The 57,671-nt window shown below is 40.3% G+C and carries 55 protein-coding genes and 1 riboswitch (1 of these 56 running past the window's edge); of the genes, 17 read left to right on the top strand and 38 right to left on the bottom strand.

Going from position 1 to position 57,671, the window contains the following annotated elements:
• Positions 1 to 1,314: the beginning of a cation-translocating P-type ATPase gene (locus HMPREF3112_RS05950; protein ID WP_070438649.1), read on the bottom strand. 1,467 nt of this gene lie to the left of the window's left edge; the window shows 1,314 of its 2,781 coding nt (coding positions 1–1,314); its start codon is at positions 1,312 to 1,314; its stop codon lies off the left edge, out of view.
• A gap of 116 nt (positions 1,315 to 1,430) precedes the next feature.
• Positions 1,431 to 3,062, bottom strand: a complete 1,632-nt coding sequence (locus tag HMPREF3112_RS05945) for a putative polysaccharide biosynthesis protein (RefSeq protein ID WP_037604033.1) — start codon at positions 3,060 to 3,062, stop codon at positions 1,431 to 1,433.
• Between the two features lie 94 nt (positions 3,063 to 3,156).
• Between HMPREF3112_RS05945 and HMPREF3112_RS05940 the strand changes: the two genes are divergently transcribed.
• Complete coding sequence (locus HMPREF3112_RS05940; protein WP_070438646.1) at positions 3,157 to 4,602, top strand: UDP-N-acetylmuramoyl-L-alanyl-D-glutamate--L-lysine ligase; 1,446 nt, start codon at positions 3,157 to 3,159, stop codon at positions 4,600 to 4,602.
• Positions 4,603 to 4,678: 76 nt separating this feature from the next.
• Here HMPREF3112_RS05940 and HMPREF3112_RS05935 read toward each other — a convergent pair whose 3' ends face one another.
• The 11 genes from HMPREF3112_RS05935 to HMPREF3112_RS05885 all read right to left on the bottom strand — a co-directional run bounded on the left by HMPREF3112_RS05935 (position 4,679) and on the right by HMPREF3112_RS05885 (position 15,027).
• On the bottom strand, positions 4,679 to 5,242 hold the full coding sequence (locus HMPREF3112_RS05935; protein WP_070438643.1) for an LOG family protein: 564 nt from the start codon (positions 5,240 to 5,242) through the stop codon (positions 4,679 to 4,681).
• 64 nt (positions 5,243 to 5,306) lie between these two features.
• A complete protein-coding gene (gene rbfA / locus HMPREF3112_RS05930) occupies positions 5,307 to 5,660 on the bottom strand; it encodes a 30S ribosome-binding factor RbfA (RefSeq protein WP_002883798.1) in 354 nt (117 codons plus the stop codon).
• 95 nt (positions 5,661 to 5,755) lie between these two features.
• The gene (gene infB, locus HMPREF3112_RS05925; RefSeq protein WP_070438640.1) at positions 5,756 to 8,590 is read right to left on the bottom strand and encodes a translation initiation factor IF-2; all 2,835 of its coding nucleotides are present in this window, start codon (positions 8,588 to 8,590) and stop codon (positions 5,756 to 5,758) included.
• 18 nt (positions 8,591 to 8,608) lie between these two features.
• On the bottom strand, positions 8,609 to 8,911 hold the full coding sequence (locus HMPREF3112_RS05920; protein WP_002947460.1) for a YlxQ-related RNA-binding protein: 303 nt from the start codon (positions 8,909 to 8,911) through the stop codon (positions 8,609 to 8,611).
• A complete protein-coding gene (gene rnpM / locus HMPREF3112_RS05915; protein ID WP_002883779.1) occupies positions 8,904 to 9,200 on the bottom strand; it encodes an RNase P modulator RnpM in 297 nt (98 codons plus the stop codon). Before rnpM ends, HMPREF3112_RS05920 begins: the two co-directional genes overlap by 8 nt.
• A 20-nt stretch (positions 9,201 to 9,220) precedes the next feature.
• Positions 9,221 to 10,420, bottom strand: a complete 1,200-nt coding sequence (gene nusA, locus HMPREF3112_RS05910; protein WP_002886615.1) for a transcription termination factor NusA — start codon at positions 10,418 to 10,420, stop codon at positions 9,221 to 9,223.
• A 65-nt stretch (positions 10,421 to 10,485) separates the two neighbouring features.
• A complete protein-coding gene (gene rimP / locus HMPREF3112_RS05905) occupies positions 10,486 to 10,959 on the bottom strand; it encodes a ribosome maturation factor RimP (RefSeq protein ID WP_002883745.1) in 474 nt (157 codons plus the stop codon).
• A 152-nt stretch (positions 10,960 to 11,111) separates the two neighbouring features.
• The gene (locus HMPREF3112_RS05900; RefSeq protein WP_070438637.1) at positions 11,112 to 12,365 is read right to left on the bottom strand and encodes a glycopolymer--peptidoglycan transferase LytR; all 1,254 of its coding nucleotides are present in this window, start codon (positions 12,363 to 12,365) and stop codon (positions 11,112 to 11,114) included.
• Positions 12,366 to 12,373: 8 nt separating this feature from the next.
• Positions 12,374 to 12,895: a GNAT family N-acetyltransferase gene (locus HMPREF3112_RS05895; protein WP_070438634.1), complete on the bottom strand. Its 522-nt coding sequence runs from the start codon at positions 12,893 to 12,895 to the stop codon at positions 12,374 to 12,376.
• Complete coding sequence (gene tsaE / locus HMPREF3112_RS05890; protein WP_014633907.1) at positions 12,888 to 13,331, bottom strand: tRNA (adenosine(37)-N6)-threonylcarbamoyltransferase complex ATPase subunit type 1 TsaE; 444 nt, start codon at positions 13,329 to 13,331, stop codon at positions 12,888 to 12,890. Before tsaE ends, HMPREF3112_RS05895 begins: the two co-directional genes overlap by 8 nt.
• A gap of 274 nt (positions 13,332 to 13,605) precedes the next feature.
• Positions 13,606 to 15,027, bottom strand: coding sequence for an NCS2 family permease (locus tag HMPREF3112_RS05885; protein ID WP_037599034.1), 1,422 nt, complete (start codon positions 15,025 to 15,027; stop codon positions 13,606 to 13,608).
• A 208-nt stretch (positions 15,028 to 15,235) separates the two neighbouring features.
• On the opposite strand from HMPREF3112_RS05885, the gene HMPREF3112_RS05880 reads away from it, so the two are divergent.
• Entirely contained in the window at positions 15,236 to 16,048 is an 813-nt protein-coding gene (locus HMPREF3112_RS05880; RefSeq protein ID WP_014633589.1) for a Cof-type HAD-IIB family hydrolase, read from the top strand.
• A gap of 44 nt (positions 16,049 to 16,092) precedes the next feature.
• Here HMPREF3112_RS05880 and HMPREF3112_RS05875 read toward each other — a convergent pair whose 3' ends face one another.
• Entirely contained in the window at positions 16,093 to 16,824 is a 732-nt protein-coding gene (locus HMPREF3112_RS05875; protein ID WP_037599032.1) for a cyclase family protein, read from the bottom strand.
• A gap of 386 nt (positions 16,825 to 17,210) precedes the next feature.
• On the opposite strand from HMPREF3112_RS05875, the gene HMPREF3112_RS05870 reads away from it, so the two are divergent.
• From HMPREF3112_RS05870 to serS, 9 genes are all read left to right on the top strand, one after another.
• A complete protein-coding gene (locus tag HMPREF3112_RS05870; protein ID WP_048674285.1) occupies positions 17,211 to 18,218 on the top strand; it encodes a PTS sugar transporter subunit IIB in 1,008 nt (335 codons plus the stop codon).
• Between the two features lie 17 nt (positions 18,219 to 18,235).
• The gene (locus HMPREF3112_RS05865; protein WP_070438631.1) at positions 18,236 to 19,036 is read left to right on the top strand and encodes a PTS mannose/fructose/sorbose transporter subunit IIC; all 801 of its coding nucleotides are present in this window, start codon (positions 18,236 to 18,238) and stop codon (positions 19,034 to 19,036) included.
• Positions 19,037 to 19,051: 15 nt separating this feature from the next.
• Positions 19,052 to 19,966: a PTS system mannose/fructose/sorbose family transporter subunit IID gene (locus HMPREF3112_RS05860; RefSeq protein ID WP_060973177.1), complete on the top strand. Its 915-nt coding sequence runs from the start codon at positions 19,052 to 19,054 to the stop codon at positions 19,964 to 19,966.
• A gap of 12 nt (positions 19,967 to 19,978) precedes the next feature.
• Positions 19,979 to 20,365 carry a DUF956 family protein gene (locus HMPREF3112_RS05855; protein ID WP_070438628.1) on the top strand — a complete coding sequence of 129 codons (387 nt, stop codon included), beginning with the start codon at positions 19,979 to 19,981 and terminating at the stop codon, positions 20,363 to 20,365.
• Between the two features lie 265 nt (positions 20,366 to 20,630).
• Positions 20,631 to 21,623, top strand: coding sequence for a PTS sugar transporter subunit IIB (locus tag HMPREF3112_RS05850; RefSeq protein WP_002883770.1), 993 nt, complete (start codon positions 20,631 to 20,633; stop codon positions 21,621 to 21,623).
• Between the two features lie 67 nt (positions 21,624 to 21,690).
• Positions 21,691 to 22,506: a PTS mannose/fructose/sorbose transporter subunit IIC gene (locus tag HMPREF3112_RS05845; protein ID WP_002889980.1), complete on the top strand. Its 816-nt coding sequence runs from the start codon at positions 21,691 to 21,693 to the stop codon at positions 22,504 to 22,506.
• Positions 22,507 to 22,520: 14 nt separating this feature from the next.
• Positions 22,521 to 23,432: a PTS system mannose/fructose/sorbose family transporter subunit IID gene (locus tag HMPREF3112_RS05840; RefSeq protein WP_070438625.1), complete on the top strand. Its 912-nt coding sequence runs from the start codon at positions 22,521 to 22,523 to the stop codon at positions 23,430 to 23,432.
• A 78-nt stretch (positions 23,433 to 23,510) separates the two neighbouring features.
• The gene (locus HMPREF3112_RS05835) at positions 23,511 to 23,885 is read left to right on the top strand and encodes a DUF956 family protein (RefSeq protein WP_002883765.1); all 375 of its coding nucleotides are present in this window, start codon (positions 23,511 to 23,513) and stop codon (positions 23,883 to 23,885) included.
• Between the two features lie 209 nt (positions 23,886 to 24,094).
• Entirely contained in the window at positions 24,095 to 25,372 is a 1,278-nt protein-coding gene (gene serS / locus HMPREF3112_RS05830) for a serine--tRNA ligase (RefSeq protein ID WP_070438623.1), read from the top strand.
• 34 nt (positions 25,373 to 25,406) lie between these two features.
• Here the strand turns inward: serS and HMPREF3112_RS05825 are convergent, their stop codons facing one another.
• The 8 genes from HMPREF3112_RS05825 to HMPREF3112_RS05790 form a co-directional block, all read right to left on the bottom strand.
• Positions 25,407 to 26,036, bottom strand: coding sequence for a ribonuclease P (locus tag HMPREF3112_RS05825; protein ID WP_070438620.1), 630 nt, complete (start codon positions 26,034 to 26,036; stop codon positions 25,407 to 25,409).
• A 64-nt stretch (positions 26,037 to 26,100) separates the two neighbouring features.
• Positions 26,101 to 27,411, bottom strand: a complete 1,311-nt coding sequence (gene der / locus HMPREF3112_RS05820; RefSeq protein WP_002886596.1) for a ribosome biogenesis GTPase Der — start codon at positions 27,409 to 27,411, stop codon at positions 26,101 to 26,103.
• A 104-nt stretch (positions 27,412 to 27,515) separates the two neighbouring features.
• Positions 27,516 to 28,418 (bottom strand): primosomal protein DnaI, encoded by a 903-nt coding sequence (gene dnaI, locus HMPREF3112_RS05815; RefSeq protein ID WP_002883792.1) that lies wholly within the window; start codon positions 28,416 to 28,418, stop codon positions 27,516 to 27,518.
• Positions 28,419 to 28,421: 3 nt separating this feature from the next.
• Positions 28,422 to 29,597, bottom strand: coding sequence for a DnaD domain protein (locus tag HMPREF3112_RS05810; protein WP_070438617.1), 1,176 nt, complete (start codon positions 29,595 to 29,597; stop codon positions 28,422 to 28,424).
• Positions 29,594 to 30,073, bottom strand: a complete 480-nt coding sequence (gene nrdR / locus HMPREF3112_RS05805) for a transcriptional regulator NrdR (protein WP_002883820.1) — start codon at positions 30,071 to 30,073, stop codon at positions 29,594 to 29,596. The genes HMPREF3112_RS05810 and nrdR overlap by 4 nt, the downstream gene beginning before the upstream one ends.
• A gap of 121 nt (positions 30,074 to 30,194) precedes the next feature.
• Positions 30,195 to 31,724 carry a HAMP domain-containing sensor histidine kinase gene (locus HMPREF3112_RS05800; protein ID WP_014633896.1) on the bottom strand — a complete coding sequence of 510 codons (1,530 nt, stop codon included), beginning with the start codon at positions 31,722 to 31,724 and terminating at the stop codon, positions 30,195 to 30,197.
• Entirely contained in the window at positions 31,721 to 32,410 is a 690-nt protein-coding gene (locus HMPREF3112_RS05795) for a response regulator transcription factor (protein ID WP_002883757.1), read from the bottom strand. Before HMPREF3112_RS05795 ends, HMPREF3112_RS05800 begins: the two co-directional genes overlap by 4 nt.
• Before the next feature lie 155 nt (positions 32,411 to 32,565).
• On the bottom strand, positions 32,566 to 33,102 hold the full coding sequence (locus HMPREF3112_RS05790) for a DUF177 domain-containing protein (protein ID WP_014633893.1): 537 nt from the start codon (positions 33,100 to 33,102) through the stop codon (positions 32,566 to 32,568).
• Between the two features lie 298 nt (positions 33,103 to 33,400).
• On the opposite strand from HMPREF3112_RS05790, the gene rsmG reads away from it, so the two are divergent.
• From rsmG to HMPREF3112_RS05775, 3 genes are all read left to right on the top strand, one after another.
• Complete coding sequence (rsmG, locus tag HMPREF3112_RS05785) at positions 33,401 to 34,114, top strand: 16S rRNA (guanine(527)-N(7))-methyltransferase RsmG (protein ID WP_070438614.1); 714 nt, start codon at positions 33,401 to 33,403, stop codon at positions 34,112 to 34,114.
• Positions 34,115 to 34,182: 68 nt separating this feature from the next.
• Entirely contained in the window at positions 34,183 to 35,547 is a 1,365-nt protein-coding gene (locus tag HMPREF3112_RS05780; RefSeq protein ID WP_083278148.1) for a TrkH family potassium uptake protein, read from the top strand.
• A gap of 39 nt (positions 35,548 to 35,586) precedes the next feature.
• A complete protein-coding gene (locus HMPREF3112_RS05775) occupies positions 35,587 to 36,258 on the top strand; it encodes a potassium channel family protein (RefSeq protein ID WP_070438609.1) in 672 nt (223 codons plus the stop codon).
• 89 nt (positions 36,259 to 36,347) lie between these two features.
• On the opposite strand, the gene HMPREF3112_RS05770 is transcribed toward HMPREF3112_RS05775, so the two are convergent.
• The 10 genes from HMPREF3112_RS05770 to HMPREF3112_RS05725 form a co-directional block, all read right to left on the bottom strand.
• Positions 36,348 to 37,178, bottom strand: coding sequence for an energy-coupling factor transporter transmembrane component T family protein (locus HMPREF3112_RS05770; protein WP_022496216.1), 831 nt, complete (start codon positions 37,176 to 37,178; stop codon positions 36,348 to 36,350).
• Positions 37,171 to 38,847 carry an ABC transporter ATP-binding protein gene (locus HMPREF3112_RS05765; protein WP_070438606.1) on the bottom strand — a complete coding sequence of 559 codons (1,677 nt, stop codon included), beginning with the start codon at positions 38,845 to 38,847 and terminating at the stop codon, positions 37,171 to 37,173. Before HMPREF3112_RS05765 ends, HMPREF3112_RS05770 begins: the two co-directional genes overlap by 8 nt.
• Before the next feature lie 65 nt (positions 38,848 to 38,912).
• A complete protein-coding gene (locus HMPREF3112_RS05760) occupies positions 38,913 to 39,458 on the bottom strand; it encodes an ECF-type riboflavin transporter substrate-binding protein (RefSeq protein WP_002883774.1) in 546 nt (181 codons plus the stop codon).
• Positions 39,459 to 39,467: 9 nt separating this feature from the next.
• Complete coding sequence (locus HMPREF3112_RS05755; protein ID WP_070438603.1) at positions 39,468 to 40,316, bottom strand: SAM hydrolase/SAM-dependent halogenase family protein; 849 nt, start codon at positions 40,314 to 40,316, stop codon at positions 39,468 to 39,470.
• Between the two features lie 149 nt (positions 40,317 to 40,465).
• Positions 40,466 to 41,674 (bottom strand): serine/threonine transporter SstT, encoded by a 1,209-nt coding sequence (gene sstT, locus HMPREF3112_RS05750; protein ID WP_002886576.1) that lies wholly within the window; start codon positions 41,672 to 41,674, stop codon positions 40,466 to 40,468.
• Between the two features lie 122 nt (positions 41,675 to 41,796).
• A complete protein-coding gene (locus tag HMPREF3112_RS05745) occupies positions 41,797 to 42,489 on the bottom strand; it encodes a methionine ABC transporter permease (protein WP_013990052.1) in 693 nt (230 codons plus the stop codon).
• Positions 42,489 to 43,556, bottom strand: a complete 1,068-nt coding sequence (locus HMPREF3112_RS05740) for a methionine ABC transporter ATP-binding protein (protein ID WP_014633888.1) — start codon at positions 43,554 to 43,556, stop codon at positions 42,489 to 42,491. Before HMPREF3112_RS05740 ends, HMPREF3112_RS05745 begins: the two co-directional genes overlap by 1 nt.
• A complete protein-coding gene (locus HMPREF3112_RS05735; protein ID WP_002883790.1) occupies positions 43,549 to 44,922 on the bottom strand; it encodes a M20/M25/M40 family metallo-hydrolase in 1,374 nt (457 codons plus the stop codon). Before HMPREF3112_RS05735 ends, HMPREF3112_RS05740 begins: the two co-directional genes overlap by 8 nt.
• 60 nt (positions 44,923 to 44,982) lie before the next feature.
• Positions 44,983 to 45,885 (bottom strand): MetQ/NlpA family ABC transporter substrate-binding protein, encoded by a 903-nt coding sequence (locus tag HMPREF3112_RS05730; RefSeq protein WP_070438600.1) that lies wholly within the window; start codon positions 45,883 to 45,885, stop codon positions 44,983 to 44,985.
• Positions 45,886 to 46,044: 159 nt separating this feature from the next.
• Positions 46,045 to 46,893 (bottom strand): amino acid ABC transporter substrate-binding protein, encoded by an 849-nt coding sequence (locus HMPREF3112_RS05725; protein WP_014633606.1) that lies wholly within the window; start codon positions 46,891 to 46,893, stop codon positions 46,045 to 46,047.
• 386 nt (positions 46,894 to 47,279) lie between these two features.
• On the opposite strand from HMPREF3112_RS05725, the gene HMPREF3112_RS05720 reads away from it, so the two are divergent.
• Positions 47,280 to 48,674 (top strand): DUF4153 domain-containing protein, encoded by a 1,395-nt coding sequence (locus HMPREF3112_RS05720; protein WP_239682162.1) that lies wholly within the window; start codon positions 47,280 to 47,282, stop codon positions 48,672 to 48,674.
• A 51-nt stretch (positions 48,675 to 48,725) separates the two neighbouring features.
• Here HMPREF3112_RS05720 and HMPREF3112_RS05715 read toward each other — a convergent pair whose 3' ends face one another.
• The 6 genes from HMPREF3112_RS05715 to HMPREF3112_RS05690 form a co-directional block, all read right to left on the bottom strand.
• The gene (locus HMPREF3112_RS05715; protein WP_014633880.1) at positions 48,726 to 49,058 is read right to left on the bottom strand and encodes a DUF805 domain-containing protein; all 333 of its coding nucleotides are present in this window, start codon (positions 49,056 to 49,058) and stop codon (positions 48,726 to 48,728) included.
• Between the two features lie 124 nt (positions 49,059 to 49,182).
• Positions 49,183 to 51,279 (bottom strand): peptide cleavage/export ABC transporter, encoded by a 2,097-nt coding sequence (locus tag HMPREF3112_RS05710; protein ID WP_048673880.1) that lies wholly within the window; start codon positions 51,277 to 51,279, stop codon positions 49,183 to 49,185.
• Positions 51,280 to 51,453: 174 nt separating this feature from the next.
• Complete coding sequence (locus tag HMPREF3112_RS05705; RefSeq protein ID WP_037610642.1) at positions 51,454 to 52,353, bottom strand: helix-turn-helix transcriptional regulator; 900 nt, start codon at positions 52,351 to 52,353, stop codon at positions 51,454 to 51,456.
• A gap of 177 nt (positions 52,354 to 52,530) precedes the next feature.
• On the bottom strand, positions 52,531 to 53,181 hold the full coding sequence (locus tag HMPREF3112_RS05700; RefSeq protein WP_048673883.1) for a phosphatase PAP2 family protein: 651 nt from the start codon (positions 53,179 to 53,181) through the stop codon (positions 52,531 to 52,533).
• A gap of 2 nt (positions 53,182 to 53,183) precedes the next feature.
• Positions 53,184 to 53,741, bottom strand: a complete 558-nt coding sequence (locus HMPREF3112_RS05695; protein WP_048673885.1) for an ECF transporter S component — start codon at positions 53,739 to 53,741, stop codon at positions 53,184 to 53,186.
• An 80-nt stretch (positions 53,742 to 53,821) separates the two neighbouring features.
• Positions 53,822 to 53,944, bottom strand: a riboswitch (FMN riboswitch).
• An 86-nt stretch (positions 53,945 to 54,030) separates the two neighbouring features.
• On the bottom strand, positions 54,031 to 54,540 hold the full coding sequence (locus HMPREF3112_RS05690) for a tRNA (cytidine(34)-2'-O)-methyltransferase (protein WP_002883735.1): 510 nt from the start codon (positions 54,538 to 54,540) through the stop codon (positions 54,031 to 54,033).
• Positions 54,541 to 54,830: 290 nt separating this feature from the next.
• On the opposite strand from HMPREF3112_RS05690, the gene trkA reads away from it, so the two are divergent.
• Together trkA and HMPREF3112_RS05680 are read left to right on the top strand one after the other, a co-directional pair.
• The gene (gene trkA / locus HMPREF3112_RS05685; protein WP_022496357.1) at positions 54,831 to 56,180 is read left to right on the top strand and encodes a Trk system potassium transporter TrkA; all 1,350 of its coding nucleotides are present in this window, start codon (positions 54,831 to 54,833) and stop codon (positions 56,178 to 56,180) included.
• A 6-nt stretch (positions 56,181 to 56,186) separates the two neighbouring features.
• Positions 56,187 to 57,626: a TrkH family potassium uptake protein gene (locus HMPREF3112_RS05680; protein WP_022496358.1), complete on the top strand. Its 1,440-nt coding sequence runs from the start codon at positions 56,187 to 56,189 to the stop codon at positions 57,624 to 57,626.
• Positions 57,627 to 57,671: the final 45 nt, after the last annotated feature.

The following is a 57,671-nucleotide window of genomic DNA, read 5'->3' as shown; positions in this document are numbered from 1 at the left end:
GGCCCAAGTATGATTGTCATTTAAATTTATTCTTGCTTTTTCGGCGAGAACATTAAGACAAGCCTCAGTTGGATCACCTAAAATCGTATAATTGGGATTATCAGCACTAGGAGCTACAACTTGAGCATTGCTAGCCAAATGTGAGAATCTGACCAAACGATTAAGAAGCTCATTTTCTTCAAGAGAAACAGGCCGTCCTTCCTGCTCAATCTGTCCTTCTGATGCATAACCTAGCCCAGTGACCTCATAACTGTCTGACAAAGTCCACAAGTGGTTAACCGTCATGGCATTTTGCGTCAAAGTCCCTGTTTTATCCGAACAAATAACAGAAGTTGCTCCTAGCGTCTCAACCGAAGACAGCTTCTTAACCAAAGCATGGTCCTTAGCCATGCGCTGAACGGCCATGGCTAGAGAAAGAGTAACTGTGGGAAGAAGCCCCTCAGGAATAAAGGCCACAATCATCCCCAATGCAAAAATAAAGGCTTGAGACAAAGGTTGGTGGACAAATAGAGTCGCTGCCACCATAAAGAAGAGACCTACAGACACCGCAATAACTGAAATCTGTTTAGTCAAATGGTCCAATTCCTTCTGAAGGGGACTCTTTTCCTGAGCAAGATTCTGTGTCAAATCCGCAATCTGTCCAAACTCAGTTTTCATCCCGATAGCAGATACTATAAAATGTCCAGAACCAGAAGAGACTGTAGTCCCCGCAAACACCATATTGTCATACTCTAACTCAGTCTTGTCGGGAGTCAAATCTGCTTGATCTGACTTATAAATAGGATTAGACTCACCAGTGAGGGCAGACTGGTTAACCTGCAAATCTGTCACAGCGACCAAGCGTCCATCTGCAGAAATACGGTCTCCTTCTTCAATGAAAACCAAGTCACCTGGCACCAAGTCCTGAGCTAGAATCTTATCCTCCTTACCATCACGAAGAACTCGCGCATAGGATGGAAGAAGCTTATTAAGAGCTGCCGTAGCCTGACTCGCCCTATATTCTTGAATAAAGCTAAAGAGACCATTAATAATGTTGACCAACCAAATTGCAATCCCCAACTCTAAGCTATGAGAAAGCATGGCGATAAAGCCACCAACCCACAATAAGAGCGCCATAAGACTAGTAAAATGTCTGAAAAAGGTCAGCCAAATAGGCTCCTTCTTACTTTCCTTCAATTGATTAGGACCATACGTCGCCTGCCTCTCCTTAACCTCTTGTGAGCTCAAACCTTGAGGGCTTGTCTGCAAGACTTGGTAAACTTGTTCAGGAGGATAGGTCCCTAATTTTATATGTTCTTGTCTAGAATCAACCATAATCCTTTCCTCGATTCTAAATCATTAAAACGATTTCATTTTTTCACCCCTATTATACTCCTTTTTCAGAAAAGGTTGAAAAGAAAAAAACCAAGCCACATGACTTGGTTTAAATTTTATTTAATATGTAATTTAGCACGCAGACTAGCTGCTCGGGCACCAAGCAATTGGTCAGCCATACGAGTTACAAGAGCAAGAACGCCATAGACACCGATTCCAAGGCCTCCTCCAATGACCAAGTAAATCACACTACCCATACGGCTTATTGGTGACAGTACAAACTGGAACAACCAATAGAAGACCGCAACTGGGATAGCCATGAGCACTGTAAGGATACAGATGAGCAAGGCTTTTCTAAACACTGTCTTACGACTAAAGTGCGTAACAGTGTGGAGGTGATTATACATGAGAGCAATCGGAACACCTAAACCGATGGCTGTTGAAATAACCGGGCCAAGGGCTCCTAGGAAAATAATCAATGGTAACTGTAGGATTGCCTTAACTAAAACCCCAATCGCAAAATAGTTGATAGCTTTACGGGTTTCAAAGATTGCCTGAAGCATTGGTGCTAAAACGCTGTACAAGGCCAAGAAAATAACTTGAATCAGACTGGCTACAAAGAGCAAGTGGGCCTGACTATCTGGCGCACCATAAAAGACTGTATAAAGTGGTTTAGCTAAAATCACTGATCCTACAATGGCAGGAACAATAAAGAGCAAAAGCAACTGTAAGTTATTGATAATCAGTTTAGCCGCTCCCTTAAGATCTTTCTTAACCATATTTTCCGTCAAGAGTGGAATCCCAACCCCGGCAATAGAAAGAGCAACGGCAATCAAAATCATGGTAATCTTACTTGGGTTTGAAGACAAGTAAGCATAGAGAACCTGAAGTTGACTGTTACTATAGCTTGTAAACTTCTCCATAGTACGGATAAAGGTCCATTGATCAATCAGTTGGAAAAGCTGAATAGCAGATCCAGTGATAATAAAAGGGACAGCTTCCTTAAAGGTTTCAATAACAATTGCAGTTGGATTGATATCCGGATGAACAGCCTGCTTGCCAAAAAGACTCTTGAGCTTGCCCTCCTTCCAAAGGTAGAAGAAAAGCACCCCATAACTAGCCAACATACCGATAAAAGCAGCAAAAGTCGATTGGACAACTGCTGTCACATAATCGCCTGTCCCAATTTTCATGATAAAGAAGGTCGCCAACAGCATCCAAATAACACGGATAATCTGTTCCGCAATTTGACTTAAGGCATAAGGCTTCATATTGTTAAAGCCTTGGAAAAAGCCTCGTAAAACAGACATGGATGGGAAAATAACAACTGCCCAAGAAAGACTACGCATGACGCGAACCAGATCCTCATCTCCCCCAGAAAGGTAAGACATCCACGGCGAAGCAAAGTACATGAAAACGCCAAAGATCAGTCCGAGACCAATCATGTAATACAAGATACGCTTGAGTAAGAAGAAACTCGTCTCCATTTTTCCAAGAGTGTTGTATTTAGACACCTGTTTGGCAATCGCGACTGGAATACCTGCTGTTGAAATCAAGAGGAAAAGAGCATAAATATTATACCCTTGACCAAAGAGGGCATTGGCTTGGTCACCTTGTTTACCCATCCAAGCATACCAAGGAATAATGTAGAGTGCCCCCAATAGACGACTGATAATATTGGATGCTGTCATCCATGCCGTCCCTCTTAGCATCTGCTGCTGCTGTGTATCAGTTTTAGTTTCAGTCATAACTTTCTTTCTAGAGAATAAAATATAATCTAGTTTATTATAAACTTTTGGCTGTGACTTGTAAAACAAGAACATTAAGGCTAAAATAGGAACTATGATTACTATTGAACAAGTTCTAGAGGTTCTTAAAAAGGACCATAATTTTAGAGATATTATCGACCAAGACAACTACTACTATTCATGGACTGGGGTGACTTTTGATCATCTTTCTTATGATAGTCGTGATGTCACACCATTGTCCCTCTTCTTTGCCAAAGGAGCTGCCTTCAAGCCTGAATTTTTAGAGAATGCTGTCAAAGCTGGCTTGCGTTTCTACGTGGCTGAAAAAGATTATCAAGTGGAAATTCCTGCCATTATCGTATCAGATATCAAACAGGCTATGAGCCTCGTTGCTCAGGCCTTCTACCAATACCCTCAAGACAAGCTTAAATTGCTGGCCTTTACTGGGACAAAAGGGAAAACAACAGCAGCCTACTTTGCCTTCAATATTCTCAAGCAAAGTCATAAACCTGCTATGCTTTCAACCATGAACACAACACTAGACGGAAAAACCTTCTTCAAGTCTACCTTAACAACACCTGAGAGTTTGGACCTTTTCCGTATGATGGCTGAAGCTGTTACTAATGACATGACCCATCTGATTATGGAAGTCTCAAGTCAAGCCTATCTGACAAAGCGTGTCTATGGATTGACTTTTGATGTAGGTGTCTTTCTTAACATCAGCCCAGACCATATTGGGCCTATTGAACACCCAACCTTTGAAGACTACTTCTACCATAAGCGTCTCCTCTTGGAAAACAGTCGAGTTGTTATCGTCAATAGCGGTATGGATCACTTTGATTTTATCGCTGAGGAAGTTGCGGATAAAGAGCATGACTTCTATGGTAAAAACTCTGACAATGCTGTTAAACATGGCTCAGGTTTTAGCTTTAAGGCAAGTGGGAAGTTAGCCGGTGACTATGATATCCAACTCATCGGTGACTTTAACCAGGACAATGCTATGGCTGCTGGTCTGGCCTGCCTACGTCTCGGAGCTAACCTTCAAGACATCAAGGAAGGAATCGCTCAAACCTCTGTTCCAGGGCGTATGGAGGTTCTAACCCAAACTAATGGAGCTAAGACATTTGTTGACTATGCTCACAATGGGGATAGCCTAGATAAACTCTTACAAGTCGTAACCAGCCATCAAGATGGTCGTATTAGTCTAATTCTAGGGGCTCCTGGAAATAAGGGTGAAAGTCGTCGTAAAGACTTTGGACATGTCCTCAATACCTACCCTGATGTTGATGTCATCCTAACAGCTGATGATCCTAACAAGGAAGATCCTCTTGCTATCTGTCAGGAAATTGCTAGCCACATCAGTCGTGAGGTTCGTATCATTGTTGATCGAGAGAAAGCTATTAAAACAGCAATGTCTGAGACTATAGACTCCAAAGACGCTGTGGTTATCGCTGGTAAAGGTGCCGATGCCTTCCAAATCGTAAATGGAAAACGTGATAACTATGCTGGCGATATTGAAGTCGCTAAGAAATATTTGTAAAGATTTAATTAAAAAGATTCAATGATGTGTCATTGAATCTTTTTAATTCATCTCATTTTTACAAATTAAAGCAATACTACCGATAACGTCTCAATTGAGGTGGTTCATAAGACTGGACGAAAGCTTCAATTTCTGAAAAATCATCTGTAAAGAGGAATTTTGCTGCTGTTTCAGCCTCCAAAAAATCATGAGTAACCATGGTATCTAACATCGTTTTCATAACATCATAATAGCCATTGAGATTGAAGAAAACACAGGGTTTGTCCAACCTACCGACTCGAGCAGCTGCAATAGCTTCAGAGATTTCTTCCAATGTCCCTAGACCTCCTGGAAGTGCGATAAAGAGATCTCCTTGCTCTAGCATGGCAGTCTTTCGTTCTGCCATAGTTTCTACTATCGTCATTGAGGTTAATCCCTCATAAGCTATCTCCCTATCTTTGAGAAATTGTGGCATAATGCCATGAGCCTGTCCACCATTTTCCAAAACCGTATCACCAAGAACTCCCATAAGTCCCATCTTACTGCCACCATAGACTAAGGTATGCCCATTTTTAGCAATCCACTGACCCAAGGTAATTGTTGCTTTCTTAAAGCTAGGACTATCACCCATATTAGCACCCAAATAGACCGTTACTTTCATTGAAGCCCTCCTTTTTATTCTATTATAACGCAAAATTCCTGCCATAACTGACAGGAATTTTTTCTTAGTCTTTACGCTCCAAATTACGAAGCATTTCATCAATTTTATTACCGTATTCGATAGACTCATCCTTAATGAAGGTCAAATCTGGAATCTTATACATGGTCAATTTTTTACCAAGTTCACGCTTGATTGTACCAGTAGCCTTTTCAAGACCAGTTTGTGCTTTTTGGTTATCTGAGGCCAAGGTTGAATGAATGGTGTAAAAAATCTTAGCAGCTGACAAATCACCAAGCATCTGTACATCTGTGATAGTGACATCCTGCACGCGTGGATCACGAACCTTCTTTTGAAGAATTTCATTGACCTCACGTTTGATTTCCATACCAACACGGTCTACACGAAATGAATTTCCCATAGTCTTATCCTTTCTCTCTTATTATGATGGAACAAAAGCCAGGCCAGATGACCTAGCTTTGTCTCCTAAGTAAGCTTTTTTTTAAGCTAACAAAATTAACGTTTAATTTCTTCCATAATGTAAGCTTCGATAACGTCATCAACTTTAATATCGTTGTAGTTTTCAATCATCAAACCACCCTCTTGAGCGTTTCCGACTTCTTTAACGTCATCTTTAAAGTGTTTCAAGCTTGCCAATTTACCATCAAAAATAACGACACCATCACGAATCACACGGGCACTTGAATCACGAGTGATTTTACCACTAGTAACCATGAACCCACCGATTGTTCCGACTTTAGAAACTCTGAAGGTTTCACGGATAATAGCTTCACCCATGACTTTTTCTTCAAACTCAGGATCAAGCATCCCTTTCATGGCATCTTCGATTTCTTCGATAACCTTGTAGATGATGCTGTGAAGACGAATTTCAACTTCATCAGTTTCCGCTTGTTGACGTGCTTGTGGTGTAGGACGAACGTTAAATCCGATAACAACAGCATCTGAAGCTTCCGCAAGAGTAATATCAGATTCGTTGATAGCACCTACTGCTGAGTGAACAACATTAACACGAACACCTTCAACATCAATCTTGAGAAGTGATGCTGCCAAGGCTTCAACAGAACCTTGTACGTCGGCCTTGATGATAACATTAACAGTCTTCAATTCACCAGCTTTAAGGGTATCAAAGAGGTTATCAAGGCTAACACGATGTGTTTGTTGACGTTGTTTCATAAGGGCACGTTTGGCACGTTCTTCACCGGCTGCACGAGCTGCTTTTTCATCTTCATAAACGGCAAAATGGTCACCCGCCATAGGCGCTTCGTTCAAACCAGTAATTGAAACTGGTGTTGATGGTGCTGCAGTCTTAATACGACGACCAAGGTCATTAGTCATAGCACGGACACGTCCGAAGGTATTACCAACAACGATTGGGTCTTGAACATGCAAGGTACCTTGTTGAACAAGGAGGGTTGCGACCGCACCTTTACCTTTATCCAAACGCGCTTCAATAACGGTACCGATGGCACGAACTGTTGGGTCAGCTTTAAGTTCTTCCACTTCAGCCACAAGAAGAACTGTTTCAAGCAATTCTTCAATATTTTGACCAAACTTCGCTGAAATTTCAACGAATTCGCTATCCCCACCCCATGCAGTTGAGATAACGCCATGCTCTGCCAATTCACCGATTACACGCTCTGGGTTAGCACCTGGTTTATCAATCTTGTTAATCGCAACAATGATTGGAACACCAGCAGCCTTAGAGTGGTTGATGGCTTCAATAGTTTGTGGCATAACACCGTCATCCGCAGCGACAATCAAGATAGTAATATCTGTAACAGAAGCACCACGGGCACGCATAGATGTAAAGGCCGCGTGTCCTGGAGTATCAAGGAAGGTGATTTTCTTACCACCCTCTTCAATTTGGTAGGCACCAATATGCTGTGTGATACCACCAGCTTCTCCAGTCGCAACACGTGAGTTACGAAGGGTATCAAGAAGGGTTGTTTTACCATGGTCAACGTGTCCCATGATAGTAACAACTGGTGCACGTTCTACCATAGCATCTTTATTGAGGTAGTCTTCGTCAACAAAGAAACGTTCGATATCAGCATTATCGACTTCTTCTTTCTTGGTTGCTTCAATACCGTAGTCAACCATCAACAACTCAATAGTATCCCCATCAAGAGATTGGTTTTGAGTTGCCATAACACCCATCATGAAGAGTTTCTTAACGATTTCAGCTGGCTCACGTTTAATACGTTTTGCGATTTCTGCAACCGTCATGCCTTCAGTGTATTCAAATTCTTTTGGTAATTCATGGAATTTACGCTCTGTTACTGGTTTTGGAGCTGAATTACCACGGTTATTTTTACCTTTTTTATTTTTGTTTTTATTCCAGTTACTATTTCGTTGATTTCTCACTTGGTTTTGATTATTCCACTTATTATTTCTTGTTTGCTTAGGTCCATCTTCATTCTCGCGACGATTATCACGTGATTTATCTGGACGTGCCTTTTTACGACGTGTATCTTGTGCTTGCGCAGCTGGAGCTGGTTGAGCAGCCGGTGCTGGCTTGGGAGCTGGCTTAGCTTCAGCAACTGCTTTTTGAGCAGCGACTTCAGCCTGTTGTTTTTCTTTTCTTGCCTTTTCTTGCTCTTTCGCACGGCGTTGCTCTGCAGCTTTTTCTTCACGGAAGCGTGTTTCACTTTGACGTGAATATTCTGCATTTTGCTCTGCTTTCAAGGCTGCTGCACGCGCTTTAAAGTCAATACGTGGACCTGCCTGATTGTTGCGGGCAGCATCGTTACGTTTATTTCGACCTTGATCATTGCGCTGTTTACCTTGGAAATTACGGTCACGATTACTATTGTTACCGCGGTTCCCATTATTACGGTTGCCTTGACCATTTACATTTTGGTTGCGACGATTATTATTCTGACGTTTACCTTGATCGTTTCCTTGTTGATTTCGGTTACGATTACGGTTGTCACGGCCTCCGCCGTTTTGACGACGCTCTGCTTCTGCCTTGGCACGTGCTTCACGTTCTGCCTTAAAATTACGGCTTTGTGGTTTTTTCGGAGTCGCAGGGGCTTCTTTGACTTCAGCCTTTGATGTTTCTTTAGCTGGAGCTGATTTGGCAACAGGTACCTTATCAACCTTAGGCGCTACCTTTTCCTCTTTAGGAGTTGGTGTCGCTTTAGGAGCTGGCTTGCTTTCAGCCTTAGCTGTTCTCCCTTTTAAACTTGAAGTGATACGATTAGCATCAGCTTCTTCAACTGATGAGGAATGGCTCTTCACAGAAAGACCAAGTTCTTGAGCTTTTGCAACAACAACCTTGCTTTCTACACCAACCTCTTTTGCGATTTCATACAATCGTTTCTTTGACACGTGATGTCCTCCTATTCTTTATTCCATAAGAGTCCTCATTTTCTTTGAAAATCCAGCATCAACTACAGCAACCGTTTTTCTTGGTTTACCAATAGCCATGCTTAATTCCAGTGCGTTAAACACTGTGGAGACTTCTATATTATAGTAGTTACATTTATCAGTCGTCTTTTTAGTCACGTTACTACCAGCATCATTGGCAAGAAAAACTAGTCTCGCCTGCCCTGATTGAACTGCCTTGATGACAAGTTCTTCACCAGAAATAAGTTTTCCAGCTCTTTGTGCTAGTCCCAACATATTTGACAATTTTTCTGTGTTATTCAAGACCTAACTCTCTTCTTTTGACCTTGTGATCCACATAAGCAATGAGTTCATCATAAAAACTTTCAGGAACATCCATGGAGAAACTGTGGTTAAAAGCACGTTTCTTTTTAGCTTGGAGAGCTTCTTCATTATCTAATTTAATGTAAGCACCTCGGCCATTTTTCTTTCCTGTTGGATCAATGAAAATCTCACCATCTTTAGTTTTTACAATGCGGAGCAAATCACGTTTATCAATGATTTCTCCTGAGACAACTGATTTGCGTAAAGGTATTTTTCGTGTTTTAGCCATCAAACACCTCTATGTTCTTCTTATTCTGCTTCTGTTGTTTCAGTTACTTCTTCTGTTGTGACTTCAACAGGTGTAGCATCTTCTGCAACAATCTCGTCAACAACTTCCTCAGTAGCAGCCTCAGCTTTTTCAGCTTCGAGTGCTTCATATTCAGAAGCTGACTTGATGTCAATACGGTAACCAGTCAAATGAGCTGCCAAACGAACGTTTTGTCCACGACGACCAATTGCAAGAGATAATTTGTTATCTGGTACAACCACTGTCGCACGTTTGCTATCATCTTCGTCAAAGAGAACATAGTCCACTTCAGCCGGTGCAATAGCATTGTAGATAAATTCAGCTGGATCTTCAACCCATTGAATAACATCAATATTTTCCTCAACAGGAACTTCAATACCTGTCTTAGCATCCAAACGTGTTGGGTGGAAACGGCTGACAACTTTCTTGATGTTGCTTCCACCACGACCAACGATAGTACCAATAGCATCAACGTTAGGGTTGTGACTGCGAACAGCAACTTTGGTACGATCACCAGCTTCACGAGACACGCTCATGATTTCTACAGTTCCATCAAATACTTCAGGAATTTCTTGTTCCATGATACGTTTGATGAATTCTGGATGGCTACGGCTTACAAAGACGTTAACACCTTTAGGGTTGTTTTCAACTTTATAAACATAAACATCGATGACGTCGTGTGACTTAAAGCTTTCGCCAGGAATTTGGTCTTGGCGTGACAATTGAGCTTCGAGCGTTCCAAGATTCACATAAATGAAACGTTGGTCAAAGCGTTCAACTGTTCCTTGCATGATTTCACCTTCATGTTGCTTATAATCATTATAAGTGATTTCACGCATCTGCTTGCGCATCTTTTCCATAATGGTTTGTTTGGCAGATTGCGCTGCAACACGGCCAAATTCATCAACTGACTCTTCAAAACGAATCTTGTCACCAAGCTCGTAAGCAGAGCTGATAGCAAGGGCATCTTTCAAGCTAATTTCCAAACGACTATCAAAGACTTCGTCTACAACTTCACGAACAGTATAAACTTGAAAATCACCTGTTTTTTCATTGAATTCAACTACAGCTGATTCTGACTGACCATAACGACGCTTGTAGGCTGACTTAAGCGATTCAACCACAGCATCGATGATATCTTCCTTGTTAATGTGTTTTTCTTCTTCCAAGACACGGAAGGCTTCTAGCATTTCTTTGCTCATATTCTTTGTTGTTTTAGCCTCTAAAGGCTAAAACTGGCATCCTTTCTTTATTTACACTAAGAGTTTTAGAGTTTGACTGCCAAACGAGCTTTAGCAACTGTTTGATAGGGAATCTCAACAGTTTTATGGCGAGTCTTATCAAGGTAATCAATTGTTAGGGTTTCCCCATCAAAGGCCACCAAGTCACCTTGGAAAATCTTGATCTTATCAATAGCCTTGTAAAGACTAACATTGATATACTGACCAACAGCATTTGTCAAAGCTTCTTTGGTTTTTAAGGGACGCTCTAACCCTGGACTAGAAACTTCCAGCATGTATTGATCCGGGAAAGGATCAGGCTGAATAGTATCCAAGAGGGGACTGATAATTTCAGTCAAGTCTGCAGTATCTTCTACAGTAATACCTCCTGGCTTATCAATCAAAACTGACAAGACATAGTCACCGCCAAGCTTTTCGTACTCGATATCGACCAGTTCGTATGGCTCAGGAATAGCTGGAGCTACGACTGCCGTCACGAGATCAATAATTTTTTGCGACATTATGACCTCCTTACACACACAAGAGACGAAGTTTCTACTCCGCCTCTCTTTCGTTATTTTCCTATATTATAGCATAGGTCAAAAGCCATTGCAAGGAATAACCATATTGCTATCATTTCAAAGCAAAAAGGTTGGGAATCACCCAACCTTATTTATTGCGCCGCTGGAACAGTGCTATAAGTAGTCACACCCGATCCATTATTATTGTATGTAGGGGTTGTCGTACCTTGTTCCTGAACATAATTACCTGTGTTTTCACTATAGTTATTGCTATAGGTAGTACCTCCATTGTAGGTACTTACTGACCCACCACCAGCTGCCTCAGATGTCCCGCCCTCATAATTTGAAGATGCCTCACTCGAAGCCGCACTTCCTTTAGAATTAACGAAATCATCTGAGCCATAGTTAGAGCTACCAGAACCATAGAGAACCAAACTAGTCTTAAGATTAGATTCAGAAACTTTCTTCTTACCAACTTCCTGCTTAATGCGATTTTGCACCTTAAGAATATCCTCAGTGGAGGCTACTTGATAGCTTCCTCCATCGATCATGGCATCCGAACCAGCCAATTGGTATGACTTAATATTTTTAAGGGCATCACTATAACCCATCAAGCTACGCAAAGTATTGGTATCACCAAGATCGATACTGGTTTGAACATTTGAACTTACAGCCGACAAAATTTTCTTGTAAGAACCAATAGAGTCCATCTTCAAGAGCTTAGCTACAACTTTTTGAATAACCTCACGTTGACGTTTTTGGCGACCATAGTCACCATCAGGGTCATCGTAACGCATACGTGAATAGACTAAAGCTTGCTCACCATTGATTTTATGGGTTCCGGGCTCAACTTTTGCCTGAAATTCAGGTTCATTTTCTGCAATCGAAATTGGAAAATCAAAATGATTCGTTACCTCAATACCACCAACAGCATCTACCAAATCAATCATACCCTGCATATTAATCAGTGCATAATAGTCAATATCAATATCTAAAACCTTTTGAATGGTTGAAATAGCCAAGTCAGCACCACCCTCAGCATATGCTGAATTTAGTTTTGCTTCACCCGACCCCTCAATATCTGTCAAAAGGTCACGTTCCAAACTGGTCATGGTTGTTTTCTTAGTCTTAGGGTTCACTGTTACCAAAATCATGGTATCAGAGTTTCCTTCCCAGGTTTCCTTACGTTCTTTGGATCCTGTATCTACCCCCATCAAGAGAATAGTTATAGGCTTAGTCTGTTGAATAGCCTTACTATTCCCTGAAGTTGCTTTAGAAGCCCTAAACGTTTTTGACAATTCGCCTGTGGCGTAATTATAAGTTGTCGTTAGGTAAATACCAGCAGCTACTACTGTCGTTGCAAAAATCGCCAACAACATCAATAAAATTTTTCGTCCAAGTTTCATGTTTTTTCCTAATCTATGAGTTTAGCCATAAGGTAAACATCTAGAAATTCTCCATTTTTAGTTCTTGCACCACGTTTCTTAGTGCCTTCAATGTCAAATCCGAATTTTTGATAGAGATGAACCGCCCGTTCATTACGTGCTTGAACCGTCAACTCTAAGCGGCGGATAGTTGGTGTATGATCTGCCCAGTCAATCATTGTTTCCATAAGAAACTGGCCAACACCATTCCCCCAGTAGGGTTTAGAAACCGCAATAAATACGTCGGCGATATGACTGGTCTTAGTATCTTGATCAGAGGTAACATTACAAACACCAATGACCTCATGACCCAATTTTGCCACCAAACAAATCTCATTAAGCCTATGCTGATGACTTTCAATATAAGTGGCTAACTGTTCAACACTCAGTATAGAACTTCTATCATCTTGTGCTAGAAAATCCGATTCCAAGGCTACAGTCTCTAGTAAACGAGCTAGAGAGGCAGCATCCTCTCTTTGAGCTTCCTCAATGACTAATTCTTGCTCAGCCATTTACCATTTCCTCCTGAATCTCCTTACTTCTAGGACCGAAAGATTCAAAAAGCAACTGACGTCCATCTCCATGATGAGATATCGAAATTAGGAGATAATCCCCTAACAGACTCTCGTCTAGGAGCTCACCCCACTCGATGATGGTCACACCTTCACCATACAGAAAATCATCCAAATCAATAGAATCAGGATCATCACCAATGCGGTAGACATCTAAATGATAGAGTGGCAGCCGCCCCTCATACTCCCTTACAATAGTATAGGTTGGACTCTTTATCATCTGTGAAATATCCAAACCTTTGGCAATCCCCTTGGTTAAGGTTGTTTTGCCAGCTCCCAGATCACCTGAGAGAACAATTATATCTCCAGAATCGAGCAGTCGACCTAACTTTTGGCCGATACTAATCAATTCTTCTTCATTTTGACTGTAAATCATGTTTTCATTATATCAAAAAATAAAAATATGGACTAGAATCCACTGTAAAAATACAGTAGAAACTTATAAATATCGAATCATTTAAGTAAGAAGTTAAGATGTGTATTTTAATCTTCAATTTATTTTAACCACATCAACCACTCATAGATTAGAAATGTTTTTGTAAAACTTACTATAGTTTCAAAAGTTAACCAATAGTAACTCTCTCACATTCCCCAGATAAAATCGCAAAAGAAAAAGCCTGACAAATATACAGACTTTTAACTTTCAAGCTTTAGAACACAGCCATACTGATGAAGTTAAGGATAAACAAGATATCCAAAATCCACATAATAAAGTGGACATCCTTAGTTTGACCTTTGACGATTTTGACCAAAGTATAAGTAAGGAAACCAGCTGCGATACCATAAGTAATACTATATGAGAATCCCATGAAAATAGAAGTGAAGAAGGCAGGAATAGCTTCAGACAAGTCTTCCCAATCGACACTCTTAAGGTTAGAGAGCATCATAACACCTACAATAATAAGAATAGGCGCTGTTGCCGCATTTGGAACGATTGACACCACTGGACTAAAGAAACTAGAAATGGCAAAGAGTACAGCAACCACAAGAGCTGTCAAACCAGTACGTCCACCAGCACCAATACCTGCTGCAGATTCAACGTAAGTTGTAACGTTTGAAGTCCCTGCAATGGCACCAATACTTGTACCAACAAGGTCAGAGTAAAGAGCACGGTCAAGAGCTTTTGATTCGTTGTTATCACCTGTTGAAGCAATGATACCAACCTTCTCACCAGTACCAATCAAGGTACCGATAGTATCGAAGATATCAGTCAATGAAAAGGCAAGAATAGCCATAAAGACACCAGGCAAACGAGAAACATCTGCAAAGAGTGATCCCAATCCCTTAGATCCAAGCGCTGCACCAAAGACCTGACCAAGATCCTTAATAGATGATGTCAAGCTAGCTGCGTGCCAGTCAATGCTTCCAAGATCAACGACACCAGCAAAGATAGCAATGATAGTCGTTACGAGGATTGAAAGAAGAACACCACCACGAATACCTTTAACAATAAAGAAAATCGCAATCGCAAGACCAATCAAACCTACAATTACAGTTGGGTTATTGAAAGCAACCAAACCTGGTGTAGCTGACGATGAAGCTGTAATTGAAGCCTTAGCCATGTCAGCACCTTTGCCTGCTACAGTGTAGGTATGTGGATTAATTGAGAATTTCAAGAAACCAGCATTTTTAATCCCAACATAGGCAAGGAAAACACCGATACCTGCTGAAATAGCAGATTTGAGAGCTGTTGGAATAGACTCAATAATCATCTTACGTACTTTAGTTACCGTGATGATCAATGAAATAACACCACATAGAAAGACCATTGCTAAGGCCTCTTGCCAAGTGTAACCCAAAGAAAAGACCACTGTGTAGGTGAAGAAGGCATTAAGCCCCATACCAGGCGCTTGAGCGTATGGTAGGTTAGCATAAAATGCCATCATCAATGTCCCTGCAACCGCACCAATAATTGTTGCTAAGAAAACACCTTGTGCAGGCATTCCTGTTTGGGCCAACATCGCTGGGTTAACAAAGAGGATGTAAGACATGGCAAAGAAAGTTGTCAATCCGGCAGTCACTTCTGTGCGGACGTCAGTACCATGTTCTTTCAATTTGAAAAACTTTTCCATGAAAGTTTAGACTCCTTAATAAAAAATATTGTCAAAATCCGAATAATTTCGGAACATTCTCATGTAGAATGCAACATTACTATTCTACATGAAATCATTTGACGGTGCAAGGTTTATTTCCTGAGACTTTTCTTATGAAAAACCGAACGTTCTTAGAAAGCTCTTTCTTAATCACCAACAAAGGACAGATTTTTGCTATAATAGGAACATGACAAAAAAATTGATTGCACTAGATCTTGATGGAACGTTATTACGCCCAGATGGAACTATTTCAGAATTTACACAAAAAACGATTAAAGACGTACAAAACAAAGGACACCAAGTCGTTATTGCTACAGGTCGTCCTTATCGTATGGCTATTGACCATTACAAAACACTAGGGTTAGAAACACCACTCATCACCTTCAACGGCTCTTTGACCAATCTTCCAGACCAAGACTGGGCTTATGAGCATTCGGTTAAATTAGATAAGAAATATCTGATTAGCCTCTTACAACGCCATGATGAATTAGAGATGGATTTTCTGGCTAGTGAATATCGAAAACACTTCTATATCACTATGAATCACCCAGAACGTATCCAACCACAACTCTTTGGTGTTGATAAAATTATTGAGGCTATGCGTTTAGAACCAACTAAAATCACGCGCAACCCAAATGCTCTTCTTATGCAAACTCGTCACGAAGATAAGTACCAGCTAGCCGATGATATCAAGAAAGACTTCAAGGAAGAAATTGAAGTTGATTCTTGGGGTGGCCCGCTTAATATTTTGGAGTTTTCACCTAAAGGTATTAACAAGGCCTACGCCCTAAACTACTTACTTAAGGCTATGCGCAAATCAACGGATGATCTGATTGCTTTTGGAGACGAACACAACGACACAGAGATGTTGGAACTTGCTAAAACTGGTTATGCCATGAAGAATGCTAGCTCTGTCCTTCTCCCCCACGCTAACGAACAAATTGAGTGGACTAATGAAGAGGATGGCGTTGCTCGCAAACTCCAGGAACTCTTCTTATAAATAACAAAAGACACCGAAAATTTCTTCGGTGTTTTTTCTTATGATTAAGGTAAAATAGCCACTGCACGCACTGGGGAGCCTGTCGCCTTGTCCCAGTGAGGAAATGCAATCGAAATCAAAGCACCAACGGCTGGAACTTGATCCAATTGATTCAAAACTTCTACCTGATAAATGTTTTGTTCCAAGAGGTAGTATTCGTTTACCAAACCATGTTCTGCTGCTGGAATGCCAGCATCTGTATCAAAAGTCTCGTGACCGACAGCCTTAACCTGACGTTCATAAATCAAGAATTCTAGAGCTTCACGGCTCCACCCTGGACTCTGTTGAACCCCATTTTCATCAAGGTTGCGCATAGCATCTTGATCTGGCCAACGCTTCGACCAATCACTACGAAAAGCGACAAAGGCCCCTTCAGTAATTTGTCCATATTCTGCTTCAAAGTCTAAGATATCTTGTTTGCTCAAAATAAAGTTTGGATTGGCAGCAACTTCTTTAGACTTGTCGATAACATAGAGTGGTAAAAGAAGATCTTTGAGGGCAATCTCATCCAACCAACGACCACCTTCTACAAAGTGAATCGGTGCATCAATATGCGTTCCGTATTGACCAACCACTGTAAATTTTTGAACATGAAAACCATCTTTTAATGTAAAAAGGTCTTCTTGTTTCAAGGCTGGGAGAGCTGGAAAGTGTGGACTTTCTGCATTAATTTTGTGGGTCAAGTCAACCCATTTCTTAGATTGCAATTCTTTATAAATACTTAGTAAATCTGATATAAGGAGGTCCTCTTTTCTTATAGATTTAACATTAAACAGTTAATTGACGAAATTATAGCAGCCATTACTAGCTATTACAAGCATTTATCTCATTTTATCATAATCCCATTTCCTCTATTTAAATATAGCTTCAAACTATATCTAACACCTTTTGTCTGATTGTCTGAAAAGAAAGTATATTTGCGATAATTTGATATTTTTTTCAATTTTATGACACTTTTATTACGAAAAGCATTGACAAATCTATGATAACGTTTTACAATTAGATTGTTCTAATTTTCGAGGGACTAAAAAAATATTGTTGTCATTTTCATGTCATGAATGATAATACCAATAATCATTTTTCTATTCCTAAGAAGCAATATATAAAAGGAGGAAGAACACTAATGGGTATCGGTATTATTATTGCTAGCCATGGTAAATTCGCTGAAGGTATTCACCAATCAGGTTCTATGATTTTTGGTGAACAAGAGAAAGTTCAAGTGGTTACTTTCATGCCAAATGAAGGTCCTGACGACTTGTACGCTCACTTCAAAGATGCCATTGCTCAATTTGACGCTGACGACGAAATTCTAGTCCTTGCAGACCTTTGGTCTGGATCACCATTTAACCAGGCAAGCCGAATCAAGGAAGAAAATCCTGATCGCAAGATGGTTATCGTGACAGGACTCAACTTGCCAATGCTTATCCAAGCATATACAGAACGTATGGTAGCTCCTGATGCTGGGGTTGAAGAGATTGTCGCTAACATTTATAAGGAAACAAAAGAAGGCGTTAAAGTCCTTCCAGAAGGCCTTATTCCTGAAGAAGACACTAAACCAGCAGACGCTAAGCCTTCTGTTCCTAAAGGTACCATTCCTGAAGGAACCGTTCTTGGTGATGGAAAAATCAAATACGTTTTGGCTCGTGTTGACACACGTCTCCTCCACGGTCAGGTTGCGACTGGTTGGACTCACTCAACTCACCCAGACCGTATCATCGTTGTTTCAGACACTGTTTGTCATGATAAACTTCGTACAAACATGATTAAACAAGCCGCTCCATCTGGTGTTCAAGTTCACGTTATCCCAATTAAAAACATGGTTAAAGCAAACAATGACCCACGTTTTGGAGATACACGTGCTATGCTTCTCTTTGAATCTGTTGAAGATGCTCTTGCTGCTGTTAAAGCAGGTGTTGATGTTAAAGAAATCAACCTTGGTTCTTCAGCTTATAAAGAAGGAAAAGTCAACGTTACTAAGGCTCTTTCATTTGACCAAACAGATGTGGATGCTATCAAAGAGTTGCAATCATTGGGTGTCAAATTTGACGTTCGTGGGGTGCCAAGTGATAGCCCAGCAAACGTTGATGCCTTGATTAAGTCAGCTGAAACTAAATTAGCAGAGAAGAAATAATTTTGGAGGATGCATAAATGAGTTTAGTACAAATTATTTTAGTCGTAATTGTTGCTTTCATCATCGGTTGTAGCTCAGTTAACGACCAAATCGAAACATACCAGCCAGTTGTGGCTTGTTCCCTTATCGGTCTTGTTACTGGTCATCTCGAACTCGGCGTAATGTTGGGTGGTAGCTTGCAGTTGATCACTATGGGATGGGCTAACGTTGGTGCTGCCATGGCACCAGACGCTTCACTTGCCGCTGTAGCTTCTACAATCATTCTTATCTTGGGTGGTCAAGGAGCTAAAGGAATTGGTCCAGCCATCGCCCTTGCGGTTCCTTTGGCTGTTGCCGGTCTTGCCTTGACAATGTTTGTCCGTACTGCAACTGTCTTCATCGCTCACATTATGGATAGTCGTGCTGAAGATGCTGATATCGCTGGTATTGAAAGATGGCACTTTATCGGTATGTCCCTCCAAGGTCTCCGTGTTGCTATCCCTGCCCTCCTCTTGCTCTTGATTCCTGCACACCTTGTACAATCTGGTCTTGAATCTATGCCTGAATGGTTAACATCAGGTATGACAATCGGTGGTGGTATGGTTGTAGCCGTTGGTTATGCCATGGTTATCAACATGATGTCTAGTCGCGAAGTATGGCCATTCTTCTTCCTTGGTTTTGCTTTGGCTGCCCTCAAAGAATTGACCTTGATTAGCTTGGGTATCATCGGCCTCTGTCTTGCCGTTATGTACCTTGCACTTGAAGCTAGTGGTTCATTGGGTTCTTCAAATGATGGAGGATCAGGTGATCCCCTCGGTGAAATTCTGGAAGACTTTTAATTAGGAGGAAAGAAAATGGCTGATTCAAAAATTAAATTAACAAAAGCAGATCGTTTCAAAGCTTTCTTGCGCTCATACTTTCTTTTAGCTTCATTCAACTATGAACGTATGCAAAATGGTGGTGTGGCTTACACCCTCATCCCTGCAATCAAAAAACTTTATCAAACAAAAGAAGAACGTGTAGCTGCTCTTAAGCGTCACTTGGAATTCTTCAATACACAACCTTTCATGGCTAACCCAATCTTTGGGGTTACACTTGCCTTGGAAGAAGAACGTGCTAACGGGGCAGACATCGATGATGCCGCTATCTCAGGGGTTAAGGTTGGTATGATGGGACCTCTTGCAGGTGCCGGTGACCCTCTCTTCTGGTTTACCCTTCGCCCAATCTTCCTTTCATTAGGAGCAGGTTTGGCTGTTTCAGGTAACATCTTGGGACCTATCGTCTTCTTCGTACTTTGGAATGCTATGGTCGCTGCCGTTAAATGGTACACTCAAGAGTTCGGTTATAGAGCTGGTGCTGCGATTACAGACGACGTATCTGGTAATCTTCTTCAACAAGTAACTCGTGGCGCATCAATGATGGGGATGTTCGTTATCGGTTCTCTTATCCAACGTTGGGTAAGTATCACCTTCACACCAGTTGTCTCTACTGTTAAACAACAAGAAGGTGCTTATATCGATTGGGATAAACTTCCAAAAGGTATTGCCGGTGTTAAAGAAGCCTTCCATCAACAAGCTGCTGGTCGCTCTCTTGACGCTAACAAGGTGACAACCTTGCAAGATAACTTGAACCAATTGATTCCTGGTCTTGCTGCCCTTGGTTTGACTTTCCTCTGCATGTACCTTCTTAAGAGAAAAGTTTCTCCAATCGTTATCATCTTAGGTATCTTTGTCCTTGCTATTGTGCTCCACATTATTGGTCTACTCTAATCGGAGCAAGGTATGGTTAAATCGCTCAATACGAAAATGGCTCACACAACTAAGGGAACTTGGTTTCGTGAAGGACCTATTTACGGAAATATCATGGTCGGAGATAAGGCCTTCGAATTTTACAATGATACGAAGTTGCAAGACTACGTTCAAATTCCTTGGGATGAAATCACTTATGTGATTGCCGATATCTACTTCGGTGGTAAGTTCATCCCACGCTTTGAAATCCGCACTAAGCAAAATGGACGTTTCCGTTTTGCCAGTCGAAAAAGCCGAATAACTTTGAAAGAAATTCAAAAAAGAATTCCTCGAGAAAGTTTACGAAAAGCACCTAGCTTTATCGCTGTCCTCAAACAAGGCTTTAAAAATCTTTTCCGACTCATTGTCAAGAAGAAATAATCTCCGAATATTATAAAAGGGTTGTCCAATCTAATGATTGGACAATCTTTTTATAATATTTTGCTCATTTTTGAAAGAATTTGACTTCTTTTGAAATTTTATCTCACTAGCTATTGACATTTTCTTGAAAGCGTTTTAGAATATAATTGTTCTTGATTTCTTATGTTTAAAAAGATTGAGAGACGCTTTTTTTAGCGTCTTGATAAAAATCGGAGATAGTCTTTTTAAGCCTAGGAAAAAATAATTTATAAGGAGGAGAACACGAATGGGTATCGGTATTATTATTGCCAGCCATGGTAAGTTCGCTGAAGGAATCCACCAATCAGGCTCTATGATTTTTGGAGACCAAGAGAAAGTTCAAGTCGTAACTTTCATGCCAAGTGAAGGTCCTGATGACTTGTACGCTCACTTCAACGACGCCATTGCACAATTCGATGCTGATGATGAAATTCTTGTTTTGGCTGACCTTTGGTCTGGTTCACCATTTAACCAAGCCAGTCGAATTGCTGGAGAAAATCCAGATCGCAAGATTGCTATCATCACAGGACTTAACTTGCCAATGCTTATCCAAGCATACACTGAACGTATGATGGATGCTAACGCTACTGCAGAGCAAGTTGCTGCTAATATCATCAAGGAAGCTAAGGGTGGTATCAAGGCACTTCCAGAGGAGCTTAATCCAGCTGAGGAAACAACAGCAGCTCCTGTAGAAGCTGCTGCACCTCAAGGAGCTATCCCAGAAGGGACAGTTATCGGAGATGGTAAACTCAAGATTAACTTGGCACGTTTGGACACACGTCTCTTGCATGGTCAAGTAGCAACTAACTGGACACCTGCTTCTAAAGCAGACCGTATCATTGTTGCTTCAGACGACGTTGCTAAAGATGAGCTTCGTAAAGAATTGATCAAACAAGCAGCACCAAATGGGGTTAAAGCAAACGTTGTTCCAATTCAAAAATTGATTGATGCTTCTAAGGACCCTCGCTTTGGTAACACACACGCGCTTATCTTGTTCGAAACTGTTCAAGACGCACTTCGTGCTATCGAAGGTGGCGTGCCAATCAAAGAACTTAACGTTGGTTCTATGGCTCACTCAACTGGTAAAACAATGGTTAACAACGTTTTGTCTATGGACAAAGACGATGTTGCTTGCTTCGAAAAATTGCGTGACCTTGGCGTTGAATTCGACGTCCGTAAGGTACCTAATGATTCTAAGAAAGATTTGTTCGACCTTATCAAAAAAGCTAACGTTCAATAACCTTCATTCGGATAAATTAGTTGATACTCTCAGCTAATCACAACTCAATAGAAAAGGAATTATTACCATGTCAGATATGTCAATTATTTCTGCAATTTTGGTCGTAGTTGTTGCCTTCCTTGCTGGTCTTGAAGGTATCCTTGACCAATTCCAATTCCACCAACCACTTGTTGCATGTACCCTCATCGGTGCTGCTACAGGTAACCTCACTGCAGGTATCATGCTTGGTGGTTCTCTTCAAATGATTGCCCTTGCTTGGGCTAATATCGGTGCCGCTGTCGCTCCTGACGCTGCCCTTGCCTCTGTTGCTGCTGCCATTATTTTGGTTAAAGGTGGTAACTTCACAACTGAAGGTATCGGTGTTGCGACTGCAACAGCTATCCCACTTGCGGTTGCCGGTCTCTTCCTAACTATGCTTGTTCGTACAGCATCTGTTGCCCTTGTTCACGCTGCAGATAAAGCAGCAGAAAGCGGAAACATCGCTGGTGTTGAACGTGCACACTATCTTGCCCTTCTTCTTCAAGGGTTGCGTATTGCTGTCCCAGCAGCCCTTCTTCTTGCTATCCCAGCACAATCTGTTCAACATGCCCTTGGTTTGATGCCTGACTGGCTCAACCACGGTATGGTTGTCGGTGGTGGTATGGTCGTAGCCGTTGGTTACGCCATGGTTATCAACATGATGGCAACTCGTGAAGTTTGGCCATTCTTCGCCATCGGTTTTGCTTTCGCAGCTATTAGCCAATTGACACTTATCGCTCTTGGTGCTATCGGTGTCGCTATTGCCTTCATCTACCTCAACCTTTCTAAACAAGGTGGCGGAAATGGTGGCGGAACTTCAACTGGTTCAGGCGACCCAATCGGCGATATCTTGGAAGACTACTAGGAAGGGGTGCTCTCATGGCTGAAAAAATTCAATTATCTCAAGCGGATCGTAAAAAGGTTTGGTGGCGCTCACAATTCTTGCAAGGTTCATGGAACTATGAACGTATGCAAAACTTGGGTTGGGCTTACTCACTCATTCCTGCTATCAAAAAACTCTACACTAACAAAGAAGACCAAGCCGCAGCTCTTAAACGTCACTTGGAATTCTTCAATACCCACCCTTACGTAGCTGCTCCTATCATGGGTGTTACCTTGGCTCTTGAAGAAGAAAAAGCTAACGGTACTGACATCGAAGATGCTGCTATCCAAGGGGTTAAAATCGGTATGATGGGACCCCTTGCCGGTATCGGTGACCCTGTTTTCTGGTTCACAGTTCGTCCTATCCTTGGTGCCCTTGGTGCATCATTGGCACAAGCTGGTAACATCGCTGGTCCACTTATCTTCTTCGTCGGTTGGAACCTTATCCGTATGGCATTCTTGTGGTACACTCAAGAACTTGGTTACAAAGCAGGTTCAGAAATCACTAAAGACATGTCTGGTGGTATCTTGAAAGATATTACTAAAGGGGCATCAATCCTTGGTATGTTCATCTTGGCTGTCCTTGTTGAACGTTGGGTATCTATCGTCTTCACTGTAAACCTTCCAGGTAAAGTTTTGTCTAAAGGTGCCTATATCGAATGGCCTAAAGGCAATGTTAGCGGTGACCAACTTAAGACTATCCTCGGCCAAGTTAATGACAAACTTAGCTTCGATAAGATTCAAGTTGATACCCTCCAAAAACAATTGGATTCATTGATTCCAGGATTGATGGGACTTCTCCTTACTTTTGCATGTATGTGGTTGCTTAAGAAGAAAGTTTCACCAATCACAATCATCATCGGACTCTTTGTAGTTGGTATTGTTGCAAGCTTCTTCGGAATCATGTAAAAAGAGTAAGAGTTTAGCAAAGCTGAACTCTTTTCTTATGCTATAATAAAGGTATTACAATCAAAAAGCGAGATAGATATGGCACAATCACTAAACAAAACAGTTGAATTGCATACAACAGGCGTTTCCTACATGGCTATCGGAGGGAAAGTCGGTAAATTTCTAATCGGAGATGTGGCTCTTGAATTCTACCCAGATGTCAATGTCGAGCAATACATTCAAATTCCATGGACTAGCATTACTCAAATCGGTGCGAATGTATCAGGAAAGAGAATTAGCCGTCACTTTGAAGTGTTGACAGACAAGAGCAAATTCCTCTTTGCTTCTAAAGATTCTGGGAAGATTCTAAAGATTGCTAGGGAACATCTTGGCAATGAAAAAGTCGTCAAGCTACCAACTCTCATTCAAACTATTGGTGCTCGACTCAAAGGTTTATTTGCCAAAAAATCATAATTTTTGTATAATATAACAGACGGATAAGTACTAGCTAGACTCTTACAGAAAGCCTGCGGTTGCTGCGAGCAGGTAGGGTTGACCTACGAAATTCTACCGTTTCTAATAATTAAAAACATAAACAAGTGCACTCCTGTGAAGTTGGATGGAACCGTGGCCTAAGTCACTCCAACACTTTCACTGGAGTGTTTTACTTTTTGGAGGAACTTATGTTAGATGTAAAACGTATTCGTAACGACTTCGATGCCCTTGCCGAAAAATTGGCTACACGTGGTGTCGCTGCTGAAACTTTAAATGAACTCAAAGAGCTTGATGTTAAACGTCGTGAACTTCTTATCAAATCTGAAGAACTCAAAGCTCAACGTAACATCGCTTCAGATGGTATCGCTCAAGCTAAACGTAACAAAGAAGATGCTTCCGAACAAATCGCTGCAATGCAAAAAGTCTCTACAGAAATTAAGGAAATTGATGCAGAACTTGCTGCTATCGATGAAAAGCTTAATGCCATCGTTGTGACACTTCCAAACACACCAAATGACTCTGTTCCAGTAGGTGCTGACGAAGACGAAAACGTAGAAGTTCGTCGTTGGGGAACACCTCGTGACTTTGATTTTGAAGTTAAAGCTCACTGGGATCTTGGGGAAGACCTTGGTATCCTAGATTGGGAACGCGGTGCTAAAGTCACTGGTTCTCGCTTCCTCTTCTACAAAGGCCTTGGAGCAAAATTGGAACGTGCAATTTACAACTTCATGTTGGATGAGCATGCTAAAGAAGGCTATACTGAAATGATCACACCTTACATGGTTAACCACGACTCAATGTTTGGTACTGGTCAATATCCAAAATTCAAGGAAGATACTTTCGAGCTTGACGGTACTGACTATGTCCTTATCCCAACAGCCGAAGTTCCTTTGACAAACTACTACCGTGGTGAAATCCTTGACGGTAAGGAATTGCCAATCTACTTCACAGCTATGAGCCCTTCATTCCGTTCAGAAGCTGGTTCAGCTGGTCGTGATACACGTGGTTTGATTCGTCTTCACCAATTCCACAAGGTTGAAATGGTCAAATTCTCAAAACCTGAAGACTCTTATGATGAATTGGAAAAAATGGTAGTTAACGCTGAAAACATCCTTCAAAAACTTAACTTGCCATACCGTGTCATCACTTTGTGTACTGGCGATATGGGATTCTCAGCTGCGAAAACTTATGATTTGGAAGTTTGGATTCCAGCACAAAACACTTACCGCGAAATTTCTTCATGTTCAAACACAGAAGATTTCCAAGCCCGTCGTGCACAAATCCGTTACCGTGACGAAGCTGATGGTAAGGTAAAACTTCTTCACACTCTTAACGGTTCAGGACTTGCTGTTGGACGTACAGTAGCCGCTATCCTTGAAAACTACCAAAACGAAGATGGTTCAGTAACTATCCCTGAAGTTCTTCGCCCTTACATGGGTGGTGCTGAAGTAATTTCACCAAAATAAATAAGAGAAATCTCCAGAAAAAACTGGAGATTTTTTAGTTTTGATTAGCTTCCTCGTAGTATGGTTTCAACTTATAGAATCCATCAACGAGTTCTTCTACTAACTCTTCCATTATTTCACTAGCAGTCACAGGGACATCATATTTGACCAACACCTTACGAACACGACCATCTCTAACTGCTTCTTTAAGCATCTGACGATTTTCTTCAGTTCCTTTCACACGATGACTGACACCATTTTCCTGGGCAAAATAGTATAGAGAGGGTGCAATCGGTAAGTCTAGGACCTTATGTTGCTTAGCTAAAGTAGTATCTGATTTTTTACGTTCGACAAAGCTAACTTCTACTGAAATCCCCCATTTTTCAGACTGACCATAAAGTCGAATCGCCATGGCAACATCGTCTAAACTATCCTCAGGGGCCCTGTAATAGCACCAAAAGTGTGGCCGGCATATTTGTGCTTGATTAGCCCAATTACTGACACGATCCATCTTAAAGGGCGCCAAACGCTCCTCTAAAAGTTTTGCTAAAGTCTGCATCTCCTTACGAGCAGCCTGTCCCAAAGCTTTGAGGTCTTCCATCTCTTCCTTATGTGGGCCCGCTTTTTCAGGTTTGATATACTTAACTCCCTGTTTTGACAAATAAGCTTGAATATTTTCTAACATCGTTTTCTCCTTACAATGATAAAAGACCAACCCATAAAGATTCTATTCTGGTTGGTCTCTTTTTTTATTTACGTTTACGAGCAATCAAATGAATTGGTGTTCCCTCGAAACCAAAGGCTTGACGAATTTGATTTTCCAAGAAACGCATATATGAGAAGTGCATAAGCTCTTCTTCATTGACAAAGATAACAAATGTTGGTGGTTTAACCGAAACCTGTGTGCCATAGAAAATCTTAAGGCGTTTTCCTTTGTCAGTTGGTGTTGGGTTGATGGCAATGGCATCCATGATAACATCATTCAAAACAGCTGATGAAATACGACGATTTTGACTCTCACTGATGCGTTTAATCATCTCTGGCAACTTGTTAAGACGTTGTTTCGTCTCAGCCGATACAAAGATAATTGGTGCATAGCTCAAGAATTGGAACTGATCACGGATATCTGCTTCCCAGTTAGCAACGGTATGATTGTCTTTCTTAATCGTATCCCATTTGTTAACTACGATGATAATCCCTTTACCAGCTTCATGGGCAAAACCAGCAATACGCTTGTCATACTCACGGATACCTTCTTCGGCATTGATAACCATAAGGACGATATCAGAACGGTCAATGGCACGCATTGAACGCATAACAGAGTATTTCTCTGTGTTTTCATAAACCTTACCAGATTTACGCATACCAGCGGTGTCAATCATGGTATACTCTTGACCTTCACTGTCCACAAAGTTTGTATCAATGGCATCTCGAGTTGTACCAGCAATTGGGCTGGCAATCACTCGGTCCTCACCCAAAATGGCGTTAATCAAGCTTGATTTTCCGACGTTTGGACGCCCAATCAAACTAAAACGAATGATATCTGGATTTTCTTCTTCAACTTCTGTTGGAAGATTTTCAACGATAGCATCGAGAACATCCCCTGTACCAATACCGTGAACAGATGAAACTGGATAAGGATCACCAAGACCTAGAGAATAAAAATCATAGATATCTGCACGCATCTCAGGGTTATCCACTTTATTTACCGCCAAGATAACTGGCTTGTTGGTCTTATAGAGAATACGAGCAACGTACTCGTCCGCATCTGTCACGCCTTCCTTACCTGAAACGACAAAGACAATAACGTCAGCTTCAGTCATGGCAATGTCAGCTTGGTGCTTAATTTGTTCCATAAATGGTGCATCAACATCATCAATACCACCTGTATCAATTAAGCTAAACTGACGGTTAAGCCATTCAGCAGAGGTATAAATACGGTCACGTGTTACCCCTTCAACGTCTTCGACGATAGAGATACGTTCACCCGCAATTCGGTTAAATAGGGTCGATTTCCCAACGTTTGGGCGACCCACGATAGCAACTGTAGGTAATGTCATATGTTTAAGTCCCTGATTAAATAGGGATTCCTTTCTTCATTTAGCAGTCTCACTTCCACCAAGGAAAGCAAACTCTCTTATTCTTTATCATTATTAGGATCACCCTAACGGCGATTAACACCCTTCAAGTGAACCTCTTTGGCTAGAAAACGGATACGCTCCATCACACGTTTGGCCTGCCAAGTCTCATCTCCTTGACGTCCATTGGATAGCTTCGCTTCTAAATCCGCAAAACTATAGTTAGACGTAAAGAAGGTAGGAAGCTCCTCAATCATACGATGCTGGAGGATAACTTGCAAAACATCATCTCTAATCCAAGAAGAAAATTGTTCTGCACCGATATCATCTAGAACCAAAACTTCCGCCTGTTTGACAGCATCAATTTGTTCCTTGACAGAACCATCCTTGATTCCATTTTTAACATCAATAGTAAATGATGGGTAATGAATAATGGTCGTCGCAACCTTCTTTGTCTCTGAAAGTTCATGAGCCATAGCAGCCAACATGAAGGATTTTCCAACCCCCATGTCTCCGTAGATATAAAGGCCTTTCTGGTCTGGACTAGGGTAATTCGCTACAAAATCCACGAGACTCTCAAAGGTATCAACACGAGCCACATCATCTAGAGCAATGTCCGCAAAGGTAATCTTACGATAAGACTGAGGAAGACTCACCAAATTAATCCGTTTAGCAATAGCCTGCTGTTCTTGTTGCTCTTTGAGCTGACGCGTCTCCTTATAGGTGACATCAGCGTAGCCTTCATTCATGGTCAGAATCGGCTCATACCCTTTGGCAATATACGAGGCATCACCTTCTTTGACCTTACGGCATTCCACCAGGAATTGATTAAACTTAGGAAGACTACGTTTGATTTCATCCTGGCTTAGGCTATGCTCTTGAATAAAGCTAGCCACTCTTGGATCTGCTAAAATTTGCTTCGTTAAATCTGTTGCATTGCCAGACCCATGATGCCCTGTTCGGTTTAGGGTTTGTCCAACTCTTTCCATAGGCTACTCCTTTCCTTTTTCTAGTTTTGCCAAAGCTCGACGTCTAATTTCATCCAACTTGGCCTGATCAGCCTGACTGGTTTGATTATCATAATCTGGATTACTCCAGCTTGGCACATTTGTTTTCTTCTTAGAATCTGCTCTTGCTTGCTGTGATTTCTTGTCGTAACCACTACGCAAGGCTAAAAGTCCCTGTTCAGCAGTGACGATATTCTTAAAAGCAAAGTCGTTGGCAAGTTTAGAGATATACTCTCGATTCACATTCGTCGAACGTGTCCGTCCCAAACTGTAGGCAACCATAAGGTTAATGACCTCATCCATAAAGCCTCTTTGTGCCAAATCCGTGAGAATCTGCTTCTCAGAATTAGTCACAGTCCCGCTTGGGCCTTTAGCACTTTGCAAGTAATCTATAGGCTCTTCGGACCTAACCGCTTTAAGAATCTTTTTCTCCGTCTCCGTCAAAGCAGAATCACCACCCAATGTTTGAGCCTGAGCCTGTTCTAATTGCACCTGCATACGCTTGACAATAATCTGGTGGTTCACGGCTGTCTTTTTCGCTAAGAGATAGGTATCATACCAATTCATGCCATGAGTTTCAGACAATTTATAGATTTCTGGCACATCTGTCTTTTCATCTGTAAATACAAATCCGTCAGCCTGCATACGATTCCTGAAACTGCTTAAATCAAACGAATTTTTAGGCTTGATTTCAGACACAGACTTTTGAGCCAAACGCTCATCGGTAAAGACATCCGAAAAACGTTTAGATAAATCTTGCAAGCCTTGTAGACCTGCCGGTTTCAAAGCGTCTACTGCTGGTTCACTAATCTTTTGCTCGAGAAGTGAACTATAAACGGCATGTTTTAGAAACTGCTCAATTGATAAGGGAGACTTAAGCTCTATAACATAAAACCCTTGAGGTGACTGGTAAAAGGCCAAGAGATCTACTGCTGTCAGAACCGCCAGTGCTTCCTGAAGGGGTTGCATTCCAAAGTTAAGGTGATTCAGAATAGCCGCAAACTTATGGCGGTGATTACCATTGTCATAAAAAGCCACGAAATACTGGTAAAGAGCGTATCCCTCACCTCCAATAATGGGATAATAGCAACGCATCAAACTTGCCTGATCGGGAACGATAACCTGATTGCCAACATAGACAAATTCTTCAATAGGTCTCATTTTTTAGACTCTTTTTTCGCACGTACAGTCTTGGTGATTTCTTGAAGCAACTCTTCAATCTCATCAACATCTTTGAAAGAACGGTAGACACTGGCAAAACGTACATAAGTAATCTCATCAAGGTCAGCGAGTTCTTTCATCACTAAATTCCCAATGACATCACTATCAACCTCTCCATCATGGTTACGGCGAATGTTTTGCTCAATACGGGTGATGGCATTTTCGATATCCTCACTAGAAACCGGACGCTTCTGAGCACTCATCAAGATACCATTGAAAATCTTATCGCGAGAGAATTGTTCACGAGTACCGTCTTTTTTGACAACCAAAAGTGGAACTTCTTCCACACGCTCAAATGTTGTAAAACGAGCATGACAAGAATCACACTCACGACGCCGACGAATGGTATTCCCATCCTCTGCCTGACGACTATCGATAACACTAGATTTATTGTGTTGACATTTTGGACAACGCATGCACTTCACCACCAATCTTTGAAATTCGGTACTCTATTTTACCATAAAAACACATAAAAAGCACGCCCTAAACGAGGCGTGCTCATGACCAAGAATCACTCTAAGTCTCTTATAAATTGATTTAAAGCTCAAGTTGAGGTGTCGTCGTTTCTCCATCTGCAAATGGAATGTAAAGGTCGAAACGTGTTCCAACACCAAGTTCAGAACTAACATCGATACGGCAGCGATAAGCTTCCACAATTTGGTAAAGAATTGACAAACCAATACCAACACCAGATTGCGTTGTTGTACGATTACGTGCCTTATCTGAACGGTAGAAGCGCTCAAAGATATGCTCAATATCTTCTTTAGAGATCCCTTCACCATTATCTTGCACTTGCACCAACATTTCATCTTCCAGAGCCTTAATTGTAACCTGGATTTCCTTGTTAACAGGAGAATACTTGACCGCATTATCAATCAAAATCGTAATCGCCTGTTCAAAGTGTTGGCTGTAAATCTGTGCAGGGCGCTCTGAACTCTCGAAATCATTGAGATAGAATTGGTAATCTTCATGCAAGACACGGAAGTTACCAATAACCGTACGGATTGAAGAATTCAAATCACAAGTATCGTTTCTGTGATTTTCAAATGACCCTTTGACACGGATAGAATCCAACATGTCATTAATCATAATCGTCATACGGTTGGCCTCGTGACTGGCAGCCTCAAGACTTTCCTCAAGAATCTCAGGGTCATTTTTACCCCAACGTTGCAAGAGGTCCATATGCCCCTTGATAACCGCAATCGGTGTACGCAATTCATGACTGACGTCACTCAAGAAACGCATCTGCATCTGATTATTTTCTTGGATTTTATCCATCATACGGTTAAAGTTAACCGCCAAATCACCAATTTCATCGTGACTTTCAATCTTAGAACGAAGTTCCAAATCACTTGGCGAATCGGTGATAACTCCCATCGTTTCGTGCAACTGTCTCATCGGACGAAGAATAGATGTCAAGACAACTACAGTCGCTGCGATAACTAGGACCGTCATCCCCACTTCTAGGAAAATCAATAAGAAAATCAAACGCTCTTTCAGAGCATAATAGAATTCCAAATCATGGAAGATTTGGGCATAACCAACGATGGTCTTTTTATCTTTACCGTAGATTGGAACTTGCAGCAAGAAACCACGCTTCCCTTTATAGGAAACTGACTTCAATTTGTTTACCTCGGACATACCTGGAGGCGAGTCTGTGTTCTCCTCAGAAGTAAAGATAAACGTTCCCTTTTTGTCATAAACAAAAACAGATTGGTTAGAATATAATTTATTAGAAATCGCAACCTGACCATCCAAAGAGTGCTTTTCGGAAAGCACACCATTAATGATCGATGCATAGATATTTTTAGGCGAATAAAGGGCAGCTAAAAGCGGTTCTGGACTCAACTCTTCGTCGGAGTCCCAGTCCTTTTCTATATAAGTAACAACTTTTGAGATTGTAGTGTTTACATTTTGACGTTCACGTTGTAAAAGTAGTGTATTGGCTGAGAAAATAACAACCAGAGTGAACATCGACAATACAAGAAAGAAGACCACAGCAGTTGTCATGGTCAACTTTTTTCTAATGGTTACTTTACCAAATAATTTATCTTGTAATTTACTCATTTTTCACGGATAACGTAACCCATTCCTCGTACTGTTTGAATATATGATTCCTTACCTGGAACGTCGATTTTTCCACGCAAGTAACGAATATAAACATCTACCACGTTTGTTTCGATGGCGTCATCATATTTCCAAACTTGAAGCAAGAGTTCCTCACGGGTCATCACTTGGTTCATATTGCTCAAAAGTGTGTTCAACAAATCAAACTCACGTTTTGTCAATGGAATTGCTTCATCACCACGAACAACTGTACGGTTTTGAACATCCAATTTCAAATCACGATAAGTTGATGCTTTGGCTGGTGCATTCTTAGCAGCTTCGATATCTTGGCGACGGAAGGTTGCACGGATACGTGCCAACAATTCTTCAATCGCAAATGGTTTTACAATATAGTCATCAGCACCGCGGTCCAAACCAGCAACAATGTCCATGATTGAATCGCGAGCTGTCATCATCATAATATAAGTATCTTTTTCTTGTTGGAGACGACGTGTTACTTCAAAACCGTCCATCTCAGGCAACATAAGGTCCAAGAGAATAAGATCGAAATCTTTCTCGAGTGCCATTTCAAGTCCTTCGCGTCCGTTGTCTGCTGTCACAACGTCGTATCCTTCGTGTTGAAGTTCAAGAGAGACAAAACGAGCAAGGTTTTTCTCATCTTCAACAATCAAAATGCGTTTGCTCATAATAAGTATTTACCACTTTCTTAAAATTTTTTGACTTCCATTTCCCTTAAAAAGTCTGTAGATTTACCCAATGAATAAATCCGAAAATTAACTTCTAATGATATAATAATATAGATTTTTAAAATTGTCAAACATTTTTAGTTTGTTTTTTTGAATTAATTTTCATCAAAGAGACCGTTCAATTGGGCAAAGGGATTACTTGCCTCTTTTTTCTCCTGTTGAAGTGCGGCAAAGTCCTCTTCTGATAAGACTTCCCAGTCATTCCCAGAGAGCGAAATTTGTCCTGATTCTTCCTCAGGTGTTAGTACTCTCAAAGGAATATTAAGAAGAATATTATCTAGAATACTCTCATCAAGATTAATAGTATCCCCATCCAAGATAAGAACTAGATTTTCTTCGACTAATTCTTTTTGAAGAGCAGCATCTGCCTCTTGTATAAAGGTTTCTGAAACCGGATAGTTAAATCTAAGGGTCACAGGTTCAAGTGAACGGCTAGATGGCAAGGTAATATCATAGCTAAGTTGATAATCCAAAAGGTACAAACCATTGTCATAGGCTACCTGCCCACTTGCTTGAATCTGTTCAAGATTTAAAACTTGATCATAGCGTTCTTTAATAGACTCCAACAAAGAAGGTGCTTCGTTAAAGGCGAGCCCTTCTGGAGACTTTCTAACTTCTGAAAGGTAAATCATTTTTAATCCTCAAATTAAATTTCCCCATAGGGGTCTATTTTCAATCCACAAGACCATAATCCCCTACATTCACTTTTCATTAGAGAGCATGATTATGATTTTAGACTTAATAAGTATTATATCAAATTTTTAAGAAAAAATAACAGCTTTAATATTACATATTTCTTAAACTTAGAACTTTTTTCACAGCTAATGAGAAACTTACTCAGACCTAGTTTCCATCTGTCTTATAGCGTTAGATGAAAGCTCTTAATTATGGTAAAATAAGAGCATTGAAACTAGATAAAAGGAATATAAAATGACACCTGAAGATTTTTACAAGGCTCTGAAAGAACTGGGGTTCGATCTCAGCCAAAAACAAAAAGACCAATTCCAACGCTACTTTGAGCTCTTGGTGGAATGGAACGAAAAGATCAACCTTACTGCAATCACAGAAAGAGACGAGGTCTACCTCAAACATTTCTACGATTCCATAGCTCCTGTTCTCCAAGGACATATTAAAAATCAGACTATTCGACTTCTCGATATCGGAGCTGGAGCTGGATTTCCAAGTCTCCCTATGAAAATCCTTTGTCCTGAACTTGATGTGACTATCATTGACTCTCTTAATAAACGCATCAATTTCCTAAATCTATTGGCCGATGAACTTGAGCTCAGCGGTGTTCACTTCTATCATGGTCGTGCAGAGGATTTTGGACAAGACAAGGCCTTCCGTGCTCAGTTCGATATTGTAACCGCCCGTGCTGTTGCACGCATGCAGGTTCTCTCAGAATTGACCATTCCTTTCTTAAAGGTGGGTGGACAACTTATTGCACTTAAAGCTGCAGCAGCTGACGAAGAGCTAGCCGATGCTAAAAATGCCTTGAACTTGCTTTTTGCCAAGCCTATTCTCAACGAGAACTACAAACTGCCAAATGGGGATGGACGTAATATCACCATTGTCGATAAGAAAAAAGAAACCCCAAATAAGTACCCACGTCGTGCTGGGATGCCTAACAAGAAGCCGTTATAACGTTTATCCAAGGATGTTTCTTGCTCCTTGGATTATTATTTATTCTTATGATAACTCGGAGGTTTTCATTGATAAATCGTCTTTCTGTCACGCAAAAGCTTGTGCTCAGCTTTGTCTTTGTCATTATAGTGGGGAGTATTTTACTTAGCCTTCCCATAAGCCACTATGCTAACAGTCCAGAAACAAGCTACCTAGACCATCTCTTCAATACTGTGTCAATGGTCTGTGTAACTGGACTTTCTGTTGTCCCGGTCAGTAAGGCATACAATGGTCTTGGTCAAATTCTCTCTATGCTTCTCATGCAGACGGGAGGACTTGGACTAGTCTCTCTTATAGCCTTTAGTACCTATACCCTTAAAAATAAATTAGGACTGAGCGATCAAGATCTCCTTCAATCCGCACTTAGTAGGGATAACCAAAAAGATTTGAAGGCTTATCTTTTTAAGGTCTATAAAATAACTTTTTCTATTGAAGCTTTAGCAGCACTCGTGATTATGACTGACTTCATTCCTCGTTTTGGACTTGGTCATGGCATCTTTAATAGTCTCTTTCTAGCTGTCTCTGCCTTTTGTAATGCTGGATTTGATAACTTAGGTTCTAACAGTTTACAAGATTATGCAACCAATCCAACCATTAACCTTGCTGTAGCTTTTCTCATCATGTCTGGAAGCTTGGGATTTGCAGTTTGGATTGATTTGATTCAACTAATAAGACGTTATATTAAAGATCGTCCAAGGAATTGGAAACTAGCTTGGAGACCTTTCAGTAATCAAAGCCGTCTTGTGCTTATAAGTACAGGTTGTCTCCTATTAGGAGGAACACTACTTGCTTGGTTACTGGAAATGGATAACTCTAAGACAATCGGTACTCTCAATGTCTGGCAACAACTTCTGGTAAGTTTCTTTCAGACTGTAACCATGCGTACCGCTGGCTTTGCAACTATTTCCTATACCAATGCAGATTTCTCCACAAATCTTCTTTTTATGATTCAAATGATTATTGGGGGTGGTCCTGGAGGAACTGCGGGTGGTATCAAGGTGACAACTGCCTCTATCATGTTCCTACTTTTTAAGTCAGAGCTATCTGGTAACTCGAGCGTGGTTTTTCGAAACCGTATTATATCTAACAAAACCATTTTGCAAGCATTCACAGTTATACTCTTTTTCCTAACGATACTCTTTGTCGGCTATGTTATTTTGCTGGAAACTAATCCTACTCTCTCGCCACTAGGCCTACTTTTTGAGAGTGTGTCAGCCATTGCTACCGTTGGTGTTTCAATGGATTTGACCCCTAATCTAAATACCCTAGGACGCCTCGTTATCATGGCTCTGATGTTCATTGGCCGTGTCGGACCTATCACTGTTCTCTTGAGCTTGATGACCAAAAAAGAAAAACATATCTCTTATGCCCCAACTGACATTTCAGTCGGCTAAACTATTTTATTAATTGACAATATTCTGAAAGGATTTTATATGAAAACACAAATTATTGGGGTCCTTGGTTTGGGAATCTTTGGACAAACTATTGCAACCGAACTCTCCTCTTTTGGACAAGATGTTATTGCCATAGATAATAATGCTACAACAATTGATTCCCTTGCTGATCAGGTGACTAAGGCTGCTGTTGGGGACATTACTGACATTGAATTTCTACGTTCTGCTGGTATCGATACTTGCGACTCAGTCATTATTGCAACTGGAGAACACCTAGAATCGTCTGCGCTAGCGCTCTTGCAGTGCAAAAAACTTGGTATAAAGAATATTATTGCCAAAGCTACGAATAACAATTATGAGGAAGTCCTTTACGGAATGGGTGCTAACTGGGTCATCACTCCCGAACGTAGCACAGCAAAAGAATTGGCTTCAAATATCCTCCGCTATAACATATCAAATGTTTTTCATTTTGAGGACGATGTAGCTTTAATTGAACTTAAAATTCCTAGTGAATGGGCTGGAAAGTCCTTGCATACTTTAAATCTAAGACAAAATTATAACGTCAATGTTATTGGTTTTAGAGATGAGAAAAATGGCAAGTTAAACACTCACTTTGACCCAAGTAAGAAACTACCTGATGAAGGAATCATACTAGTTGTCGCTGACAATCGAACACTAGAAAAATTTGATTATTTAGGATATTTGAAATAACAAAAAACGTTCCAATCTCGTTCATCTGGACAAGATTGGAACGTTTTTAGTTGTGCTTATTTGCATACTTTTGCTAAAAGGAAAGAATATTATCCCCATGGATTGTAAAAACGACCATGATTGAGGAAGATTAATCCTATACTAATTCCCAATAAAAGAATAGCTGACACGATGACAAGGTAATCTTGTTTTATCAAAGATTTATGCACATACCAGGTACGTTTTTTATAGCGACCAAATCGACGTAGCTCCATAGCTGTCGATATGGTATCAATTCGTTCGAGTGATGAAAAAATTAGTGGAAGAACAATTTGGAGATTCCCGCGAATACGTTTGACCAGTCCCGCCTTTTGCGACAAATCCAAACCACGAGCCTCTTGAGCCTTACGAATCGTAAAGAATTCTTCTTGGACATCTGGAATATAACGCAAGGTTAAACTAACGGAATAGGCAAATTTATAAGGAATCCCAATCTGATTAAGACTAGCCGCAAACTGACTCGGATGAGTGGTCATAAGAAAAAGAATGGCAAGAGGAACCGTTGAAAAATATTTAAGCAATAGATTTGCAAGGTAAAAAAGCTCCTGACTGGTTAGATAGAAACGCCCCCAGCCTTCAATAAGAACTGTCTTTGCCCCGTAAATTTCTTCACCATAACCAGGTGCGAAAAGGTAGACCATAAGTAAATTAAAGAGGGCAATGGATCCAATAATCTTAACAACAAAAGAAATATCTCGCCAACGAATCTTAGCCAAATAAAAGAGATAAATGGAAAGTAAGCCTACTGCTAGGATAAAGCGGGGGTCATAGGTTGCCATACAGGCAACTGAAACCAAGATAAAGAAAAGCATCTTACTTGCCCCAGACAAATCATAGAGGAAACCTTGACCTGACTGATAACCAATTAAACGATTAGACATTAGGGCCTCCTTTTTCGATATAATACTGGGTTACTTCTACTGGATCACTTGACAATTTCTGACCCAAAGTATAAAGAGAGGTCTGCTTGAGATTAGCTGACTCTAGTAAATCTTTCTGATTAAGAATTGTAACAGGCTTGTCGTCTGCAATGACTTTCCCCTCAACCACAACGAGACAACGGTCGCTATATTCCAACATGAGCTGCATGTCATGGGTAATCATCACAATCGTATGACCTTGCTTCTGAAGACTGTCCAAGAAATTCATGATATCTGTGTAAGTCTTGTAATCTTGACCAGCGGTTGGCTCATCCAAAATAATGATTTCAGGTTTCAAAACCAAGATAGATGCAATGGTCACGCGCTTTTTCTGACCAAAGGAAAGCGCAGAAATAGGCCATTTACGAAAACTATAGAGACCACAAGTCTTCAGGACCTCATGAACACGCTCTTCAACCTCAGTTTCTTCAATCCCTCGCAAGCGTAAACCAAGAGCCACTTCATCAAAAATCATAGTTTGGCTAATCATCTGATTAGGGTTTTGCAAAACAAAGCCTATACGCTCTGAACGCTCGGCGATGCTATCCTGACTGATATCCTGCCCCTTGTAAGTTAATTTCCCTTGACTAGGGACAAAACCGCATAGAGCTTTGGCAAGCGTCGACTTTCCAGCTCCATTTTTACCGACAATCGCTAGTCGTTCACCTTTTTTCAAGCTAAAAGACATATCCTCTATAATCGCTGGATTATCCCCATAGGAAACGCTAAGCCCCTCAACCTTCAAAATAGAATCACTTGAACTGTCTCTTTTATCTTTCAAAACTCTATCTGGCAGAACAAGGTCAGATAAGTCTAAAGCATCCAATTGACTAAGATTTTGTGCACTCCTTGTGTCAAATCCCAACTGACGTAAAACCGTCACATATAGAGGTTCGCGAATCCCATTTTCCAGTAAGAGAGTACTTGATAAAAGCTCATCTGGGCTACCGTTAAAGAGGAGGGTGCCATCATTGACCAGTAAAATCCGGTCAACAGGACGATAAAGAACATCTTCTAGACGATGCTCAATAATAATTGTTGTAGCTCCCTCCTCTTTGTGGATCTTATCAATGAGATCAATGGTTTCCTGTCCTGATTTAGGATCTAAATTTGCCAGAGGCTCATCAAATAAAAGAATAGGACTCTCATCAATCAAGACACCAGCCAAACTGACTCGTTGCTTTTGGCCACCTGATAAATCTTGAGGGCGGTGATTCAAAAGAGAGGTCAAGTCTAGACGCTCAGCCCAGAGGGCTACCTTATCTTTCATCTCACTTTGATCAGCACAATCATTCTCCAAAGCAAAAGCCAAATCCTCGGCTACAGTTAGGCCAATAAACTGACCATCCGGATCCTGCAATACCGTCGATACCAACTGTGACTTATCATAGATAGATTGCTTAAAAATATCCTGACCATCTATCCTTACCTGGCCTTGTGCCTGTCCTTTATGAATATTAGGTATGATACCATTGAGACACTGAGCTAGAGTCGACTTTCCACTACCAGAAGGACCTAAGATGAGGACTTTCTCGCCCTTGGCAATATCAAAGCTGATATCTTTAAGCGTCGCTTCTGCTTGCGCATCATATTGAAATGTAAACTGATTAAAACTAATGTATTTATCCATGTTTCTACTAAAAAAGAGAGGAGGTATCAAAACAAACTGACAGTCCCACTCTCCTATGATTCATGCTAGTCTTTTGTAAGACTACCAGATTGTGTACGTGAGCTAGCATAGATTGCGAGAAGGAGGGTTCCTCCAATTGCAATTGTAATAAAGTTAGCTACGCCAGCTACAAAACTTTGTGCATAAAGGTATGACCAGGCTTGTGCAAATTGGAGTCTATCACCAATAGGGGTAACGATACCATAGGCAATAAGGAGGGCCAATGCTTGCGCTAGGTTAAACCAAATCATACTCATCAAAGAAAACTTGCCAGTTGTCACATCATATTTTTTGTTGAATAGACCAATTACAAGTCCTGTAATAGCACTTGCAAGTACCCAAGCCCATGAGATATTTCCGTATTGGATGCCATCTTTAAGCGCATGGCCAATGAAACCCATAAAGAAACCTGTAATAGGCCCAAAAATCACTGAGAATAGGGCTTGAACAGCATACTGAAGTTGGATGCTAGTATTCCCAAAAATAGGGATATTAACAAACATACCAATGATAATAAAGAGTGCTGCACCAATACCTGTCGCAACTACTGTACGAATTGAATTATTTTTCATAATCTTACTTTAATCTCCTAAACGTTTAATTTCAATGTGCCAGTTAGACCCTACACCAACATTATAGGCCTTGGCAAAAGACCCTTGGTTAATGGCTAAGCCAACACGATAGAGGGAATTGATATAAATAATTGGCTGACCGATACGAACATCCGCAAAAGATTTCCCGTAGGTAACTTGGTTTTGGTAGACCAACATATCATTGTTAAAGATAGTTACTTCGAATCGATCACCAAAGTTTGGTTCCAACGCGTAAAAGTCATCACGTGTGATAGAGGTCCAAAGAGAGCCGAAACGGACGTCCAAAATGTCAATCGCCCCACGAACTAAATTATCCTCTATGATGGTTTCAACCACTGGAAGCTCTAAAATTTTGTCCACAGGTAACTCAGGACCAACTTCTTCAAAACTGATATGACCAGAAGATAATTTGGCACCTGTATAGGCATAAACATCACGACCATGGAAGGTATAGGAAAGCTCTGTATTACTACGACGATTCTCAACCTCGGAAATCTCACGAACAGCCTCGATACCAACAACCTTCTTGATATAAGAAAGTGTCCCGTTATCTGGTGTGACGATATATTGCCCCGTCTTTGTTAAGGCAACCACACTTTTACGTGAGGAACCTACACCCGGATCAACTACCGAAACAAAGGTTGTCCCCTCAGGCCAGTATTCAACGGTCTGAAACAGACGATAGGAAGCCTCAAAAGTGTTGTAGGGAGTAATATCATGTGTCAGGTGATGAACTCCCAAACTAGGTTCTTCCTGAAGGGCCACACCAATCATAGCCGAAACAGCACCGTCAACCAAACCAAAGTCTGATTGAAGCACCAATAAATTATTAGTCATAAATGTTTTACCTTTTCTCTTTGAACGGTTTATTTTACCATATTTTAAGGGCTTTTTAAAGATGATAGATTCTTGAGCTAGCTATAGTCTTTGACTATGTTTTCTCTAAATCAAAAAGCCAGCCAAATAGGCCGACCTTATACAATTAGCTATGCTTTCTTCCAACGGCTCTTTTCTGCTACTGCTGTAAAGAGAACGTCTGTTGAAGAGTTAAGGGCTGTTTCACAAGAGTCTTGAATGACACCTACGATAAAGCCGACACCGACAACTTGCATAGCCAAATCATTTGAGATACCGAAGAGGCTACATGCCACTGGCACTAATAGGAGGGATCCTCCTGCAATACCTGAGGCACCACAAGCAGAAATAGCTGAAACCACACTAAGAATGAGTGCTGTCGCAAAATCGACCTGAATTCCCAAAGTCGTTACTGCAGCAAGCGTTAGGACATTGATTGTCACGGCTGCTCCAGCCATATTAATAGTTGACCCCAAAGGGATAGAAACTGAATAGGTATCAGGATTCAAACCAAGATCCTTACAAAGTTGAAGGTTAACTGGAATATTGGCTGCTGACGAGCGAGTAAAGAAGGCTGTAATCCCAGAGTCTTTCAAACAACGGAAAACTAGTGGGAAAGGATTTTTGCCCATCATCACAAAAGCAATGATTGGATTAACAACCAAGGCAACAAAGGCCATTGTTCCCACTAAAACAAGGATTAGGACCCCATAATCTGCCAAAACACCAACACCATTCTCAGAAATAGTATTAAAGACAAGACCAAGGATACCAAATGGGGCCAAGTTGATAATCCAACGAACGATTTGTGAAGTCACTTCTGCCAAGGTATTAAGCAAATCCTTCGTGTGATTGCTAGCTGCTCGCATGGCAAAACCAAAGACAACTGCCCATACCAAAACACCAATATAGTTAGCTTGAGCCAAGGCATTGACAGGGTTATCCACCATCTTAAGCAATAAATCTTTAAAGACTTCTCCCACACCTTGAGGTGCTGTCGCTTTAGTCGCTGCAGCTGCTCCCAACTTCAGAGAAATTGGAAAAATATAGTGAGAAATAACTGCCGTCAAAGCAGCCGCAAAGGTCCCAAAGAGATAAAGAACAATAACTGTCTTCATGTTGCTTTGTTGACCTTCTCGCGTTTGGGAAAGGGCATTGGCAACCAAGGCAAAGACCAAAAGTGGGGCAATTGCCTTCAAACCACCAACAAACATGTCTCCTAAGAGACCAATAACCGTAAACTTAGGAACAAGCAAACCAAGCACAGCACCCACTACCACACCAATGGCAATGCGCTTAATTAGACTGGTTCTATTCCAAGTTGAAATAAAACGTTTCATAACTCATTAACTCCTTTTTTATGGTTAGTCAACCATAAAGCATTCGATAGCTTCCATACTATGATAAATATCTGAAATCGTCAAGACATGAGAAAAGCCTGTAGCAAACAGGCTCTCAAATCCTATTTATGACTCAATTTACGAGTCAAGAAATCACCCAAGAATTGGATAAGGAAAATCAAAATCAAAATCAAGAAAGTTGCCAAAATGGTAACTGATGTACTTGAACGGTTATATCCATAGTAGATGGCGATGTAACCTAGACCACCTGCACCGATAGCACCGGCCATGGCAGTTTCACCGACTAGGGAAATCAGAGTTACGGTTGATACACGAACCAACTCAGGTAGCCCTTCACTAAGGTAAACCTTAATCGTATCCCAAAGTGTTGCACCACTAGCTTGTGCTGCTTCAATAACGCCTCGGTCAAGATCTGCAAGTACCACCTGTACTTGACGTGCAAAGAATGGGAAGGTTGCAGCTGACAATGGAACCAAGGCAGCTGTCATACCAAGGTTAGTCCCCACGATAAAGTAAGTGAAGCCTTTCAAAATCGCCAAGAGGATGATGAAAGGAATGGCACGGAAGATTGAAGTGATTTTATCCAAGATTTGGAAAACAAATTTATTTTCAATAACGCCACGAGGACCTGTCAATACCAAGAAGAGCCCCATAACAAGACCAAGAAGTCCCCCAATGATGAAGGAAATAACCGTCATGTAGAGAGTCGCATAGATGGCGTCTGGCCAAGAATTAACCCCCTGCATACCGATACGATAAATATCTGGAAAGTTTTGTTGAATCCAATCTGCCATTATTGGGCTCCTTTCTTAAGTACTTGCAAGCTGACACCTGCATTTTCAATCGCTTTTTGAGCAGCAAGAACCTTATCTGCCTCACCATCCAAGACAACGACCAATTCACCAACAGGAGTATCACCTAGAATCTCAACGTTACCATAAAGGATGTTACTTGAAACTCCGTACTCTTTGAAAAGTTCGGTCAAGAGTGGCTCATCTGTTGAAGAACCAGCATATTTAAGTTGAACGAGAAGGGCTGAGCTTGGTAAGTTTTTCACCAAAGGTTGTGCATTAATCTTAGCCAAGGCATCTTCAATCCCTGCTGCAGTTTCAATAAATTCTTGTGTCAAATCTTCTTGAGGATTTGAGAAGATATCAAGGACACTACCCTCTTCCAAAAGTTGACCATTTTGCATAACGGCAACACGGTTACAAATATCTTTAACAATTTGCATTTCGTGGGTAATCATAACCACTGTCAAACCAAGCTTTTTATTCAAATCCTGCAAAAGTGAAAGAATTTGCTTAGTTGTTTTAGGGTCAAGGGCTGATGTAGACTCATCTGAAATCAAGATTTCAGGATCATTAGCCAAGGCACGGGCAATCGCCACACGTTGTTTTTGACCACCTGACAATTGTGCAGGGTAGTTTTCCGCACGATCAGCCAAATCAACCAATTCCAAAAGACCACGAATTTTTTTGTCTTTCTCTTCATTGCTTAGTTTAGAATGACGAAGAGCAAAGGCTACATTTTCATAAGCCGTCTTTTGAGCCATAAGGTTAAAGTGTTGGAAAATCATCCCAATCGTTTGACGTTTCTGACGTAATTCTTTTGTCGACAATTGGACCTTACCATCTGCAAAAGTCACATCTTTACCGATAGTGATTTTACCAGCGGTAGGCACTTGCAAAAGATTGATTGCGCGCACAAGGGTAGATTTACCAGCCCCTGAATAACCAACAATTCCATAAATATCACCTTTTTCAATCTGGATAGACACATCCTTAACCGCTTGAATAGTGCGGCGTTTCTGCGTAAAGGTGATATCAATATTTTTCAAATCAATAATGACATTACTCATAACTTGCAATTAACTCCTTAATTAGTTCAATGTGGGTGTAATAATCTGCTAAGCTGACATTTTCATCCCCACCATGGTCACGACTGTTGGCATTTCCTATACCAAAGGCTGCCATAGGAACACCCAAAGCCTGATGAATCATATGCATAGGCCCCGTACCTGCTGCCGTTGGAAGCACAGCAACACCTTCTTCATAAAAGCCTTTTGCTAACTCAATAACATTGACAATAGCCGGATCAGACATATCACTTCGATAACTTTCTTCACCAAGAGTGAAGGTTACCTTGATACGGTCAAATCCTTCTTTTTTGAGGTGTGCCTTGATACACTCCAAAACGTACTCCGGCGTCAAGCCAGGGACCAAACGCATCTCCATCTTAGCTCTAGCTTGAGCTGGTAAGATAGTCTTAACCCCTTGCCCCTGATAACCTGTTGAAATACCTTCAATGGAAAGGGCAGGTTCAAAATAGTAAGTTTTTAAGAAAGCTCGGCGGTCACTTTCTAAAATGGGTAGTTTTAAGCCGTAAATCTTACGAAGACTATCTGCATTTTCAATGGCATAAGTTTCAATAAGATCCATCTCTCGTTCGTTTGGTTGGACAATCTTTTCATAGATGCCGTCGATAAGGATACGTCCCTGATCATCTCTCATGCTTGAGATAGCATTGAGCAAATACCATGAAGCCGATTCAATCACGGCACCAAACTTAGAATGAATATCAACATCAGCACTCTCGACAGACAAGTCAAAGGTAATAATTCCCTTGTTGCCCCCTGTGATTTCCAATTGACCTTTGCTATTTCGATTTCCTTGCTCCCAAACCAATAGGTCTGCTGGAAGCAGGTCATCTCGGTATTTTTCCAAATACTTTTCAAGATCGGTTGATGCAGATTCTTCAGCCCCTTCCATCATAAATGTAATGTTTACAGGAAGGTCGCCAACCTCTCGAATATATTTCCGCAGGGCTGTCAAACGAGCTGTAATATGCCCCTTATCATCATCAACACCACGACCATACATGTAGCCCTTACGAACTGTCAGACGGAAAGGTTCATCTGTCCATGGCTGATCATTATCCGCAGGAACCGTATCATAGTGTTGATAGAAAATAATTGTTTTCGCATCTGGATTTGGACTCTTGAATTTTGCCAAGACAAAAGGTGCCGTATAGGTCTCGTCAATTGTCACCTCTGCACCAACACCAGAGAAAATCTCACCAAGGTAAGCAGCCACATCATAGAGACCAATATTTTGAGCAAAAATAGATTTTTTAGAAATCAAAGTCCGCAAGACTTCAAAATAGTGCTGAGCAATTTCATCGTTACGAAATTTTCGTAACTGCTCTTCTTCACTTGAAAATGCCATCAAATCGTCTCCTTCATACACGACAAAATGGCGTGCTCTCACACGCCCTCTGTCCTTAGCTTATTTCTTTGAATTAGCTTTCAATTGATCTTGTGTTGGGGCACCTTTCCATGCTGGAAGGTCAACCTTGTTAGATGCATCATAGATGATTTGTGCTACTTCATCGTTTTGGTAGGCTTTAATCAAAGTCTTGATAGCATCAGCTTTATTTGATTTTTCCCAATCTTTATTAGCTGCAATGATGTTAACCCAATCTTTCAAATCTTGACTTGGTTCTTCTTGGAAGAGAGTTGTATCATAGTTAACGTTTTGTTGTTGTGCGTATGAGTTATTAACAACCGCTGCATCTACTGATGAAAGCGTTTGGGCAGCTTGTTCAGCTGAGATTTCTTTGATATCCAATTTCTTTGGATTCTCAGAAATGTTCTTGATAGTTGCCAATTCACCATCTTTAACATCCAACTTAATCAAACCAGCTGTTTGAAGAAGTGTTAAAGCACGGCTTTCGTTTGTACCATCGTTAGGTACTGAGATTGTAGCTCCTTCTGGAAGCTCTTTAACATCTTTATACTTAGCTTTTCCGTTTTCAGTACCTGAGAAAAGGTGGATTGGGCTAAGAAGTGTGTCAGCTGCCGCAACAACATCACCTTTATTTTCTTTGTTCCAGTTGTTCAAGAAATAAATGTGTTGGAAAGCATTAACATCGATTTCACCGTTTTTAAGGGCTTCATTTGGTTGGTTGTAGTCTGTGAACTCTTTCAACTCGATAGTAACACCCTTGTCTTTAGCCAATTCTTTAACTTTATCCCACAATGGCTCAGTTGTATCATCCAAAGTCATGATACCAACTGTCAAAGTTTTATCATCTTTAGCTGATTTATTACCACCAGCACCACAAGCAACCAAAGCTACTGTTGAAGCGACTGCCAATCCTGTAATTCCGAGAATTTTTTTAAGTTTCATAACGAACTCCCTTTAATTGTTTTAAGTATAAAATTATTATCCCATAGGATGAGAATTGTAGCAAATTGTTTATAATTGTATATCTCTATAGTTTTTAACTATAACGTGTCCTAGATTTTAATTATATGAAAAAGCTGAGAATCATTCCCAGCTCCTTTCTTATTTTTTGCTTGGAACTTTCAAAGCGTCTTTAGTTGGAATATAGTCTTTATTTCCAAGGAATTTTTCAGCCAACTTAGCCAAAGTACCATCTTTTTGGAGTTCTTCCAAACGTTTGTTTACAAATTTTTGAAGGTCTTTTTGGTTATCTGCGAACAAGAAGTAGATGTATGGTTGTTGATCAGATTTAAGCTCAATAGTCTTCAAGTTGCTCAATTTATTATTTTTGATGATTGCATTAACAGTTGGTGCATCAAAGATCTTGAAGTCGTACTTGCCTTCATTTAAACTTGTCAACATTTGTGTAATATTTTCATTTGTGTAGTTAAGTTCAACTGGCTTGTCTGAATGTTTATCGTTAAATTCAGTTAATTGTGTCGCTGTCGATGTTCCTTGAACAACCTGCGTTGAGTGTCCAGCAATATCATCATATTTCTTAATATTACTATCTTTTGGAACAGTCAAAACAGCTGGTGTGGTACCAATTGGATATGAGAAGAGGTATTTTTGGTCACGTTCTTCTGAGTAAGAGATATTATTACCAGCCATTTGGTATTTAGCTGAGTCAAGACCTGTGAAGACTGAAGACCATTCTGTTTTTTGGAATTTCACTTCATATTTGTCAGAGTCTTTGAAGACAGCTTTAGCCACTTCCACATCGTAACCAGTCAATTCACCGTTTTCTTCATATGAGAATGGTGCTGTTGTCCCAACAGTGGCAAAGTTAATTGTTTCTTTAGCACCTGAAGATTTAGAGGCTTCTTTTGATGATTTAGATGAACATGCAGCAAGCAAAGCTACTGAAGCAATGGCTACACCTGTAATTCCAAGAATTTTTTTAAGTTTCATAATACTCTCCTTTGAGATTGATTGTTTTTATTGTAACAGAATTCACTAAGCTTAACTAATACTTAAACATAATCAAGGTGATAAGAAAATACTATCACCTAAAAATATCAATTGTTTGACAAAGAAAAAGTCATTTCCAATATCTAAGAATGGACACAAACCGTTAATCTATAAAAAGCTTTCTTTAGTATTTGACTGTTTCTGACAATATAGCCTGTACAATCTATCATTCAATGTGAGCATAATATTTTTTCTCGCCTATTTTTCCAACTCATTCTCCAGACCTAAGTCTATGAACTTATTTTTAGTAATTTTACAGTTGGGTAACAAAGTCAAACGTTTTTTATGATAAAGTCTTTTTTGGACTAACATCCAAAAGGAGAATTATGATGGAAACAAATAACTACACTACTGATTTACAGCTAGTCTCCCAGGAATATTCCGATGAAAAGACTAGTCTTCAAACCAAAACCAAGAAATTCTTGGAACATTTTTCAACAAAAGACATTTGGAAAATTAAGGGACTGATTGTCGCCTGTCTTGTGTCCTGCTTCCTGTATGTCACTTACTTGACCCATTTTTCCTTTGCCCTTCCAGCAACCCTTGTCTTGATCAGTACGATTGAGCTAGGCTGTCGCCTATTAGGTGGAAAAGCAAAGGGAATGCGACTTGAATCGGGAATATTTATGGTCACTAGTCTCCTCCAAGGCTTGCAAATTAGTCTCTGGGGTCTGCACGACAACTGGGGCAGCGCTCAGATTCTTTGCCTTCATGCAAGTATCCTCCTTTACTTAATGGCACGTACCGGACAAAGTAGTCAGGACCGTTTGGGAATTATGGTTTGGACAGATCTCATTTATACCAGTTGCATCTTCCCACTGAAATATTTCTTCATTGGAGCCTGGACACTACTCTATAAAACTGCACCTAAACAAGAGCTCTCCCAAGAAGAAAAACACGCAGTTCAGAACCACAAATGGATGATTCTTATTAGTATCATTATTGCCTTGGTACTGACTATATTCGTTGCTAGTCAGCTTAGTCAGGTCTTACCTGCTTTCGGCCAACTTTGGCGACAGTTCTTCCAGACACTAACTTCTCTACTTGATTTCACCCTCAACTTCAAGGACGGCGGATTATTTTTCTCTCGTTTAATAGCCAGTATCCCTCTGACTCTAGGGCTTTTTGCTCAACTTGCAGCAGTCTATTTAGTTAAGGAAAAGCCACTCAGTCAAAAACGATTTGAAGGCCATCTTAAAGCGACCCGTCAGTTCCCAAAAGTAGCAGCTTATATCGTACTCGGAAGCCTCTGCTTCACTTATGCCCTATTCATATTAACTGCCACTAGTCAAATGGGAGAACTCCTTTCTCTCAACCAAGCCAGCATTCCAGCTCATCAAGCCTCACATATTGCGGTTCAAGGCTTCTGGCAATTGGTTCGAGTTTCTACCCTCAACTTAGGAATCCTAGCTGGACTTTACATTTTTTCTAAAGAAAATTTCTTCACCCACAAAGGGCTTCGTTTCTTAAGCACCCTACTCTTTACTTTTGCTAGCCTCTTTGCCCTTATCGCTGGCTGGAAACTCTTTGGCGTTTATATGGCACTCTATGGTGTGACGCCACGTCGCTTATTGTCAGGTTGGTTTGTCACAGTACTCTTTATTTGGTGTGTCCTAACACTTATTCGACTCTATAAACCTATTCAGGCAACTCGTCTCGCTATATTTTATGCAACTATCAGCTTTACCCTCGTTAACCTCTTAGGTAACTTTATTTTATAAGAAAAAAAGAGTGGAACTAGATTAACTAGCTTCACTCTTTTTATATTGGAGTTATTTTGAATCTCTTGTAGGAAAGGCATACATCACCCAAAGCACTACCAGTAGTGGTGTCGCTTTTAATACAATCCATGCAACATTGAAATTGGCATCACGTAGACGACGAATCTGCATAGAAATGGTAGGAAGCGCCGTTGCTGCTATAAATAAAATGAAAGCTGTTAATGTAAAGCCAGCAGCCTTTGTTTCTCCAAGGAAGTCCATCAGTAGGAAAATTAAAGTACCAATAACTCCATTAATCAAGACAACCCACCAATAGTCTGATCGTTTTGTACGACCATAAAAATCAATATAGCCTAACCAAAAATTTTTATATGCCTCTAACATGTTTACACCTCTTAATAGTATGCTACCAGTATACTATATTAAGGAGATAGGTGCAAGATGTGAATATTTAGACTACTTAAGTTTTCTACATATATAATTCTACATATATAATATGAAGATTATTTTAAATAAACTGGAATGGATTGAAATTAGGACTGTCCGACTCAATCTGGCCACTCACCATGGTCACCACACGACTGACATGTTGACGGACACTATTGCGGTGAGCAATAAAAATCATTGTTCGTTTAATCTTAGTAAGATTAGCCATGACCCTGCTTTCAGTATCACTATCGAGACCACTGGTAGCTTCGTCAAAAATCAAGATAGGCTGCTTCGACAAGAGGGCCCTCGCTATCGCCAAGCGTTGTTTTTGACCACCAGATAGACCACCATCCTCAGATACTTGGGTCTGAAAACCTAGTGGCATTTTTTGAATATCCTCTAAGATATCAGCTTGTTGGCAAACCTTAAGAAGCTCTTTCTCGTCAACTTCTCCTTCAAATCCTAACAGCAGATTTTCTAAAATGGTTCCAGTAAACACATAGGTCTGCTGGGGAACGTAAGTCACCATTTGACGCAGCTCCGCATGGCCAATAGCATCTTTATCTAGGGTTACATGACCACTAGATTTTGTGTAATAACCCGACAACATTTTCGCTAAGGTCGTTTTCCCAGATCCACTTTTACCCATGAGGGCGATTTTCTCACCCTTATGAATCGTTAAATCAATCTTACTAAGCGTCTCTTGCTGATAACTAAAACGGTGACTGATACCCTTAAGAGCAAGTTGTTTAAAGGATAACTCTTTAAGTTTTCCTTTTTCTTCCTTATCCACAACATAAACTTCTTGAAGACGATTATTGGCTACTTTGGCTTGCTGAATTTTGGATTGGAGATTGATAATATTAATTAAAGGAGTTGTAAAATAATTCAGCAACATATTATAGGTAATCAACTGACCTGCAGATAGCTGTCCTTCCATGGCCAATTGTGCCCCATACCAGAGGATAAAGACATTGGAAACTAACTGAACCCCTGTCTTTAAACCATCCTGCGTTAATTGCCACTTAGCCTTAGACAAAGACTTCTTCAAATAGTCATGGAATTTCACCTCAATTTCCTGATACCGTCTCTCTTCAACTCTCAAGGATTTTAAGGTTTCAATGCCTCGCAAATCATCAATAACAGCGGTATTGACCTGACTATTTGCCTCCATCAATTGATAATTTTCCTTTTCAAAAAGCTTATAGAAGGCCAAAATGATTAACACATAAAGAGGAACTACCGTGAGTGTCATCACAAAAAGTGACTGATTTTGTAAAATAAGGGCCACAGCTAGAGTCATCACAATGGTCACATCTAGGAAAATTGATAAAATCGTTGAAGCTAGAGCATCGATAATAGTGTTGGCATCTCCAAAACGTGACGTGATTTCACCAGTACGACGTGAACTAAAGAAACTAATAGGTAAGGAAAGGACATGCTTAATATAAGGAAGAATGACAGCAATGGACAAGTAATTCCCCAATCGATGTAGAAGATAATCTTTGAAAAAAGTAAATAATTGTTGAGCTAGATAAGAGATACATAGGCCTAGCGAAATCATGGTCAGAAGAGTGTAAGCCTCCTGGGGAATCAAGCGGTCAATAATAGATTGCAAATAATAAGAACCAATAATATTAACAAGGGTCACTAGAAAACTTAACAAGACAATAACTGCAATCAAACCCTTACGACGAAACAAAATTGGTAAAAATGAAAGAAGCCCAGGCACATCTTCTTTGTATTTAGTGTAGGTTTCTCCCGGAACAAAAAAGAGAGCAACTCCCGTCCACTCTTTGGCAAACTCCTCTAAGGGTATTTTAATGACCTTCTTGCTAGGATCTGGATCACCAATAACAAGCTTCCCTTTGATTTGACCAAACACTGTATAATAATGTTGCAGTCCACCTTCTTTAACCACATGTGCAATAAAAGGATAAGATAGGCTTTCTTGTTTAAACAAGTCTAAATCCGCACGAATAGCCTGAGTTTCAAGACCCAACTGCTTAGCCGCTTCCACCAAACCAAGCGCAGAAGTGCCTTCACGAGAAGTCTGAGCCAATTCCCGCAAATAAGCTAAACTATAAGATGAACCATAGTGTTTAAGAATCATGGCCAAGGCAGCGACACCACAATCACGCTGATCAACCTGTGAAATATATGGATATTTTGACATGGTGACTCCTTATTAAAGACAACCTGTGAAATAAGGCAAGATAGTGATAAGTAGTGAGAATAGTGTAAATAAATTTAGCTTTTTCAAAATAAAACTCCTTTTAACTGTTATTTATGTTTCTATAGTAAACATTTAACCATTAAAAAAGTAGTGACATTTATGTCACCACCATTTCTATAAACCATCTGCCGCTTTCCCTGCTTTTATACTTTCTTCTAAAACCGAGTCTTCTAAAACGGAAGCAAACATTATGGCCTTATCGTAATTCTCTGCAGCCTTTTTCTTATTTCCCTTATGCAGAAGTTCATATTTAGCTTTGAGAACAAAAACACTAGGTTTATAGCTATAGAATTGTGATTTTTCTATAACGGCTAATGCTTTATCCACAACTGTTAAGAAGTCTGAAAAGGAATTGTGAAAAATCTTCAAAGCAGCGATAGCCATCAAATCATTAAATAAAACAATATTATAGACATCGTCTGTCCAAATTTCCTGATTTAATACTCTCTTTACAATCCTTTCAAAAAGTTTTTTGTCAAACTGTTTTCTTCCATAGAGATGGAAGAAATAATAGTCAATAACTAATAAATCGTTAGTTGAGAATTTCTTCTTCCTTTTGACTTGTTCAAACAAGTCTTCATATATTTCTTCAACCTTTGGGCTCTCCTCCCAATTAGTAAAACTCAAAATATTTTCCAAAATATCTAGAGTTAACAACTCTTCTTCTGGAAGAAGTTCAAAGAATTTCTCATAGACTTCCTCAATTAAGGCAAGTTTAGACTTTATTCTTTCTGGATTTCTGTACGTTGGAAACTTAATCAAACGATTCTTCATCTCATAATATTCGTCAGGAATGGTAATATTGTCATGATCCAATAGATCAGACATATTTTTTCCTAGACGTTTTGCAATATAAGATAATTTATCCAAAGACGGGAGCGACTCCCCTTTTTCAATGCGAATTAACTGACGAACAGTCAATTCCACACCATCTAAACATAGCACTTCACGTGACATCTGCTGGCGTTCACGCTCAGTTTTGATTCTTAGTCCAATGCTGTCTTTTATGTTCAAGAGACACTCCTTTATTTCGAAATTTTAAAAACATTATATCATAATTATAATATAATTAATATACAATTAATGCATTTTTAACAGAACAATAGTGAAAATAAGCTATTTTTATACATTTTATATAGGAAAGACCTTCCTTTGTATCAAAAAACATGCAGTTCAAAACTACATGTTTTTTTATTTCTGTTTACTTTGGAATCGCCATTCAAAGCGAATGCGGTCATAAGTTGGATAAATCGCATTAAGCAAACCAAAGGCTAAGGTAAAGCCAGCTAAAACATCTGTTGGATAATGAACACCCACATAAATACGCGAAAGTCCAACAAGGAAAATCAGAAGTCCATTAATAGCATAAACTACTATTTTAGATTCTTTTTTCTCCAAACGCTGAGCAAGGACAATGGCAATTGCTCCAAGAATCATAAAAGTTCCCAAAGAATGACCACTAGGGAAAGAATAACCACTAGCATGCACTAAATGCGTAATTGATGGGCGCTGACGCTGATAAATATACTTCAAACTTACAATCAAGATACTAGCGAGAAGCCCACTGGCTCCCACAAAGATAGCTTCTGATTTATACTGACGTAGATAAAGCCAGATGACTGCTACGATTGCAATAATAGCCTGTACAGGCGTATTCCCAAGCATGGTAATCGTTTTAAAAAAGCGTGTCAATCCTGCTGGTAATCCTCCTCGAACCCAAGTTTGAATGTTGCTATCAAATCCTGTCAAGGCTTCAGGATAGAACTTAACCATATAACCGAGAGCAACAAATAACAATAAGGCAAAAGAAGCATAAGTATAATGTGTGTGTTTGTGTTTCATATTTATAATTTTACTAGAATAGACTTAAGTGGAGCATAAATCAAAGCAAAGGCTAGCGCAAAAATCAAACCTTCAAGTAAATTGAAAGGTACTACCATAGCGAAAAGGTATTTATAGAGACCTATAAATTGCGCAATATCAAAGTTGGCAAATTTAGCATAGAGTGGTACTGCATAAATATAGTTAAGAATAACCATAACAACTGTAAGCAAGACAGTACCCAAAACAGATCCAAGAATATAATTCTTACTCGTTTGATTCTTTTTCCAAAAATAGCTTAGGCCCCAAACAAAGACTCCTAGAGCAACGAAATTCATAGGAAGTCCAATCATTGATCCTGGACCACCATTGTTTAGCAAGAGCTTCAACAATGAACGAAGTAAGAGAACGCCAATAGCACTCTTAAAATCAAAGATAACCAAGGCGATAAGAACTGGAAGGATTGAAAAATCAACCTTCAAAAAATCTGCTGCTGGAATCAATGGAAATGAAAAATAAAGCAATAAGAATGAAACTGCGGATAAAATGGCAATATAAGCCAATTTACGTGTGTTTGTCATAAAAAAATTCCTCCAAATTTTAACAATTTGAAAGAAGTTCCCAATGTATTTGCCTATGTCAAAAAAGACTACGCAAAAAGACTGGTCTTCTTCCATCCAGACTGTACTGTCGGTTGAGGAATCGCACCTCATCAGCTTGCGCTCGCGGACTTATCCATAGAATCACCGCCGGTCGGGAATTTCACCCTGCCCTGAAGACCCTTTAAGATTAACACAAAAAAGCCTTGATGACAAGGCTTTCGATTTATAGATTTCTAATCAAATGATAGTCAACGACTATTAATAGTCTCTATTTTAATTTATCATTCTGGTAACGATGGCTCAACTCTAACCCCGCAAACTGTTGCTGACGAAGTGCTTCATAAACAATCATACAAACAGTATTGGACACATTTAGACTACGCACATGTTCATCATTCATCGGAATACGAATAGCTTTTTCAGGATGCTCACGCATAAAATCTTCAGGCAGACCCGTATCTTCACGACCAAACATAAAATAGTGGTCTCCGCCATCAGCATAATTCTCGTCTGAATAAGTCTTATCTGCAAACTTCGTGACTAAATGCAAACGGCCATCTTGATTTTTAGACATAAAATCAGCCAAATTGTCATAGTAGGTGATGTCAAGTTTATCCCAGTAGTCAAGGCCTGCACGCTTCATCTTCTTGTCATCAATTGGAAATCCCATAGGACGAATGATATGAAGAGGGCTGTTAGTCGCTGCACAGGTACGAGCGATATTCCCAGTATTTTGCGGAATGCGAGGTTCAAACAAGACAATATGATTACGTGACATCTCAATTCTCCTAGACATAAAAAATACCATGTCGCCCGGAGTCAAGCTCAGCAGACGACATGGTTGTAGACGTTCATTAGCTTAAATCATGACAGGTTAGATTTAAAATAACGAATCTTTGAATATATTTTAGCACTTCTAGTGTAAAAGTCAACACTATTTTAAGAAAAAAAGTAACTTTTATAACTTCATTATTCACTTTAAATAAGAACAGTTGATAAAGCTAGCCGAAAAGGGTGATTTTTCCGCTAAAATAGAGTATCATAGTAATGATTATTTGGAGGTAACTCATGCGTATTATTGTCGTAGGTGCCGGTAAAGTCGGTACCGCACTCTGTCGTTCTCTTGTTGAAGAGAAGCACGATGTTATTTTAATTGAAGAAAAAGAAGAGGTCCTCAAACGACTCAGCAAACGTTACGATGTGATGGGCTTTGCTGGTAATGGGGCCAATTTCAAAATCTTAGAACAAGCCGAGGTTAACAACTGCGATGTTTTTATCGCTATGACTGATAAAGATGAAGTAAACATGATTTCAGCCGTTCTGGCTAAACAAATGGGGGCCAAAGAAACTATTGTTCGTGTGCGTAACCCAGAATACTCTAATGCTTATTTCAAGGATAAAAACTTCCTTGGCTTCTCATTGGTCGTAAACCCTGAACTTTTAACCGCTCGCTATATTGCCAATACGGTTGAATTTCCAAATGCTCTATCAGTAGAAACCTTTGCTAACGGACGTGTTATCCTGATGGCATTTAAAGTCACTGAAAATAGCCAATTGTCTGGTATGACAATGGAACAATTCCGTAAGAAATTCGGCAATATTCTAGTTTGTACGATTGACCGTCAAGGTGAACTCATCATTCCAGATGGGAATGCTACCATGCAAATTGGGGATAAGATTTATGTCACTGGTAAACGTGTTGATATGGCGCTTTTCCACAGTTACATCAAACCAAAAAGCATCAAAAAACTTTTGTTGATTGGTGCTGGACGTATCTCCTACTACTTGCTCAATATCTTGAAAAACAATCGTATTAAGGTCAAATTGATTGAGCAAAAAATGGACCGTGCACAAACCTTTAGTCAGGTCTTCCCTGAAGTTTCTGTTATCTTAGGTGACGGTACTGCTAAAGACCTTCTTCTCGAGGAAAGTGCATCCAGTTATGATGCCGTAGCTACCCTAACTGGAGTAGATGAAGAAAATATCATCACCTCTATGTTCCTCGAAAGCCTTGGTATTCACAAGAATATTACTAAAGTCAACCGTACCAGTCTTTTAGAGATTATCGATACACGTGAGACAACAACAATTGTCACACCTAAGAGTATTGCCGTTGACACTGTAATGCACTTTGTCCGTGGGCGTTATAATGCTAAAGATTCTAGCCTCGATGCCCTTCACCATGTGGCTAATGGTCGTATCGAAACCTTGCAATTCCAAATTAAGGAAAACAACAAAATCGCTGGGAAGAAACTTTCTGAGCTTGAATTTGCTAATGGTGTCCTTATCGCTGCTATTATTCGCAATGGAAAATCTATTTTCCCAACGGGAGAAGACAGACTCGCTATTGGGGATAAAATCGTGATCGTTACACTCTTACAAAATGTAACTCATATTTACGACTTGTTGAAGAGGTAAGCTGCCATGAATCGATCTATTGTCCGTTTTCTTATTGCCAAGCTTCTGCTTATTGAGGCTGCTCTCTTGGTTGTACCACTTATCGTTGCCCTCATTTATCAAGAAGATGCCAAAGTATTTGCCAGCATCTTGGGTACGATGGGGATTCTCCTCTTTCTCGGAGTACTTGGTACTCTCTTTAAACCGAAGAACTACCATATTTACACCAAAGAAGGGATGCTTATTGTAGCCCTCTGTTGGGTGCTCTGGTCCTTCTTTGGAGGATTGCCCTTCGTCTTTGCTGGTCAGATTCCAAGTGTCATTGATGCCTTCTTCGAGATGAGCTCTGGTTTCACAACCACGGGGGCTACTATTCTCACAGATACTGGAGTACTTACCCACTCCCTCCTCTTCTGGCGAAGTTTCGCCCACTTGATTGGAGGGATGGGGGTATTGGTCTTTGCCCTAGCCATCATGAACAACAGTAAAAATGGTCACCATGAGGTTATGCGTGCAGAGGTGCCTGGTCCAGTTTTTGGTAAGGTCGTGGCCAAGCTCAAAAATACAGCTCAAATTCTTTACATCATCTATTTAACCATGTTCGTTATTTTTGCTGTTATTCTCTGGCTTTGCGGTATGCCAATCTTTGATAGTATCATCACTGCTATGGGGGGCGCAGGTACTGGGGGATTTGCTGTCTATAATGACTCTATCGCCCACTACCACAGCGATCTGATTACCTATGTGGTTACTGTTGGTACCCTACTCTTTGGGGTTAACTTCAACCTTTATTTCTATATCCTCCTTCGCAAAATCAAGTTTTTCTTCCAAGATGAAGAACTACGTACCTACTTTGCGATTGTGGCTATTTCAACTGGTTTAATTATCCTCAATATTTTTGGAATCTACCACAATTTGGCTGACTCTTTCAAATACTCATTTTTCGAAGTGTCAACTATCATCACAACAACCGGTTTTGGTCTGACAGATATTACCAAATGGCCACTCTTTTCTCAGTATATCCTACTCCTCCTGATGTTTATCGGAGGGTCAGCAGGTTCTACAGCTGGTGGTTTCAAGGTTATCCGTGCTATGATTATTGCTAAGATTGCACGAAATCAGACCCTGGCTAGCCTCTATCCTAATCGTATCCTGTCACTTCATATTAATGGAAGTGTTCTCGATAAAGAAACGCAGCACAGTGTTCTCAAATACCTAGCTGTATATGTACTCATTATACTAAGTTTAGTCACTGTTTTGTCACTGGATAATCAAGACCTCTTGATTGTGACAAGTGCTGCTGCTTCAACCTTTAACAACATTGGACCATTACTTGGAACGAGTGATAGCTTTGCTATTTTCAGTCCTTTATCTAAGCTTATCATGGGATTTGCTATGATTGCAGGACGTTTGGAAATCTATCCTTTATTACTCCTCTTCCTACCAAAAACTTGGTCAAAAACTTAAGCATAGAAAAACGGCTCTATAATTTCTGTAGTGGGTAAAACCACT

Source organism: Streptococcus sp. HMSC10E12, from assembly GCF_001807855.1.
Taxonomy (GTDB): domain Bacteria; phylum Bacillota; class Bacilli; order Lactobacillales; family Streptococcaceae; genus Streptococcus; species Streptococcus salivarius.
The sequence above is the reverse complement of the archived record's forward strand: the minus strand, read 5'-3'. Positions and strand labels throughout refer to the sequence as shown.

Excerpts from the sequence above, each read along its gene's own strand:
- HMPREF3112_RS05945 (WP_037604033.1), bottom strand. The coding sequence starts at position 3,062 with ATGACTGAAACTAAAACTGATACACAGCAGCAGCAGATGCTAAGAGGG.
- HMPREF3112_RS05940 (WP_070438646.1), top strand. The coding sequence starts at position 3,157 with ATGATTACTATTGAACAAGTTCTAGAGGTTCTTAAAAAGGACCATAAT.
- HMPREF3112_RS05935 (WP_070438643.1), bottom strand. The coding sequence starts at position 5,242 with ATGAAAGTAACGGTCTATTTGGGTGCTAATATGGGTGATAGTCCTAGC.
- rbfA (WP_002883798.1), bottom strand. The coding sequence starts at position 5,660 with ATGGGAAATTCATTTCGTGTAGACCGTGTTGGTATGGAAATCAAACGT.
- rnpM (WP_002883779.1), bottom strand. The coding sequence starts at position 9,200 with ATGGCTAAAACACGAAAAATACCTTTACGCAAATCAGTTGTCTCAGGA.
- nusA (WP_002886615.1), bottom strand. The coding sequence starts at position 10,420 with ATGAGCAAAGAAATGCTAGAAGCCTTCCGTGTCTTGGAAGAAGAAAAA.
- rimP (WP_002883745.1), bottom strand. The coding sequence starts at position 10,959 with ATGTCGCAAAAAATTATTGATCTCGTGACGGCAGTCGTAGCTCCAGCT.
- HMPREF3112_RS05900 (WP_070438637.1), bottom strand. The coding sequence starts at position 12,365 with ATGAAACTTGGACGAAAAATTTTATTGATGTTGTTGGCGATTTTTGCA.
- HMPREF3112_RS05895 (WP_070438634.1), bottom strand. The coding sequence starts at position 12,895 with ATGGCTGAGCAAGAATTAGTCATTGAGGAAGCTCAAAGAGAGGATGCT.
- tsaE (WP_014633907.1), bottom strand. The coding sequence starts at position 13,331 with ATGATTTACAGTCAAAATGAAGAAGAATTGATTAGTATCGGCCAAAAG.
- HMPREF3112_RS05885 (WP_037599034.1), bottom strand. The coding sequence starts at position 15,027 with ATGGAAAAGTTTTTCAAATTGAAAGAACATGGTACTGACGTCCGCACA.
- HMPREF3112_RS05880 (WP_014633589.1), top strand. The coding sequence starts at position 15,236 with ATGACAAAAAAATTGATTGCACTAGATCTTGATGGAACGTTATTACGC.
- HMPREF3112_RS05870 (WP_048674285.1), top strand. The coding sequence starts at position 17,211 with ATGGGTATCGGTATTATTATTGCTAGCCATGGTAAATTCGCTGAAGGT.
- HMPREF3112_RS05865 (WP_070438631.1), top strand. The coding sequence starts at position 18,236 with ATGAGTTTAGTACAAATTATTTTAGTCGTAATTGTTGCTTTCATCATC.
- HMPREF3112_RS05860 (WP_060973177.1), top strand. The coding sequence starts at position 19,052 with ATGGCTGATTCAAAAATTAAATTAACAAAAGCAGATCGTTTCAAAGCT.
- HMPREF3112_RS05855 (WP_070438628.1), top strand. The coding sequence starts at position 19,979 with ATGGTTAAATCGCTCAATACGAAAATGGCTCACACAACTAAGGGAACT.
- HMPREF3112_RS05850 (WP_002883770.1), top strand. The coding sequence starts at position 20,631 with ATGGGTATCGGTATTATTATTGCCAGCCATGGTAAGTTCGCTGAAGGA.
- HMPREF3112_RS05845 (WP_002889980.1), top strand. The coding sequence starts at position 21,691 with ATGTCAGATATGTCAATTATTTCTGCAATTTTGGTCGTAGTTGTTGCC.
- HMPREF3112_RS05840 (WP_070438625.1), top strand. The coding sequence starts at position 22,521 with ATGGCTGAAAAAATTCAATTATCTCAAGCGGATCGTAAAAAGGTTTGG.
- HMPREF3112_RS05835 (WP_002883765.1), top strand. The coding sequence starts at position 23,511 with ATGGCACAATCACTAAACAAAACAGTTGAATTGCATACAACAGGCGTT.
- serS (WP_070438623.1), top strand. The coding sequence starts at position 24,095 with ATGTTAGATGTAAAACGTATTCGTAACGACTTCGATGCCCTTGCCGAA.
- HMPREF3112_RS05825 (WP_070438620.1), bottom strand. The coding sequence starts at position 26,036 with ATGTTAGAAAATATTCAAGCTTATTTGTCAAAACAGGGAGTTAAGTAT.
- der (WP_002886596.1), bottom strand. The coding sequence starts at position 27,411 with ATGACATTACCTACAGTTGCTATCGTGGGTCGCCCAAACGTTGGGAAA.
- dnaI (WP_002883792.1), bottom strand. The coding sequence starts at position 28,418 with ATGGAAAGAGTTGGACAAACCCTAAACCGAACAGGGCATCATGGGTCT.
- HMPREF3112_RS05810 (WP_070438617.1), bottom strand. The coding sequence starts at position 29,597 with ATGAGACCTATTGAAGAATTTGTCTATGTTGGCAATCAGGTTATCGTT.
- nrdR (WP_002883820.1), bottom strand. The coding sequence starts at position 30,073 with ATGCGTTGTCCAAAATGTCAACACAATAAATCTAGTGTTATCGATAGT.
- HMPREF3112_RS05800 (WP_014633896.1), bottom strand. The coding sequence starts at position 31,724 with ATGAGTAAATTACAAGATAAATTATTTGGTAAAGTAACCATTAGAAAA.
- HMPREF3112_RS05795 (WP_002883757.1), bottom strand. The coding sequence starts at position 32,410 with ATGAGCAAACGCATTTTGATTGTTGAAGATGAGAAAAACCTTGCTCGT.
- HMPREF3112_RS05790 (WP_014633893.1), bottom strand. The coding sequence starts at position 33,102 with ATGATTTACCTTTCAGAAGTTAGAAAGTCTCCAGAAGGGCTCGCCTTT.
- rsmG (WP_070438614.1), top strand. The coding sequence starts at position 33,401 with ATGACACCTGAAGATTTTTACAAGGCTCTGAAAGAACTGGGGTTCGAT.
- HMPREF3112_RS05775 (WP_070438609.1), top strand. The coding sequence starts at position 35,587 with ATGAAAACACAAATTATTGGGGTCCTTGGTTTGGGAATCTTTGGACAA.
- HMPREF3112_RS05770 (WP_022496216.1), bottom strand. The coding sequence starts at position 37,178 with ATGTCTAATCGTTTAATTGGTTATCAGTCAGGTCAAGGTTTCCTCTAT.
- HMPREF3112_RS05765 (WP_070438606.1), bottom strand. The coding sequence starts at position 38,847 with ATGGATAAATACATTAGTTTTAATCAGTTTACATTTCAATATGATGCG.
- HMPREF3112_RS05760 (WP_002883774.1), bottom strand. The coding sequence starts at position 39,458 with ATGAAAAATAATTCAATTCGTACAGTAGTTGCGACAGGTATTGGTGCA.
- HMPREF3112_RS05755 (WP_070438603.1), bottom strand. The coding sequence starts at position 40,316 with ATGACTAATAATTTATTGGTGCTTCAATCAGACTTTGGTTTGGTTGAC.
- sstT (WP_002886576.1), bottom strand. The coding sequence starts at position 41,674 with ATGAAACGTTTTATTTCAACTTGGAATAGAACCAGTCTAATTAAGCGC.
- HMPREF3112_RS05745 (WP_013990052.1), bottom strand. The coding sequence starts at position 42,489 with ATGGCAGATTGGATTCAACAAAACTTTCCAGATATTTATCGTATCGGT.
- HMPREF3112_RS05740 (WP_014633888.1), bottom strand. The coding sequence starts at position 43,556 with ATGAGTAATGTCATTATTGATTTGAAAAATATTGATATCACCTTTACG.
- HMPREF3112_RS05735 (WP_002883790.1), bottom strand. The coding sequence starts at position 44,922 with ATGGCATTTTCAAGTGAAGAAGAGCAGTTACGAAAATTTCGTAACGAT.
- HMPREF3112_RS05730 (WP_070438600.1), bottom strand. The coding sequence starts at position 45,885 with ATGAAACTTAAAAAAATTCTCGGAATTACAGGATTGGCAGTCGCTTCA.
- HMPREF3112_RS05725 (WP_014633606.1), bottom strand. The coding sequence starts at position 46,893 with ATGAAACTTAAAAAAATTCTTGGAATTACAGGTGTAGCCATTGCTTCA.
- HMPREF3112_RS05720 (WP_239682162.1), top strand. The coding sequence starts at position 47,280 with ATGATGGAAACAAATAACTACACTACTGATTTACAGCTAGTCTCCCAG.
- HMPREF3112_RS05715 (WP_014633880.1), bottom strand. The coding sequence starts at position 49,058 with ATGTTAGAGGCATATAAAAATTTTTGGTTAGGCTATATTGATTTTTAT.
- HMPREF3112_RS05710 (WP_048673880.1), bottom strand. The coding sequence starts at position 51,279 with ATGTCAAAATATCCATATATTTCACAGGTTGATCAGCGTGATTGTGGT.
- HMPREF3112_RS05700 (WP_048673883.1), bottom strand. The coding sequence starts at position 53,181 with ATGAAACACAAACACACACATTATACTTATGCTTCTTTTGCCTTATTG.
- HMPREF3112_RS05695 (WP_048673885.1), bottom strand. The coding sequence starts at position 53,741 with ATGACAAACACACGTAAATTGGCTTATATTGCCATTTTATCCGCAGTT.
- HMPREF3112_RS05690 (WP_002883735.1), bottom strand. The coding sequence starts at position 54,540 with ATGTCACGTAATCATATTGTCTTGTTTGAACCTCGCATTCCGCAAAAT.
- trkA (WP_022496357.1), top strand. The coding sequence starts at position 54,831 with ATGCGTATTATTGTCGTAGGTGCCGGTAAAGTCGGTACCGCACTCTGT.
- HMPREF3112_RS05680 (WP_022496358.1), top strand. The coding sequence starts at position 56,187 with ATGAATCGATCTATTGTCCGTTTTCTTATTGCCAAGCTTCTGCTTATT.